Below are 57671 nucleotides of genomic sequence, written 5' to 3'. Positions count from 1 at the left end.
GCCGCTTCACGGACACCGCGTGCCGGCCCTCGGGACCGTCCAGGACGAATCGGGAGCCGGGGGCCGGATCGAAGCCGCGTACCGCGTCGACGACGAAGACCGGCGCGGTCACGACGCGCCGCCTTCGGCCAACGACGCGCGGGCCGCTTCCAGTTCGGCGACCAGCACCTCGACCAGCTGTCCGGCGGGCAGCTCACGGGCGAGGCGGTGGCCCTGGCCGGCCCAGAGCGCCATGCCCTGGGCGTCGCCCACCCCGGCCGCGGCCTTGCGCAGCCCCGCGGTGAGGTGGTGCACCTGCGGATAGGCGGCGGGGGCGTACGGACCGTGCTCGCGCATGAACCGGTTGACGAGACCGCGCGCCGGGCGCCCGCTGAACGCGCGGGTGAGGTCCGTGCGGACGAAGAGCGGGTTGGTCAGGGCCTGCTTGTGCAGCCTGTTCGCCCCGGACTCGGGGCACACCAGGAAGGCCGTACCGAGCTGCGCCGCGTCCGCGCCCGCCGCGAGCACCGCCGCGATCTGCGAGCCGCGCATCATCCCGCCCGCCGCGACGACCGGCAGCTGCACGGTCTCCCGGACCTGGGTGATGAGCGAGAGCACACCGATGCCCGTGCCGTCGTTCTGCGGGTCGTCGCGGTGCGTGCCCTGGTGACCGCCCGCCTCGATGCCCTGCACACAGACCGCGTCGGCGCCGCACCACTGGGCGGCCTGGGCCTCCTCGGCGGTGGTGACGGTGACGATGGTGAAGGTGTCGACCCGGTCGAAGGCGTCGAGCACATCGCGGGAGGGACAGCCGAAGGTGAAGGAGACCACGGGCACCGGGTCGTCGAGCAGGATGGCGAGTTTCGCCTCGTACCCGTCGTCCGAGCTGCCGTGGACGTCGCCGAGGGGCGTCTCGTACCAGGTGGACTCACCGGCGAGCTGGTGGCTGTAGACCTCGATGGCGGCCGGATCGGCGTTCTCGGGCTGCGGCATGAACAGGTTCACACCGAAGGGCAGCGAGGTCAGCCCGCGCAGCTGCTTGATCTCCTCGTACATGCCGTCCGCGGTTTTGTACCCGGCGGCGAGGAACCCGAGACCACCGGCCTCGGAGACGGCTGCGGCGAGCTGCGGGCCCGAAGCACCGCCCGCCATGGGGGCCTGCACGATCGGATATCGGCAGAGATCGGCGAGTGCGGAGGACATGACCGCATCGTGCCACGTCCTCCGCACCGCACCGAATCGGTGGCGCGAGTGCGCCGGGGGCTACCGCCCGTTGAACGCGTCCTTGAGGCGCGAGAACAACCCCTGCTGCCCCGGCTGGAACTGGCCGGTAGGCCGTTCCTCACCGCGCAGCTTGGAGAACTCCCGCAGCAGGCGTTCCTGTTCGGCGTCCATCTTCGTCGGGGTGAGCACCTCGACGTGCACGATCAGGTCACCCCGGCCGCCGCCGCGCAGATGCGTGATGCCGCGCTGGTGCATCGGGATCGACTGACCGGACTGCGTGCCCGGCCGGATGTCGACCTCCTCCAGCGCGTCCAGCGTCTCCAGCGGCACCTTCGTACCGAGTGCGGCCGCCGTCATCGGGACCGTCACCGTGCAGTGCAGATCGTCGCCGCGCCGCTGGAAGACCGCGTGCGGCAGCTCGTGGATCTCGACGTACAGGTCACCGGCGGGGCCGCCGCCGGGGCCGACCTCGCCCTCGCCCGCGAGCTGGATCCGGGTGCCGTTGTCGACACCGGCCGGGATCTTCACCGTCAGCGTGCGGCGGGAGCGGATGCGCCCGTCGCCCGCGCACTCGGGGCACGGCGTCGGCACGACCGTACCGAAGCCCTGGCACTGCGGACACGGCCGCGAGGTCATGACCTGGCCCAGGAAGGACCGGGTGACCTGCGAGACCTCGCCGCGACCGCGGCACATGTCGCAGGTCTGGGCCGAGGTGCCGGGGGCCGCGCCCTCGCCGCTGCAGGTCGTACAGACCACCGCGGTGTCGACCTGGATGTCCTTCGTGGTGCCGAAGGCCGACTCGTTGAGGTCGATCTCCAGCCGGATCATCGCGTCCTGGCCGCGCCGCGTGCGCGACCTCGGCCCGCGCTGGGACGCCGTACCGAAGAAGGCGTCCATGATGTCCGAGAAGTTGCCGAAGCCGCCCGCGCCGAAGCCGCCGGCTCCGCCGCCGCCCGCCTGCGAGAGCGGATCGCCGCCGAGGTCGTAGACCTGCTTCTTCTGCGGGTCCGACAACACCTCGTAGGCGGCGTTGATCTCCTTGAAGCGTTCCTGCGTCTTGGGATCGGGGTTGACATCCGGGTGGAGCTCGCGCGCCAACCGCCGGAATGCCTTCTTGATCTCGTCCTGGGAAGCGTCGCGGCGCACGCCGAGAACGGCGTAATAGTCCGTGGCCACTTACGACTCCGCCAGGATCTGTCCGACGTAACGTGCCACTGCGCGTACCGCTCCCATCGTTCCGGGGTAGTCCATGCGGGTCGGTCCGACCACGCCGAGTTTGGCGACTGCCTCGTCGCCCGAACCGTAGCCGACGGCGACGACCGATGTGGACGTCAGGCCCTCGTGGGCATTCTCATGCCCGATGCGTACGGTCATGCCCGAGTCCTCACCGAGCAGCTTGAGGAGCACGACCTGCTCCTCCAGCGCTTCCAGCACCGGCCTGATGGTCAGTGGGAAGTCATGTCCGAATCGCGTCAGATTGGCGGTTCCGCCGATCATCAGCCGTTCTTCGGTCTCCTCGACCAGCGTTTCGAGCAAGGTCGCGAGCACCGTGGAAACCGTACCCCGGTCCTCCTGCTCGAAGGACTCGGGCAGGTCCTGCACCAATTGTGGTACGTCCGCGAAGCGGCGCCCCACCACCCTGCTGTTGAGCCGGGCACGGAGGTCGGCGAGAGATGTCTCACCGAACGGCCCCGGGCAGTCGACCAGACGCTGCTCCACCCGCCCGGTGTCCGTGATCAGTACGAGCATCAGCCGGGCCGGGGCCAGCGCGAGCAGCTCCACGTGCCGCACCGTGGAACGGGTCAGCGACGGGTACTGCACGACGGCGACCTGCCGGGTGAGCTGGGCGAGGAGCCGCACGGTCCTGGCCACCACGTCGTCGAGGTCGACCGCGCCGTCCATGAAGTTCTGGATGGCGCGCCGCTCGGGCGACGAGAGGGGCTTGACGCCCGCGAGCCGGTCGACGAACAGCCGGTACCCCTTGTCCGTGGGGATGCGGCCCGCGCTCGTGTGCGGCTGGGCGATGAACCCCTCGTCCTCCAGGGCCGCCATGTCGTTGCGGACGGTGGCCGGTGAGACACCGAGCCGGTGCCGCTCGGTGAGCGCCTTGGAACCGACCGGCTCCTCGGTGCCCACATAGTCCTGGACGATGGCGCGCAACACTTCGAGTCTGCGTTCGCTGAGCACCCGCGCACACCTCCAGCTCTCGATCCGGACCTTCCTGGCACTCGGTATGTTCGAGTGCCAGCGACGTCCCAGTGTACGGCGGAGAGGTTCACCGCTGGCAAGGGCGGGCCGTCGCGCGGTCGCGCCGGTGTCCGCCGGCCGGGGATAGCGTCAGGGTATGGACGCCACTGACGCCACTGACGCCGCTTGGGAAGACTCCGGCTGGGAACACCTGGCGCCGGGGGTGGGACGGTGCCGTCTCCCGCGCTGGGACGCCACGGCCGGGCTCGTGGCCGGCCGGTACGGTGCGCTGCTCTTCGACACGGGCGCGACGCTGCGCGAGGGCCGGGAGGTCCGGATGCGCGCGGAGGCGGTGCTGGGCCGCCGGGTGACGCACATCGCGCTGAGCCACCCGCACTTCGACCATGTGCTGGGCACCGCCGCGTTCGCGGGTGTCCAGGTGTACGGAGCGGTGGGCGCGGAGGCGCTGCTCACCCGGGGCTCACGCGGTGCCGACGCACTGCGCCAGGACGCGGTGCGCCACGGGGTCCCGGCGGCGGAGGCCGCCGAGGCAGTGGCCCATCTCGTCGCTCCGCACCATCCGGTCTCCGGGGAACTGACCCTGGACCTGGGCGGCCGCCGGGTCACCCTCGTGAACTGCGGCCCCGGCCACACCGGCCACGACCTGGTGCTGCTCGTCCCGGGCGGACGGGAGGCCGGCCCCGCGGCGGGTGCGGACGGTGCGGGCGCCCGCACCGTCGTCTTCTGCGGCGATCTGGTCGAGGAGTCGGGCGAGCCCCAGGCGGGCCCGGACGCGATGCCCGCCCGCTGGCCCGCCGCGCTGGACCGGCTGCTGGCGCTGGGCGGCGCGGACGCGCTGTACGTACCGGGGCACGGCGCCGTGGTCGACGCCGCTTTCGTCCGCGCTCAGCGGGATGTGCTGGCAGCACGCTCCGGGGTGTCGTAGCGTCTGCGGAATGCGCAGCTACAGCCCCGACTTCACGCCGCCGTGGAAGAAGCAGACGCCCGCCCGCGAGGTCGCGGCCGAGCCCGATCTGGTGGTCGAGGAGATCGCCACCGGCTTCTGCGGTGCGGTGATCCGGTGTGAGAAGACGGCCGAGGGGCCGACGGTCACCCTGGAGGACCGCTTCGGCAAGCACCGGGTGTTCCCGATGGGGCCGCGCGCCTTCCTGCTTGAGGGGCGCCCGGTCACGCTCGTACGCCCCACGGCGGCGCCCCGGCGCACCGACCGGACGGCGTCCGGCTCGCTGGCGGTGCCCGGCGCCCGGGCACGGGTCGCGCGGGCCGGGCGGATCTACGTGGAGGGGCGCCACGACGCGGAGCTGGTCGAGCGGGTGTGGGGCGACGACCTGCGGATCGAGGGTGTCGTCGTCGAGTATCTGGAGGGCATCGACGATCTGCCCGCGATCGTCACGGAGTTCGGCCCGGGGGCGGACGCACGGCTCGGGGTGCTGGTCGACCACCTGGTCCCGGGCTCGAAGGAGTCCCGTATCGCGGCGCAGGTCTCCAGTGACCACGCGCTGGTGGTGGGGCACCCCTACATCGATGTCTGGGAAGCGGTGAAGCCCTCGTCCGTGGGCATCGCGGGGTGGCCGGCCGTGCCGCGCGGACAGGACTGGAAGACCGGGGTGTGCCGGGCGCTGGGCTGGCCGGAGAACACCGGCGCCGCGTGGCAGCGGATCCTCTCCGGGGTGCGCTCCTACCGGGACCTGGAGCCCGCTCTGCTGGGCCGGGTCGAGGAACTGATCGACTTCGTGACGGCCCCTGTGGAGTAGGAATGTCCAGTCCCTCCGAGCGCCGGAACCTCAGCCCCTCCGGCGATTGAGGAGCGGGATCCGGGGCGGAGCCCCGTGCCAGCGCGGCCCGGCCTCAGTCGACCAGGTCCCGCACCACCGCATCGGCCAGCAGCCGCCCCCGCAGCGTCAGCACGGCCCGCCCCGCCTCATAGGCCGCAGCCTCAAGCAGCCCGTCCGCCAGGGCGCGCCGGGACGCGGCCAGGCCCGCCGGGGCCAGGATGGAGAGCGGGCAGCCGTCGCGCAGGCGCAGTTCCAGCAGGATGCGTTCCACCCGGCGGTCCTCGGCCGGCAGGATCTCCCGGCCCGCGCCGGGTGACTTCCCGGCAGCCAGGGCCGCCGCGTACGCGCCGGGGTGCTTCACGTTCCACCAGCGCACCCCGCCGACGTGGCTGTGCGCGCCGGGGCCCGCGCCCCACCAGTCCGCGCCGCGCCAGTACAGCTCGTTGTGCAGGCAGCGGCCCGCTTCGGTGGTGGCCCAGTTGGAGACCTCGTACCAGGAGAAGCCCGCGTCGGCCAGGACGGAGTCCGCGATCAGATAGCGGTCCGCGTGCTCGTCGTCGTCCGTCATCGGCACTTCGCCGCGCCGGATCCTGCGGGCCAGCTGGGTGCCCTCCTCGACGATGAGGGCGTACGCGGAGATGTGGTCGGGTCCGGCTCCGACCGCCGCCGCGAGCGAGGCCCGCCAGTCGTCGTCGGACTCCCCCGGCGTGCCGTAGATCAGGTCCAGATTGACGTGCTCGAAGCCCGCCGCGCGGGCCTCGGCGACGCACGCCTCGGGCCTGCCCGGGGTGTGCGTGCGGTCGAGGATCTTCAGGACGTGCTGCCGGGCGCTCTGCATCCCGAACGAGATCCGGTTGAAGCCCCCGGCCCGCAGCGTCGCCAGATACTCGGGGCCCACGGACTCGGGGTTGGCCTCGGTGGTGATCTCCGCGTTGTCGGCGAGGCCGAACTCGTCCCGGACCGCCGCGAGCATCCGCACCAGGTCCGCCGCGTCGAGCAGGGTCGGTGTTCCGCCGCCGACGAAGACGGTGCTGACCGGCCGGGGGTCGTCGCCGAGCACCTTGCGGGCCAGCCGGATCTCCTCGGTCAGGGTCGAGGCGTAGTTGTCCTGCGAGGCCAGCACACCGCCCGAGCCGCGCAGCTCGGTCGCGGTGTAGGTGTTGAAGTCGCAGTACCCGCAGCGCGTCGCGCAGTAGGGCACGTGCAGATAGAACCCGAGCGGCCGCTCACCCGCGCCCTCCAGGGCATGACCGGGCAGCGCCCCGTCATCGGGCATGGGCTCACCATCGGGCAGTACGGAAGGCATGCCCCCATTGTCCCCCGGACCGGGAACTACTCCGCCCGCAGCACCAGCAGCGCCATGTCGTCGTCCAGCGGCTCCACGCCGAACGCGTAGACCGCCTGCTTGATCCGCTCGGCGACCCCCTGCGCGGTCAGCCCCGTACAGCCCGCGAGCTCGGCGGAGAGCCCGTCGCCGTCGTCGAACATGCGCGGGCCTGCCCGCCGCTCGGTGACGCCGTCGGTGACGCAGAGCAGCGTGTCGCCGGGCAGCAGGTCGAACGTCTCGCTCTCGTACGTGACCCCCTCGACCACGCCGAGCAGCATCTGCGGTGCGGCGGCGGGCCGCACAGTGCCGTCGGGGCTCAGCAGCAGCGGCAGCGGGTGGCCCGCGCTGGCCAGGGTGCACCGCACTCCCGCACCGTCGGGCAGCGGTACCAGCTCGCCGTAGAGCAGCGAGAGGAACCGGGACTGGGGGTCCTCGTGCAGCTCCTGGCCGCCCGCCACCGCGACCATCCGGGCCGCCGCCTCGGCGGTCTCCATCGCGTCGTCGAGCAGCAGCTTGTTGAGCCGGTCGAGTACCTCGGACACCTGGTAGCCCTCGCGGGCGAGCAGCCGCAGCCAGGGGCGGGCGAGTCCGGTGACGACGGCCGCCTCCGGGCCGCTGCCCTGGACGTCGCCGAGCGCGAAGCACCAGCGGCCGCCCGCACTCTCGCCGGGAAAGACGTCGTAGAAGTCGCCGCCCGCGACGCCCTCGCCGCGCGGCTCGTAGACGAGGGCGCTGTCCACGCCGGGAATCTCGGCGACGCTGCTGGGCAGCAGCCCGCGCTGGAGGACCCTGCTGATGGTCGCCTGCCGGGTGTACTGGCGCGCGGCGCCGATCGCCTGGGCGACCCGGCGCGCGAAGTCGCCCACCAGGGCGGTCACTTCCTCGTGGGCGCGCCGCCCGGCGGCCCGGCCGAGCAGCAGCGTGCCCAGCGGCCGGCCGGCGGCGAGCAGCCGGTAGCCGAGCACCGTGCCGTCGGCGCCCGCTGTGCCGTCGGAGCCCGCCGTCCCGTCGCTGACCGGCCACTCCAGGGACACGGCGGCGCCCCGCGCGGACTCGGGCAGCTGCGGCGGCTCCTTCTCCAGTACGGCACGCAGTTCGTCGATCCGGCTCTCGTGGGCGTGCCAGACCCGCGACAGTCTCGGTCTGCGTCCCGGACCGCCGGCCTCCGGGTCCAGCCAGACGGCGCACCAGTCGCCGAGCCGGGGCACCAGGAGCTGGGCGGCCAGCGCGGCGATCATGTCCTCGTCGAACTGCCCGGCGAGCAGTTCGGATGCCTCGGCGAGGAAGCTGAGCGCCCCGCTGCTGCTCCACTCCCGCTCCGCGCCCTGCGTGCGCCGGGGCGCGGGGGCCAGGATCTCGGCGGCGCGCAGTCCGCGCCGGAGGCGGAGGTCGCCGCCGGATGCGGACTGCGGGTCGCCCCCGTCGAGCGGCAGCCGGGTCCAGACCGTCTTGAGCCCGGTGCGGTAGGTGATGCCCCAGGCCTCGGCGAGGGACGAGACGAGCCGCAGCCCGCGGCCGTACTCCGGCAGGCCGTCCTGCTGGTCCTCAGGGTCGTTGCGGACCTCCCGCGAGGGGTGGTGGTCGGAGACCTCGATCACCAGCGCGGGCGGCTCGTCGCCCGCCGCGCCCTCCAGCCGGACGAGCACCTCGACCGTGGTGCCCGCGTGCACGACGGCGTTGGTGACGAGTTCACTGGCGATCAGCGTGGCGTCCTCGGCGAGCTGGTCGGTGAAGCCGGTGGCGGTCGGCAGCCCGAGCGCGGTCCAGTCGGCGAGCGCGGCCCGGACGAACCGGCGTGCGGCGGACGGGGACAGCGGGTTGCCGGGCAGGCTGGTGCGGACCACCGACGGCACGCCTGCCGGTGGCCCGGAGGGGCGCACGGTACGGACCGCGGTCTCCCTCTGCACGGGAATGGACCCCACTCGGTGGCTCCCTGACCAGATCTGACGTTGCGCCGATGACGACAACGACAGAGTGACAGACGGAGCGCGCCCATATGCGTCGAGTTACTCAAATGGGCCGTGTCGGATGGAGAAAGTGCTGGTCGGTGGGGTGACGGAGACACGGAATCCGGTACGGAGCCGGTCCCGTGGAACCCTTCCGTGGCGGCTCCGCGGCCTGGGGGCCGGCGGGAGGCGTCCGCCGGTCCCGCCCCGCGCCGCTGCTACGCCTCGCGCGAGCCCGCGTACATGTCCTCGATGAGCGCCTTGTACTCGCGCTCGACGACCGGGCGCTTCAGCTTGAGGCTGGGGGTCAGCTCACCGTGCTCGATGTCGAGATCGCGCGGCAGCAGCCGGAACTTCTTGACCGTCTGCCAGCGCTGGAGCCCCTCGTTGAGCCGCTTCACATAGCCGCTGATCAGCGACTCGACCTCCTTGGAGGCGACCACGTCGGCGTACGACCGGCCGCCCATCCCGTTCTCCTCGGCCCAGCCCAGGATGGTCGGCTCGTCGAGGGCGATCAGGGCCGTACAGAAGTTACGGTCCGCGCCGTGCACCAGAATGTTGGAGACGAACGGGCACACCGCCTTGAACTGGCCCTCGACCTCGGCCGGTGCGATGTACTTGCCGCCGGACGTCTTGATCAGGTCCTTCTTGCGGTCGGTGATCCGCAGATAGCCGTCGGACGACAGCTCGCCGATGTCACCGGTGTGGAACCAGCCGTCGGACTCCAGCACTTCGGCGGTCTTCTCCGGCAGCCGGTGGTAGCCCGCCATGATGCCGGGGCCGCGGAGCATGACCTCGCCGTCGTCGGCGATCCGGACCTCGGTGCCGGGCAGCGGCTTGCCGACGGTGCCGGTGCGGTAGGCCTCGCCGGGGTTGACGAAGGAGGCGGCGCTCGACTCGGTGAGGCCGTACCCCTCCAGGATGTGGATGCCCGCACCGGCGAAGAACAGCCCGATGTCGGGGGCGAGCGCGGCCGAGCCCGAGACACAGGCGCGCAGCCGCCCGCCGAACGCCTCCCGGATCTTGGCGTACACCAGCGCGTCGGCGACCTTGTGCTTGGCCGAGAGCGCGAACGGCGCCGACGCGGAGCCGGTGTGCCGGAAGTGGTCCTGGGTGACCTTCGCGTACTCGCGCGCCACCTCGGCGGCCCACTGGAAGATCTTGTACTTGGCGCCGCCACCGGCCCGCGCCTTGGCAGCGACCCCGTTGTAGACCTTCTCGAAGATCCGCGGTACTGCTGCCATATAGGTCGGCTGGACCACCGGAAGGTTCTCGATGATCTTGTCCACCCGGCCGTCCACGGCGGTGACATGGCCGACCTCGATCTGGCCGGAGGTCAGCACCTTGCCGAAGACGTGCGCGAGCGGCAGCCAGAGGTACTGGACGTCGTCCTTGGTGATCAGCCCGGTGGAGACCGTGGCCTTGGCCATGTACGACCAGTTGTCGTGCGGCAGCCGTACGCCCTTGGGCCTGCCCGTGGTGCCCGAGGTGTAGATCAGCGTGGCGAGCTGGTCGGCGGTGATGGCCCCGATCCGCTCCTTGACCGCGCCGGGGTTCGCCGCCAGGTGTGCGGCCCCGCGGGCCTCCAGATCGGCGAGCGAAAGGACCCAGCCGTCCTCGTCGGCCTCATCGGGCTCCAGGCCGGCGGTGTCGATCACCACGACATGGCGCAGGTCCGGCAGCTCGGCCCGCCGTTCGCGTGCCTTGGCGAGCTGCCCGGCGTCCTCCGCGATCAGCACCCGGCTCTCGGAGTCGGAGAGGATGTAGGCGGACTCCTCCGTGTTGGTCGACGGGTAGATCGTCGTCGTCGCGGCTCCCGCGCACATCACGCCGAGGTCGGCCAGGATCCATTCGACCCGGGTCGACGAGGCGAGCGCGACGCGCTCCTCGGACCGTACGCCGAGTTCGATCAGGCCGGCGGCGATGGCGTACACCCGCTCGGCCGACTGCCCCCAGCTGAGGGACCTCCACTCGTCGGGCCCCTCGCCGGAGGCCGCGGGCACCGGGAAGCGGTATGCCTCGCCATCGGGCGTCTCGGCCACCCGCTGGGTGAAAAGGGTCGCCACGGAGGGCGGCCGGGTCTCGATCAAGGTCTGTGTGTCGCTCACGACGTCGTCCTCCGGGCCTGCGGGCAGCTCTGCGCGACTGGCTGGTGGCTGTTATTAAACTGGCGAGTAACTAGTGATCAGAGTAGAGCGCCGGTGTCCGCCACGTAAGGGGGAACGGCCGTGTGCTTCATAACGAACGGGCCCCCGTGCCGTAGCACGGGGGCCCGTCTGTCGATTCTCGTTCCGGTTCTCTCCGGTTGCACCCGGTTCCCGCCGGTCGCCTGCCCGTTACTTCTTCTTGCTCTCGCCGGACTCGTCGGTCGACAGCACCGCGATGAAGGCCTCCTGCGGGACTTCCACGTTGCCGACCATCTTCATCCGCTTCTTGCCTTCCTTCTGCTTCTCCAGCAGCTTCCGCTTACGGGAGATGTCACCGCCGTAGCACTTGGCGAGGACGTCCTTGCGGATGGCCCGGACGGTCTCACGGGCGATGACCCGGGCGCCGATGGCGGCCTGGATCGGCACCTCGAAGTTCTGCCGCGGGATCAGTTTCTGCAGCTTGGCGACGAGCCGCACCCCGTACGCGTAGGCCTTGTCCTTGTGCGTGACGGCGGAGAACGCGTCGACCTTGTCCCCGTGCAGCAGGATGTCGACCTTGACGAGCTGGGCGGCCTGCTCGCCGGTGGGCTCGTAGTCGAGCGAGGCGTAGCCGCGGGTCTTCGACTTCAGCTGGTCGAAGAAGTCGAAGACGATCTCGGCGAGCGGCAGGGTGTAGCGGATCTCGACCCGGTCCTCGGAGAGGTAGTCCATCCCGAGCAGCGTGCCGCGGCGGTTCTGGCAGAGCTCCATGATCGCGCCGATGAACTCGCTGGGGGCCAGCACCGTGGCGCGGACGACCGGCTCGTGCACCTTGTCGATCTTCCCCTCGGGGAACTCGCTCGGGTTGGTGACGATGTGCTCGGTGCCGTCCTCCATGTCCACGCGGTAGACCACGTTGGGCGCGGTGGCGATGAGCTCCAGGTTGAACTCACGCTCCAGCCGCTCGCGGACCACGTCGAGGTGGAGCAGGCCGAGGAAGCCGACCCGGAAGCCGAAGCCGAGAGCCGCCGACGTCTCCGGCTCGTACACCAGGGCGGCGTCGTTGAGCTGGAGCTTCTCCAGGGCTTCGCGGAGGTCCGGGTAGTCCGAGCCGTCCAGCGGGTAGAGCCCGGAGAACACCATCGGCTTGGGGTCCTTGTAGCCACCCAGGGCCTCGGTGGCGCCCTTGTGCAGCGAGGTGATCGTGTCACCGACCTTGGACTGCCTGACGTCCTTCACGCCGGTGATGATGTAGCCGACCTCGCCGACGCCGATGCCGTCCGCCGGGGTCATCTCCGGGGAGGAGACACCGATCTCCAGCAGCTCGTGGGTGGCGTTGGTGGACATCATCCGGATGCGCTCGCGCTTGTTGAGCTGGCCGTCGATGACCCGGACGTACGTGACGACGCCGCGGTACGAGTCGTAGACCGAGTCGAAGATCATCGCGCGGGCGGGGGCATCGGCCCGGCCCACCGGGGCCGGCACGTCCCTGACGACGCGGTCGAGGAGCGCGTCCACCCCCATGCCGGTCTTCGCCGAGACCTTGAGCACGTCCTCGGGCTGGCAGCCGATGAGGTTCGCCAGCTCCTCGGAGAACTTCTCGGGCTGCGCGGCCGGCAAGTCGATCTTGTTGAGGACCGGAACGATCGTGAGGTCGTTCTCCATCGCCAGATAGAGGTTGGCGAGGGTCTGCGCCTCGATGCCCTGGGCCGCGTCGACCAGCAGGACCGTGCCCTCGCAGGCGGCGAGGGAACGGGAGACCTCGTAGGTGAAGTCCACGTGACCAGGGGTGTCGATCATGTTCAGGACATGGGTGGTGCCCAGGTCCCCGCCCGTGGTGGGCGCCCAGGGGAGCCGCACCGCCTGGGACTTGATCGTGATGCCGCGCTCGCGCTCGATGTCCATACGGTCGAGGTACTGAGCGCGCATCTGCCGCTGGTCGACCACCCCGGTCAGCTGGAGCATCCGGTCGGCAAGGGTCGACTTGCCGTGGTCGATGTGCGCGATGATGCAGAAATTGCGGATCAGCGCCGGGTCGGTACGGCTCGGCTCGGGCACGTTGGTAGGAGTCGCGGGCACGCAGGGTCCTGATTCTTGAGACGCCGGGCGTCTCGTCTCGGGCGATGGCGGATCGATACGTAAGCTCCATGGTCCCATGGCTGCGGGGCTGGGCCCGTTTTGGGCCGGTGGATGGCGGGCTGGTACCGTGGTCAGCTGTGCCTCCTGGGCCTTCCGGATGAACGCTCCACACGGTTCGTAGCGGTCGGTGCGGGGGCACTCATCGAAATTTCGAAATTCATCGAACCTGAAAAGGCTCTTTCGTGGCGAACATCAAGTCCCAGATCAAGCGGAACAAGACCAACGAGAAGGCGCGCCTGCGCAACAAGGCCGTCAAGTCGTCGCTCAAGACCGCGATCCGCAAGTCCCGTGAGGCCGCTGCCGCGGGCGACGTCGAGAAGGCCACCGCGGCCGCTCGGCTGGCCTCGCAGCAGCTCGACAAGGCCGTCAGCAAGGGCGTCATCCACAAGAACTCCGCGGCCAACAAGAAGTCGGCGATCGCCAAGCGCGTTGCCGGCCTCTCCGCCTGAAGCTGACCGATCCGGTCCGGCCGCACGGCTGACCGCTTTCGCGTGACTTCTTTCGCGTGACTTCGACCTACGGGGCCCTCTCCGGGCTCCACCCCGTCGTCCCGGGCCCAGCGGCCCCTCTACCGCTCCGGTACGACACCCCGCGCCGCACACGGCCTGCGTTCGCCACGCGGGTGCGGCGCACCACCGCTTGAGCCGAGGCCCCGCCTCTGTCCTTCCCCAGGACGGAGGCGGGGCCTTCGGCATGTCCGGGGCAGGGGTACCGGGGGGGGAGAGTACTCAGCGCCGCATCCGGGCGGCCCGTGCCACGGTGACCACGGCCCGCTCCAGTTCGTACTCCGGGTCGTCGCCGCCGCCCTTGACCCCGGCGTCCGCCGCCGCGACGGCACGCAGCGCGACCGCGACCCCGTCGGGCGTCCAGCCGCGCATCTGCTGCCGTACCCGGTCGATCTTCCACGGGGGCATGCCCAGCTCACGCGCGAGATCGGCGGGGCGCCCGCCGCGGGCCGACGAGAGCTTGCCGATGGCGCGGACACCCTGCGCCAGGGCACTGGTGATCAGCACGGGGGCGACGCCGGTCGACAGCGACCAGCGCAGCGCCTCCAGTGCGTCCGCCGCGCGCCCTTCGACGGCCCGGTCGGCGATCGTGAAGCTGGAGGCCTCGGCCCGCCCCGTGTAGTACCGCCCGACGACCGCCTCGTCGATCGTGCCCTCGACATCCGCGACGAGCTGGGAGACGGCGCTCGCGAGCTCCCGCAGGTCGCTGCCGATGGAGTCGACCAGTGCCTGGCACGCCTCGGGGGTCGCGGAACGGCCCAGGGCCCGGAACTCCGACCGTACGAAGGAGAGCCGCTCAGCCGGTTTGGTCGTCTTCGGGCAGGCGATCTCGCGTGCGCCGGCCTTGCGCGCGGCGTCGAGCAGCCCTTTGCCCTTGGCGCCCCCGGCATGGAGGAGCACCAGGGTGATCTCCTCGGCCGGGGCGCCGAGGTAGTCCTTGACGTCCTTGATCGTGTCGGCGGAGAGATCCTGTGCGTTCCGCACGATGACGACCTTGCGCTCCGCGAAGAGCGAGGGGCTGGTCAGCTCGGCGAGGGTGCCCGGCTGGAGCTGGTCGGACGTGAGATCACGGACGTCGGTGTCGGCGTCGGCCGCGCGGGCGGCGGCGACCACCTGCTGAACGGCACGGTCGAGCAGCAGGTCCTCCTGCCCCACGGCGAGGGTGAGCGGCACGAGTGGGTTGTCTGGGGAGTCCTGCTGACTCTGTTTCCGGATCATCGCGGTCCAGCATCCCACGCGGCACCGACAGGCCCGCGGAAAGTCCCGCAGCCGCGGGGTCCGGGGGCCGGCAGGGCCCGCCCGCCGCAGCCGCGGTCCGGACGTGCCGGAGAATGGACCGGTGAGCGATGTGAGACATGTACTGGTCCTGCCCGACCGCGACAGCGCCGAGGAGGTCGCGGGCGAGGTCGCCGACCGCTTCGGGGTGGCCGAGGAGCCCCAGCTCGTCCGGGACGCGCTGGCCGGGGAGGACGACGCCGAGGACGCGCAGTGGCTGGTCGTCGTCGAGGATCCGCAGGAGCGGCTGGACCCCGGGGCGCTCGACGCGTTCGCCGCCGAGTACGAGGGGTGGCTGGAGGTGCCCTAGGTCGCCATCCGGGGTGCCCCGGGCTGCCTTCCAGGGGGCCTCAGGCTGCCGTCCGAGGTGCCTCAGGCTGTTTTCTTCTTCACGATCTGGACGTCCAGGTCGATGGTGATGCTGTTGCCGACCGCGGCGATACCGCGGGCCAGCATGGTCTGCCAGCGCATGGTGAAGTCGTCACGGTGCAGCTCGGTGGTGGCGCGGCAGGCGGCACGCACCTCCCCCTCCATGCCGTTGCCGAGGCCCAGGTACTGCGTGTCGAGCGTGACGGTGCGGCTGACGCCGTGCAGGGTGAGCGCGCCGGTCACGCCCCAGCGGCTGCCGCCGCGGTGCACGAAGCGCTCGCTGTAGAACTCCATCGTCGGAAAGCGCGCCACATCGAGAAAGTCTCCCGAGCGCAGATGGTCGTCACGCATCTGGACGTTGGTGTCGATGGACGCCGCGTCGATGATGACGTGCATCGCGGACTGCTCCATGTGGTCCGCGATCCTGACCGCACCCGCGAAGGTGTTGAAACGGCCGTTGATACGGGCCAGACCGATATGGCGGGCGGTGAAGCTGATCTGCGAGTGGGTCGGCTCGATCTCCCACTCGCCCGGTTCCGGCAGCGCGGGGGGCTGAGCAACCTGGAGCGTGACATCGCCCAGTCCGGAGTGGTCGCCCTCGGTGACGGTGGCGCCGCCGTGGAAGGGGGTGAAGCCCTCGGCGGTGACGGCCAGCCGGTACTCGCCCGGGGGCACGGTCGCGAACAGGGAGCCGTACGGATCGGTCTCGCCGCCGACCGTTCTGCGGCCCATGGTGTCCGTGAGGACGAACTCCGCCTGCTGGACCGGCTCGTTGACCGGGTCGAGCACCCGGCAGCTGAGCACACCCGCGTGAGCGGGCAACGTCAGTCCGCTGAGGGGACCACCACTGCGTCCCGCGCCGGCCTGCGACCGGTTACCAAACCAACGGCTGAACACTTCTGCAGAACCCCCGTGCATCGGGCGGGCCTTCGGTCGCACGCACGGTAGGACGTCATTGTCGGGGCGGCGACCCGCTGACGAATACGCATTCGATCACTGTTGGCCCGTTCTGGGCAAACGGCGCTGGTCGTGGCGGTTGGCGAGTAGCTGTCACGAGTTGTACTTACTCAGAAGTAATGTCCTTTCGTGCCAGACGTTGCTGACGTGGTGAAGTGCTTACGTGCTTACGTGATTACGTACAGGTACCCGGTCGAATTCCAGCCCGAAGTGGTCGCGGTAGGCCGCGAGAACGGCCGCGTCGCCCGGCAGATCCTGCTCGTGCCGCTCGCCGCGCACGGTAGTGATCAGCTTTCTGCCGCTGAGCGTGATCCGGCCGTCGTCGCTGAGCCGCGAGCAGATCAGCGACCGGGTGAAGTGGGAGGCGGGCGAGGTCCGGTGGTACCAGGCCCCGGCCTCGAAGTCGGCCAGCTCGCGCGGTCGTTGCTCCAGCCGGTACTGCGGCTTCCCGTCCCGTACGACGTCGAGGTCGCCGTCGGCCGCACCCGCGATCCGGAACGTGCCTGCGGGGTCCTGCTGGCCTCCCCGCACCCCGAGCAGCAGCGGGTGGTGGCTGTGGTCGCCGAACCCGACGTCGGCGAGCCAGGGCCCGGTGCCGTCGGCCGCCTCCACCCGCAGGGCGAGGTGGTCGTACGGGATACCCAGCCCGCCGTCGGCGCTGTGCACACGGGCCTGAAGCAGCGTCACCCGGAAACCCAGGGCCCGCAGCAACGCCGCGAAGGCGCCGTTGAGTTCGTAGCAGATACCACCACGCCGGGCACCGGCGATCTTGTCGATGAGCGGTGCGTCAGCGAGCACGGTGTCCTCGCCCCGGTGGATGGAGAGGTTCTCGAACGGCACCGTCCGCAGATGCCGCAGCTGCAACTCGCGGAGAGCCGCTGAGTCCGGTGCGGCCGGACGGCGGGCCCCGATGCGCTGGAGGTACGCGGCCACCCACACGGGCTCCGGCCGGGTCTCGGGCGGTGTCCCGGGCTCCCTGTCCAGCGGTGTGTCCGACTCCTTGTCCAGCGGTCTGTCCATGCAGGCAGTCTCGCTCCGCGTGTGGATTCCCGCCATGCGCCCGAAGACCTGCCGGGGACCCGGGCGGCCTAGACCCACGCACCTAGGTCCGCAGCACGATCCCGCGGCGGCCGTTCGGCACTAGCGTGAACGGCCATGACGAACCGGGAACCGGCGCGCAGTCGGCAGCAACGACGGCAGGACACCCTCGGACGACTGGAGCAGGACGTCGACTGCTGGGTGGCAACGGCAGCCGCGGACGGCGAACCGTGCCTCGTTCCCCTGTCGTTCGTGTGGCACGAGGAGAGCGTGGTGGTCTGCACCCGGCGTACCAACCCGACCGGGGTCAATCTGGTACGCGACGGACGGGCGAAGGTGACGCTCGGCCACACCCGGGACGTGGTGCTCATCGAGGGCGAGGGCGAACTGCTGACGGACGACAGACGCACGGCGGCGGCCGACGCCTTCACGGCGAAGCTCACCTGGGACCCGCGCACCGAGAAGGGATACGTGTATCTGCGCATCACCCCGAAGGCGGTCCAGGCCTGGCGCGAGGTGAACGAGATCGCCGGCCGCGACCTGATGCGTGACGGCACCTGGCTCGACTGACCACCCCCGCCCGGCGCAGCCCCGGTCCGCCCCCGCCGGGTGCGGCAGTGGGCTCGGGACCGCGCCGGGCGGGGGGCCCGAGGTGTCACTGGCCCGTGTCACCAGGGTGTCTCCGGCTCATGGCTCTGGCCCAGGTCACCGGCCCGGATCACCGGCCCGCCGGTATCGCCCGCAGCGCAGGTCCCGTACCCGTCACCGCGATGGAGCCGTCCGTGTCCGTGCGCAACACCGTGGCGCCGCCCGCCCGGAGGGACGCGACCGTACGCGGTGCCGGGTGGCCGTAAGGGTTGTCCTGGCCGCAGGAGATCAGGGCGAGCCGGGGGCGCACCGCACGCAGCAGTGCCGGGTCCTGGTAGGCCGAGCCGTGGTGGGCCACCTTGAGCACGTCCACCGGCGGGAAGGCCGGGTAGGCCCGCAACAGCGCCTGTTGGGCGGGCGGTTCGAGATCACCCGGCAGCAGCAGGGTCAGCCCCGCGGTGCGGACCAGCAGGGTGACGCTGGCGTCGTTCGGCCCGTCGGTGACGGGAGCCGGTGCGGCGGGGGGCCACAGCACCTGCCAGCTCAGCTGTCCGACACGGCGCTGCTCCCCCGGTCCCGCCCGGACGAGGGGGACCCGCGCCGCGGCTGCCTCGCGTCGTACGGACGCGCTCTGGTCCGGTGGGTCCTGGAGGTTCGTCGTCTCGATCGCGCCGACCGTCCGGCCGCGCAGCACCCCGGGCAGACCGGCGACATGGTCGGCATGGAAGTGGGTGAGCAGGAGCAGCGGGATGCGGGTCACGCCGAGAGCCCGGAGACAGCGGTCGACCAGGCGGGGGTCGGGACCCGTGTCGATCACGACGGCCGTCCCCGCACCGGTCGCGAGCACCGTCGCGTCGCCCTGTCCCACGTCGCACATCGCGTACTTCCACCCGGGCGGCGGCCAGCCCGTGACGATGCGGGTGAGCGGGGCGGGCCGGACGACCGCGAGCAGCAGCAGGAGGGCGCAGGCCCCGCTGACCCATGGGTGGCGCCGCGCTCTGGGGGCCGCAGCCGCGAGCGCGACGGTGACCGCTGCGAGCAGCAGTGCGCCGGGCCACCCACCGGGCCAGTCGATCTCCGCGCCGGGCAGTGCGGCGCCGCGCCGGGCCACGGCGGCGATCCAGCCGGCCGGCCACCCGGCGCAGTGGGCCAGCACGGTGGCGGCCGCGCTCGACAGCGGAGCGACGCCGAGGGCGGCGAAGCCGAGGACCGTCGCGGGTCCCACCGCGAGTTCGGCGAGGAGATTGCAGGGGATGGCCACCAGCCCGACACGGGACGCCAGCAGGACGATCACGGGCGCGCACACCGCCTGTGCGGCGGCTGCGGCAGCGATGACCTCGGCGAGCCTCGGCGGTACCCCGTGCCGCCGCAGTGCGGCGCTCCAGCGCGGTCCGATCGTGAGCAGGGCGCCGGTAGCGAGGACCGAGAGCAGGAAGCCGTAACTGCGGGCCAGCCAGGGGTCGTACAGCACCAGCAGCAGGACTGCGGCGGCCAGCGCAGGGATGAGTGATCTGCGGCGGCCGGTACCGATCGCGAGCAGGGTGACCAGCCCGCAGGCAGCGGCCCGCAGCACGCTCGGGTCCGGTCGGCACACGATCACGAAGGCCAGCGTGAGAGCCCCGCCCAGCAAGGCCGTCGTCCGCAGCGGGATCCCGAGCCGTGGCGCGAGTCCGCCTCTCTCCGCCCGCAGCGCGGTGCCCGGCGGACCGATCAGCAACGCCAGGACAAGGGTGAGGTTGCTGCCCGACACCGCCAGCAGGTGGGTGAGATCGGTGGTCCTGAAGGCGTCGGAGAGGTCGGGCGGGACCCGGGAGGTGTCACCCACCACCAGCCCGGGGAGCAGCGCCCGGGCGTCCGGGGCGAGCCCTTCGCTCGCTTCGCGCAGCCCGGCGCGCAGGTGCCCCGCCAGACGCTGCACCCCGGTCGGCGCCCCGATGACCTGAGGTGGCCGGCTGCCTTCCGCACTGAGCACGGCCGCGATGCGCCGGTCGCCGGAGAGCGGGGGTTGCGGTCGGGCGCTCAGCCGCAGCCGGGTGGTCGGCAGCAGCCGCTGCCACTCGGCCGAGTGGGCGATCACCAGGACGGGCGTGCGGACGGTGGACGTCGTCCCGTCCGGGGCCCGTACCCGTGTCACATCGGCGTCCAGGACGACAGATGGGCGGGTCGCGTGATCGCCCCGGACCCGGGGGCGCGTCGGGCGGGGATCGGATGTGACGGTCAACTCCACCGTGACCCGGGCCGACTGACGTGCCAGCTGGGGCAGGGGCCCGCGCCGGACGTCGGCCGCGTGCAGCCCGCCGGACGCGGCGCCCGCGGCGGCACACAACAGGGCGGCGGCCGCCGCTGTCACGTTCAGCCACCCTCCCGGCCGGGCGGCTCCTCCTCCGGCTGAGCCGCGGCCACGCCCCCGTGCCACCGCCACCGCCACCGCCGCCGTGCAGAGGCAGGCGGCCGTGAGAGAGAAGGCCCACCACCCCGGGACCCCCACGGACAGAGCCGCCGCGATCCAGGCCGCCAGGGCGGGCGCCACCAGCCGCAGGTCGGCGGGGCCCTCCTGACGGGGATCGGCCGCTCCGAGCCGATGGCCGGATGCCGCGTGAACTGCCGCGCGCGTCATGGCCGTACAAGGGGCTGAAGGTCGGAGAATCGCCGGTCACCGATGCCGGTGACCTGCCGGAGCTCATCGACCGATGTGAAACCGCCGTGCTCCGTGCGGTAGTCGACGATGTGCTGCGCCAGGACGGGGCCGACGCCGGGAAGCGTGTCCAACTGCTCCACGGTGGCGCTGCTGAGGCTGACCGGCCCCGTGGTGGACGCGGCGGGGGCGCCGGGTCCGCCCGCAGCGCCGCCGGTGCCTCCCCCTGCGGAGGACGCCGGTACGGGCGGGCCGCCGACGACCACCTGTTCGCCGTCCGTGAGCACCCGCGCCTGGTTGAGCCCCGAGGTGTCCGTGCCGTCCTTCACCCCTCCCGCCGCTCGCAACGCGTCGGTCACCCGCGATCCGGCGGGCAGCCGCTGGATTCCCGGCCGCCGGACCTTGCCGCTCACATCGACGACGATCCGCGCGGCGGTCGCCCCGGCTTGCGCGGGACCCGCCCCCGGGGACGGCAGAGGCCCCGCGGGCGGGGGCGGTCCGGGGGACGGGCGGGGCCCGGACGGCTGCTCCCCGTCGGCGGTCCGTGGTCCTGCGGGCAGACCCGCGCTGACCACTTCGGGGGCCTGAACGGGATGCGGCCGCCCGGACCAGAAGTGCTGGGCGGCGAGAGCTGCCGCCACGACGAGCACGACCGCGAGCGCGATCAGCGTCCTGGGGGTCAGCCCGCAGCGCGCCTGCACCCAGAGCGGCAGCCGCTCCCGCAGGGCCTCCCCCGCCCGGGCCACCGCCGCGCCCACCCGGCCGGTAGCGGGGTCACCACCGCTGATCGCGCCGAGCGACGCATCACTGCCCGGCGCACCACCACCCGACGCATCACCATCCAGCGCACCACAATCCAGCGCACCGCCCCCCGGCACATCACCGCCCGGCGCACCAGCAGCCGGCCGACCGCCCGCACCCACCTGGCCAGGCTCAACGGGCTTGCCTGCCCGGCCAGTCACCCCCGTACGCGCGCCTCTGCTCCCCCTCACACCCCCGCCCCTGTCCGTCCCCGGACCAGCCAAAGCGACCGGCGCAGTCAAAGAGGTCGGCGCAGTCAAAGCGGTCGGCGCAGCTGGAGCACATGGCGCGGCTGGAGCAACCGGGGTGGCCGAAGCATCAGGATGAGCCGGGGCGCCCAAAGGGGCTGCGGGAGCCGACCGCACCGGAAAGAGTGCCTCCGCGCGACGGCGCAGCGCCTCGTCCGGCGCCGTCCGCGCATGCCGGTGCCGGTTGCTTCGGCGCGAGCCGATATGGCGGGTGCGGCCGTCCGAGGCCGGAGCCCGGCCGGGACCACTGGTCGCGGAACGTGACGTGAGCGTGCGGGAAGTCATGCCACGAGACAGTAGAGAGCGCGGCACGACCTTGCTGATCAAGGTCAATTACGGTGGAAACACCGGGACTTGTGGATAACTCGGCCACCCGAACGAGGGCTTCCGGTCCGTTCGCTCAAGCCGGTCCGCCCCGGCTCAGCAGACTCAGTCAGCCCACTGGCCTCAGCCGGCCCAGTCCGCCCAGCAGGCCCCCCCCATGAGCCCACCCAGCAGATCCCTCCCCATGAACCCGCCCAGCAGGCCCCTCCCCATGAACCCGCTCAGCGGGGCGAGACCACGACCGCGAGGAGACCCGGCCCGGTGTGCGCGCCGATGACCGCGCCGACCTCGCTGACGTGCAGGTCCACCAGGCCCGGCACCCGTTCCCTCAGTCGGTCGGCGAGCGCGGCCGCCCGCTCGGGCGCCGCCAGATGGTGCACCGCGATGTCCACCTGACCGTCCCCCGCCCGGTCGGCGGCGATCTCCTCCAGCCTGGCGATCGCCTTCGTGGCCGTCCGTACCTTCTCCAGCATCTCGATACGGCCGCCGTCGAGTTGCAGCAACGGCTTCACCGCGAGGGCCGAGCCGAGCAGTGCCTGTGCGGCGCCGATCCTGCCCCCGCGGCGGAGATAGTCCAGCGTGTCCACGTAGAAGTACGCGGACATCCCCCCAGCGCACTTCTCCGCGGCCGCCACCGCCTCGTCCAGCGTCCCCCCCGACCCCGCCGTCTCGGCCGCGGAGAGCGCACAGAAGCCGAGGGCCATCGCGACCATGCCGGTGTCGACCACGCGGACCGGGACGGGTGCGTCCCGCGCCGCCAGCACGGCGGCGTCGTAGGTGCCGGAGAACTCGGACGACAGATGGAGCGAAACGATTTCGCTCGCTCCCGCGTCGGCGGCCGCCCGGTAGGCGGTGGCGAACACCTCGGGGCTGGGCCGGGACGTGGTCACCGAACGCCGCTTCTGCAGGGCCAGCGCCAGGGCACGTGCCGAGGTCTCCGTGCCGTCCTCCAGGGCGCGGTCGCCGAGCACCACGGTCAGCGGCACCGCTGTGATGTTGTGCCGCGCCAACGTCTGCTGCGGCAGGTAGGCCGTGGAATCGGTCACGATCGCGACATGGCGGGACATGAGCCGGAGATTACCCGCAGGTGCGGTGACCCGGCAGTCCGACCCCTCGTCCACCGAACCGGCGGGACCAGCCGTACCGGTGGAACCAGCCGTACCCGCACGATCAACGGAACTCGCGCCCGACGTACCCGCGCCCGTACCCGCGCCCGCGCCCGCGACGCAACTTCTCTCGACGGTCACTCAGGTGGTGCTCTCCGGGCGAGGGCGGGCGGCCTTCTGCCAGGGGTAGCGCTGCCGGCGGTTCGGGTCCCGGCCGGTGATCGCGTCCGGCCCGGCCGGGTGTCCGGCGTCGCCCTGCGCGTGCGAGGCAGCCCCCTCACTGACAGAGGCCGGGGACCAGGGTCCCGCGTCAGCCGACGGACCGTGACCGGTCCCCCGTCCCGGACGCTCTCCGGGACCTTCCCCCGGACCCTGCCGCCCCTGCGGACGCCCGTCGGCCTCCGGCGTTGTCGTCCAGTGCCGCAGCGCCCCCGCCTCCACATCGATCTGCTCGTTCAGCGCGATGAGATCGTCGTCGGCGAACTTCCGCGCCCGGTCCCGGGCGGCCCAGCGCAGGGCGTCCGCCGAGTGCGTGATCTGTTCCGTGCGCTCCCGGAGGGCCGGCAGCCGCTGCCCGAGCCCCCGCTTGTCCGGCTCCCGCTCCAGCCGCCGCAGTTCCGCGTCCAGCTCCAGGCCGTGCGCACTGAGCCGCTCGAAGAGGCTCAGCGTCTCGCGCAGGGACTCGTCGTCGGCCACCCCCGCGTGCAGGGCGTCCTGGGTGGCCCGCATCGACGTGCGCAGCGAGAGCCGCAGCTGCGCCACCTCGCCCGCGGCGCCGGGCTGGCCGTAGCTCTTCGCGCGCAGCGCGGTGTCCTCGACGGTGCGCCGGGCCTGCGAAATCGTCCGGTCGACGCTCCGCCTCGCGGCTCCCACCACCTTGATCGTCGCGTACGCCCCCACACCGAGGAGGACGAGGAACAGCAGCACCAGGATCATGATCACGGCTTCCATGGGGCGTCCCTCGGTTGTCGGGCTCGGTACCTCCACGGTAAACGGAAAGGGCAGGCCGAGGGTTCCATCAGAACCCCCAACCTGCCCGTAGGGGAAACCCCGGGTTTTCCCACCCGGACCCGCCCCGACCCGCTGAGACCTGCCCGTAAGCGGCCCGTAAGCGCCTGTCAGCGCCGGTAAGCGCCCGTATCGGGCCGGCCTGAATCAGCCGGATCAGGCCGGAACGATGTTCACCAGCTTCGGTGCCCGCACGATCACCTTGCGGATCCCGGCCCCGCCCAGCGCCGCGACCACACCCGGGTCCGTCAGCGCCAGCTTCTCCAGGTCCTCGTCCGAGATCGACGGGGAGATCTCCAGCCGCGCCTTGACCTTGCCCTTGACCTGCACGACACACGTCACGGTCTCGTCCACGACGTACGCCGGGTCCGCCACCGGGAAGTCCTGGTGCACCACGGACTCGGTGTGTCCCAGCCTGCGCCACAGCTCCTCGGCGATGTGCGGCGCCAGCGGGGCGACCAGCAGCACCAGCCGCTCGGCCACCGTGCGCGGCACCGGGCCGCCCGCCTTGGTCAGGTAGTTGTTCAGCTCGGTGACCTTGGCGATGGCGGTGTTGAACCGCAGGCCCGCCATGTCGTGGCCGACGCCGTCGATCGCCTTGTGCAGCGCGCGCAGCGTGTCCTCACCGGGCTCGGTGTCGGTGACACCGGCCGCGCCGGTCTCCTCGTCCACCACGTTGCGCCACAGCCGCTGCAGCAGCCGGTACTGGCCGACCACCGCGCGGGTGTCCCACGGCCGTGAGACGTCCAGCGGGCCCATGGCCATCTCGTACAGGCGCAGGGTGTCCGCGCCGTACTCCGCGCAGATCTCGTCCGGAGTGACCGCGTTCTTCAGGGACTTGCCCATCTTGCCCAGGACGCGGCTCACCTTCTCGCCCTCGAACCAGAACGCCCCGTCCCGCTCCTCGACCTCGGCCGCGGGCACCGCGATCCCGCGGCTGTCGCGGTAGACGAACGCCTGGATCATGCCCTGGTTGTACAGCTTGTGGAACGGCTCGACCGACGAGATGTGCCCCAGGTCGAACAGCACCTTGGACCAGAACCGCGCGTACAGCAGGTGCAGTACGGCGTGCTCGGCGCCGCCGACGTACAGGTCGACGCCACCGTGCGGCTGGCCCTCGCGCGGGCCCATCCAGTACTGCTCGATGGCCGGGTCGACCAGCTTCTCGCTGTTGTGCGGGTCCAGGTAGCGCAGCTCGTACCAGCAGGAACCGGCCCAGTTCGGCATGGTGTTGGTCTCGCGGCGGTACTTCTTGACACCGTCGCCCAGCCCCAGGTCCAGCTCGACGTTGACCCAGTCCTCGTTGCGGGACAGCGGGGTCTCCGGCGAGGTGTCCGCGTCGTCCGCGTCGAAGGTGCGCGGCGAGTAGTCGTCCACCTCGGGCAGTTCCAGCGGCAGCATCGACTCGGGCAGCGGGTGCGCGATGCCGTCCTCGTCGTACACGATCGGGAAGGGCTCGCCCCAGTAGCGCTGGCGGCTGAACAGCCAGTCGCGCAGCCGGAAGTTGACCGTGCCCTCGCCGGCTCCGCGCGCGGCCAGCCACTCGGTGATCCGCTCCTTGGCCTCGACGACGCCCAGGCCGTCCAGGGAGATGCCCTCACCGGTGGAGTTGACCAGCTTCGCGTCGTACGAGCCGAAGGCCTCGTCCCAGGTGGCCGGGTCGGTGCCGCGGTCGTCGGACGGCTCGACGACACAGCGCATCGGCAGCTCGAAGGCGCGCGCGAAGGCGAAGTCACGGCTGTCGTGCGCCGGGACGGCCATGATCGCGCCGGTGCCGTACCCCATCAGTACGTAGTCGGCGATGAAGACGGGAACCTGCTCGCCGCTGACCGGGTTGACCGCGTACGCGCCGGTGAAGACGCCGGTCTTCTCCTTCGCGTCGGCCTGCCGCTCGACGTCCGACTTCGACGCGGCGAAGGCGCGGTACGCGGCGACGGCATCGGCCGGGGTCGCGTGACCGCCGGTCCACACGTCGTGCGTGCCCTCGGGCCAGGCGTCCGGCACGATCGACTTCTCGCCGGAGATCAGCTCGTGCTCGGGCGCCAGCACCGTGTAGGTCGCGCCGAACAGGGTGTCCTGGCGGGTGGTGAAGACCGTGATGGGGTCGGATCCCCCGCCCACCGCGAAGTCGACGCGGGCGCCCTCGGAGCGGCCGATCCAGTTCCGCTGCTGCAGCTTGATCGCTTCGGGCCAGTCCAGTGCGTCCAGGTCGGACAGCAGCCGGTCGGCGTACGCGGTGATGCGCATGTTCCACTGGCGCAGCTTCGCCTTGAAGACGGGGAAGTTGCCGCGCTCCGAGCGGCCGTCGGCGGTCACTTCCTCGTTCGCCAGGACGGTGCCCAGGCCGGGGCACCAGTTGACCGGTGCGTCCGACGCGTACGCCAGCCGGTACTCGCTCAGCAGGTCGGCGCGTTCCACCGCGGACAGCGCGCTCCACGCACGGCCGCCGGGGACCGGGCGCTCACCGCTCTCGAACTGGGCGGCCAGTTCGGCGATCGGCCTGGCCTTCTGGGCGTCCTGGTCGTACCAGGAGTTGAAGATCTGGACGAAGATCCACTGGGTCCACTTGTAGTACTCGGGGTCGATCGTCGCGAACGACCGCCGCCTGTCGTGGCCCAGCCCCAGCCTGCGCAGCTGGGACTTCATGTTCTCCATGTTGGCCTCGGTGGAGGCCCGCGGGTGGGTGCCGGTCTGTACGGCGAACTGCTCGGCCGGCAGCCCGAAGGCGTCGAAGCCCAGGGTGTGCAGGACGTTGTGGCCGGTCATCCGCTGGTGCCTGGCGTAGACGTCCGTGGCGATGTAGCCCAGCGGGTGGCCGACGTGCAGGCCGGTGCCCGACGGGTACGGGAACATGTCCATGATGAACTTCTTGGGCCGGGCCACCAGTGCCGGGTCGCCCGCCAGCTCACCGACCGGGTTCGGTGCGTCGTACGTGCCGTCGGCGTCCCAGAAGTCCTGCCAGCGTGCCTCGATGTCGGCGGCCATGGCAGCCGTGTAACGGTGCGCTGCGGCCACCTCGGAGGAGGGCCCTCCCGCGCTTGCGGCAGCGGGGGAAGAATTCGTCTCGGTCATGATCCTCAAAGCTCCATCGGTCGTCTCTGCCCGCGATCCTCATGGCTGTGGCGCCTGTGGCACCAAACGAAAAAGCCCCTCGCACAGGAGGGGACGCCGCGCTGATGCCGACCGGGGACACTTCATCGGTCGGGACTGATCAGCGCGGCTCACTAAGCAGGAGGCGTACGGCACGCATGGCGTCAGGGTACCGCAGGCGCCGTACGGGCCGCGCGGACACCTGGCTGCGGGCCCGGGTCGGGCGGCGGCGCCGCACACACGTACGCAGGGGCCGCACGCACACACCGAAGCGGCCGCAGGCACACGCGGAAGCGGGCCACCCGATTCGGATGACCCGCTTCCGCCCACCTCGTACGAGGTGTCACTGTGGAGCTAAGGAGAATTGAACTCCTGACCTCCTGCATGCCATGCAGGCGCTCTACCAACTGAGCTATAGCCCCGTGCTGTCCACCGTTCCATGGGGTCGCCCCCTCGGCTCCGCCAACATTACCGGTCCCCCGTTGCTCCGCCAAATCCGTTCCGGGGTCAGGCGGTGGCGAAGGAGTAGAAGCGCTTGAGCGTGCAGTGCTCCTCCAGGAGCCGGCCGTAGATCGGCTCCCCCTCCAGCTCACGGTAGGTCTCGATGGGGTCGCCTTTTATGATCAGCGCCCGCGCGCACTCCTCGCACCAGTACTGGTAGTCGGCGTTGACCGGATCCATGTCCCTGACGATGGGCGTACCACTGCCGCACCAGTCACATTTCCTCCTGTGTGCACCCATCAGTCAGCTCCAGCTGTGGCCGCGGGGCGGGCAGTCGGGACAGGCCGGACGGACAGTCGGCGGGGGGCAGTTGAGCGAGGCGCCGCGGTGGGGACGAGTGCGGGCCTTCGCCCCTTCGGCCAGGGCATCGAGGTGATCGCGATCGAGCATGCTCGCGGGCATCGCGCTCTCCCCTCCCTCCGGGCCGGCGTCCCTCCGGCGCTCCGATTCTGCCATGACCCCGCAAGAGGGGCAGCGACGTCGGGCGGACGAGCGGGAGCGGGGCCGGGTGGACGAAAAATCCCGCCCCCAGAAGGGGACGGGATTTCTGGTTGCTCCGGCTCCGGAGCTTCCGACTGTGGAGCTAAGGAGAATTGAACTCCTGACCTCCTGCATGCCATGCAGGCGCTCTACCAACTGAGCTATAGCCCCGCTGTTCGCTTCGCTCGCTGCATTCTCTGCGTCCTGCGGCGCGAACAAGAAGAACTTTAGCCTGCGACCAGCCGGAAAGTGAAATCCGCCCGGACGCGCCTCGGCGTGCTCAATTCGCAGGGGCCTCAGTCGTCGTCGCCGAGGACCGGCTCGGGGAGGGTCCCGGCGTTGTGCTCCAGCAGCCGCCAGCCGCGGGCGCCCTCGCCCAGCACGGACCAGCAGCAGTTGGAGAGCCCGCCCAGGCTCTCCCAGTGACGCGACTCCAGGCCCAGGAGCCGGCCGATCGTGGTGCGGATGGTGCCGCCGTGGCTGACGACGACGAGCGTCCCGCCGTCGGGCAGCGCGTCGGCATGGCTGAGGACCACCGGGGCGGCCCGGTCGGCGACCTCGGACTCCAGTTCGCCGCCACCGCGCCGCACGGGCTCCCCGCGCTTCCACGCGGCGTACTGCTCACCGAAGCGGGCCATGATCTCGTCGTGGGTGAGCCCCTGCCAGCTGCCCGCGTACGTCTCGCGCAGGGCGGCGTCGTACGTGATGTCCTGGCCGGTCACGGCCCCGAGCTCACCGGCCGTGGTGGCCGCCCGGCTGAGGTCGGATGCCACGATCGCGTCGGGCTTCATCGAGGCGAGCAGCCGGGCGGCCCGGCGTGCCTGGCCGATGCCGGTCTCGGTCAGCTCGATGTCCGTGGAGCCCTGGAAGCGGCGCTCCAGGTTCCAGGCGGTCTGGCCGTGCCGCCAGAGAACGATGCGGCGGCCACGGCCGCCCGTGGTGCCGTTCAGTGCAGCTCACCGTCCAGGTCGGCGTCGGCGCCGTCAGTGCCCTCGATGCCGTTGAGCCGGGCGTGCTCCTCGGCCTTGCCGCGGGTCTTGACGGCGTCCTCGGGCAGGGCGATCTCGGGGCAGTCCTTCCAGAGCCGCTCCAGCGCGTAGTAGACGCGCTCCTCGCTGTGCTGGACGTGGACGACGATGTCGACGTAGTCGAGCAGGATCCAGCGGGCGTCGCGGTCGCCCTCGCGGCGGACCGGCTTGGCGCCGAGCTGCTTGTTCAGCCGCTCCTCGATCTCGTCGACGATCGACTTGACCTGGCGGTCGTTGGGCGCGGATGCGAGCAGGAAGGCGTCGGTGATCGACAGCACATCGCTGACGTCGTACGCGGTGATGTCGTGCGCGAGCCGGTCGGCGGCCGCCTGGGCGGCGGCGTTGATGAGCTCGATGGAACGGTCCGTGGCGGTCACTGGCAGGCTTTCGTCGGCGGTCGTGGAAACACCAAGGGTCTCACGGACCGCCGACGGTCCCGCAATTCTTGTCGCCCGGGCCGTATGCGGGGCCCAGGGCCTTGGGGAAGCGCGGGCCGGGCCCCCGCGAGCCCGGCCTGATCCAGACGAAAGGCCCTAGGTGACCTTGTAGTCCTGGCCGAGCACCACGGTGACGTCCGCGTTCGCTGCCGCCTTGCCCTTGCGGACCGATCCGGTCGGCAGCCCGAGCGTCTTCGCGACCTCATCCGCCTTGGCCTTCTGCGCCGGGTCGCTGTAGGTGACCTGCGACGACGCGGTGACGCTCGCCGTTCCGCCGACCACGGCGGAGTAGCCGCCGTTGACGAGGGCGATCCTGGCGCTCTCCGTCGCGGCCGTCCGGCCGCTGGCATTGGTGATCCCCACGTTCAGGGCACCGCCCTGGTCGGGCGTCTTCACCGAGCCGCCGAGGACGTCCTTGACCACATTGGTGCTGGCCTGCGGGCTGAGCGTGCCGTCGCTCCGTACGGGCAGCAGTTCCGTGCTGTAGTCGCCCTTCTTGGCGTGTGCGGCGAGTTTGGCCAGGGACGCGCCCAGGTCCTTGTCCGTCAGGGACGGGTCCAGGATCTGCGCGAGGTTCTTCACGGTGGCCGTCGCGGCCTGCGGGTCGTCCGAGATCTTCTTCAGGACGCCCTGCATGACCTGCCCGAACCGCTCCAGCTGCTTCGCCTCGGGCTCGCCGGGCGCGCGGTAGGTGGAGTACGCGACCGCCATCTCGCCACTCAGCGTCTGGTCCTTGCCCCGGTGCACCACGGGCTCGGCGCCCTTCTTGGTGTCCGGTACGTCGATGTCGGTGTCGATGTCGATATTGCCGACCAGCTCGACCAGGTTCTCCAGATACGGGGTGTCGAGCCGCCAGGTGCCGCCGATCTTGGCTCCGAGGAGGGTGTCCAGCGCGTCCCTGGTGCCGTCCGATCCGTCGTCGTCCACGGACTTGCCGAGTGTGGTCGCCGTGCCGTCGTCGTTCGACACGGCGAGGGAGTTGGGCAGCAGGAGCGTGGTGCCCTTGCCGGTGGTGACGTTGTCGACGAGCAGCGCGGTGGAGGTGCCGCCGCTCTTCGTGTTGTGCAGATGGACCACTATCGCGTTGCGCTGCTGCGCCCCGGAGGCGATGTCGTTGCCGTCTCCCGATCCGGAGATCCCGGGCAGTTTGCCCGCGTACCAGAGGTATCCGACACCGCCCGCGACGACGAGCGCCAGCACGACGACCAGGGAGACGACGCGGGCACGTCCCCGGCGCCTGGCCTCCTCGCGCCGCTCGGTGCGGCTCTCGGTGAACTTCAGCCAGTCGATGACGTCTTCGGAGTCCTCGTCGGGCTCCTCGATGAAGGAGAACTGCTCGGTCTGGTACTCGCCGTCGCCCGGGACGGGACGGCGCTGGCCGGGAACGGGCCGCTGCGGCCGCTCCCCCGGAGGCTCCTCACCCTGCGGCTGCCCGGGCCGCTGCGGGGGCTGCGGGGGCTGGGACTGCGGATGGGGGGACCGACCCTGCGGGGCCTGGGTCTGCGGTTCCTGGCTCTGCTGCTGCGGGATCCACTGCTGGGCGGTGTCCACCGCGGGCTGCTGCCCGGTCTGCCCGGCACCGTAGTCGTAGCCCTGGCCCTGGTTCTGGCCCTGGCCCTGGTTCTGGTACGACACGGGCGGGGGCTGCTGCTGCGCGTACGGGTCGTACCCGTACCCCGGAGCCTGCTGGTGCTGCCCGCTGTACGGGTCGTACTGCTGCTGGGGCTGCGTGGGCTGCTGAGGCTGGTGTTGCTGCTGCTCATGCTGCGGCTGCACCTGCTGGTACACCGGCTGCCCGTACTCGTCGTACCCGACGAGCTGCATCGGCTGCCCGTACTGGTCGTACTGGTCGTACTGAACGTACGGGTTCTGTCGGTCGTTCAACGGTGCCCCTCTCCACGGCTCATTCGCCGCGGTACAGCTGGCGCTTGTCGATGTAGCGCACCACACCGTCCGGAACCAGATACCAGACCGGGTCCCCCTGCTCGACCCGGGCGCGGCAGTCGGTCGACGAGATCGCCAGGGCGGGCACCTCCACCAGGGAGACACCGCCCTCCGGCAGGCCGTCGTCCGTCAGGACGTGGCCCGGCCTGGTCACGCCGATGAAATGGGAGAGTGCGAACAGCTCTTCGGCGTTCCGCCAGGTGAGGATCTGGGAGAGCGCGTCGGCACCGGTGATGAAGAAGAGATCCGCGTCGGTGTTGAGGTCGCGCAGATCCCGCAGGGTGTCGATGGTGTACGTCGGCCCGCCGCGGTCGATGTCGATGCGGCTGACCGAGAACTGCGGGTTGGACGCGGTCGCGATGACCGTCATCAGGTAGCGGTCCTCGGCCGGGGAGACGACCTTGTGGCTCTTCTGCCACGGCTGCCCGGTCGGTACGAACACGACCTCGTCCAGCTGGAACTGAGAGGCCACCTCACTGGCGGCCACCAGGTGTCCGTGGTGGATCGGGTCGAATGTCCCGCCCATCACGCCGAGACGCCTCTTCTGCTCTCCCATGCGTGCAGACCCTACTGGGCCGCCACCTACCCGCCCGCGCCCCGGGTCAGCGGTCGCGGTTGAAGCGGGTGGTGATCCACAGCAGCAGCAGGAGCGCGAAGAGCGCACCGCCGCCCGTGAGGTAGGGGCTGAGGCTGGGGTGGTTGCCGCCGTGTCCGCTCTCTGAGGCGAGAGTGGCGAGGCTGGCAGCGGTGCTGTGGAGGCTCATGGTCAGCAGGACCTATCCGGGAGTCGGAGCGGGGGCTTCGCGGACATCGTATGCGGGCCCCCCGGGCACGCTCACGCCGACTCAGTCGTTGTCGCGATATCCGCGCAGGAGAAACCAGGCGAGCAGGACAGCCCCGACAAGCAGGACGACCAGCAGAACCCGCAAGGTGTCGCCCGGCCCCTGCTGGTTCGTCGCAGCGGCGAGCAGTGTGGTCGCGTCCGGCATGACGGGTTCGCTCCTTATCGGTGTAGGACCCCCGCCACACGGTAGCCCCACCGCATACGCTGGGGCCCGCCAGGGGGACGAGCAGGGCTCGAAGACAGAAGGCAGGGGGACATTCATGACAGACAGCGGTCACGAGAAGAGTCACGAGAACGTGCCGGGCAGGCGGCGCAGGCGTTTCGAGGGCATCTCCTCTCGCGCGTACGAGCATCCGGCGGACCGGTCGGCGCTGGTGGCGCTGCGCAAGCTCACCGGTTTCGACACCGTCCTCAAGGCCCTCAGCGGGCTGCTCCCCGAGCGCAGTCTGCGACTCCTGTTCCTCTCCGACTCGGTGCGGGTGAGCGACGCCCAGTTCGAGCACCTCCACGTCATGCTGCGCGACGCCTGCTACCTCCTGGACCTGGAGAAGGTCCCCGCCATGTACGTCACGCAGAACCCCCAGCCCAACGCCATGTGCATCGGGCTTGACGAGCCGATCATCGTGGTCACCACGGGCCTGGTCGAGCTCCTCGACGAGGAGGAGATGCGCGCGGTCGTCGGCCATGAGGTGGGGCACGCGCTCTCCGGCCACGCGGTGTACCGCACGATCCTGCTCTTCCTCACCAACATCGCGCTGAAGGTCGCCTGGATCCCGCTGGGCAATGTGGCGATCATGGCGCTGGTGACGGCGCTGCGCGAGTGGTTCCGCAAGTCGGAGCTGTCCGCGGACCGGGCCGGGCTCCTCGTCGGCCAGGACCTCCGGGCCTCCATGCGCGGCCTGATGAAGATCGCCGGCGGTAACCACCTGCACGAGATGAACGTCGACGCGTTCCTGGAGCAGGCCGAGGAGTACGAGGCAGGCGGCGACCTGCGCGACTCGGTGCTCAAGATCCTGAACGTGCTGCCGCGCAGCCACCCGTTCACCACCGTGCGCGCCGCCGAGCTGAAGAAGTGGGCGGAGAGCCGGGACTTCCAGCGGATCATGGACGGGCACTACCCCCGGCGTGACGAGGACAAGGACACGTCGGTCGGCGACTCCTTCCGTGAGTCCGCCTCGCACTACGCCGACACGGTGCGCACCAGCAAGGACCCACTGATGAAGCTGGTGGGCGACATCGCGGGCGGCGCGGGCGACCTGGGCGGGAAGCTGCGCGGGAAGTTCACCGGCGGCGGAGCGGGCGGCGCGAAGGGCGACACCGGGAAGGGCGGGAGCGGCGCGGACGACGGCAGCGGCGAGGACCCTAACGGCTCGGAAGGACCGGCTGCGAGCTAGCGGCGAGCGTCCCGCACAGGGAGGTGGGCGGCTGCCCGGTCGTGTACGGATCGGTGCCGGCCGGACCGCCACCGGCCGCGTGCTGCCCCGCGAGCAGCGGGCGCAGTCTGTTCACCGCGTCCGCCGTGCAGCTCTGCGGCCCGGCCTGGACATCGGCGAGCGTCACCTGCGCCTGGTGAAGCCGCAGGTCCTCGGCGCCGAAGCGGAAGTGCACCTCGCGGCGGACGGTGAACAGCGAGGCGCCGTCCGCCGTCGCGGCTCCGGCTGTCTGGGCCCCGGCTGTCTGGGCCCCGGCTGTCCCGGCTCCGGCTGTCGCTGTCCGGGGACCGGCCGGCCTGAGGGGGTAGACGAAGGTGTGGTCCGCGATGACCTCCAGCGTCCGGTCCGCGGCCTCCGCGTACCGCAGGACGCCCGCCACCCGCACCTCGGAGCCGGCCAGGGCGACCTGTGCGGGGTCGAAGCGGACCAGCCAGCCGGTCGCCGCGTGGCGGCCGTCAGCCGATGGCGTGGCCAGGCTCCGGTCGAACTGCGGGTACTGCTCGGGGGCGATCAGGTCCCTGACCTTCTCCACCGGGCCGCCCATCAGCACGGAGGGATCCAGCGACGACGTCACGACGTACTGCTGGGCGATCTTCAGGGCCGCCAGCACGTCGCTGTACGCGAAGTGCGCGGTGCCCCGCGCCCCGGGCAGGTTCACCCCCGAGGCGCCGGTACGGAACGCGGCGGCCGGGCTGTGCGCGAAGAGTTCGGCGGGTGTCCCGCCCGGCACCGCGTCCCGCGGCGCGAGCGGGACGACCGTGGTGCGCAGCGGCTCGGCGCGGGGAGTCTCCGGCGGCCGGTACGGGTGGTGGATGCCCATGAGGACCGCGGCGCCGAAGGCCAGGACCAGCAGCGCCATCGCGACGAGCAGGCGCCCGGGGCCCCGGCCCGGCCATCCGGAGCGGCTACGGACGGCCCGCGCGTGCCGGCCCATCCGCTCCTGCGCGGAGAACTCCTGGAGCCGGGCAGCCCTGATGAACGATTCGTCGAAGACGACGGACCGGTACTCGTCCTCGCCACCGCTGGGCAGGCCCTCGGGTGTCCCCTCGGGCGGCTCATCGCGCCCCGCCATACCTTGAGAGTAGGTCGTGGCGGGGCTGCCTAAACGCCCCCGTACGGGACAACTTCCGGGCGGCCCGCACACCGTCCGCACGCGGCGGCACGGCAGCCGTGGGCCTCTGGGCGCTCCGGGCGGCCGGATGCCGCGGTCAGCGAGTGCGCGGAAGCACGGAGGCAGGTGGGGCCGAATGGCCCACCGCGCCGCTGGCCGTGTGTCCCGCCGGGACCGACCGCGACTGCGACGGTGACGGCCGGGTGACGCCCGCGCCGCCCGGCACGGCGCCGACCCCGGTCGTCACCGGGGCGGGCACCTGGTCCTGCCTGCTGGCCGACGCTCCGCGGTAGACCGCGGCGAAGGCGAGCGCCACCATGCCGATTCCCATGACGAGGGCCAGCAGCCAGGCCACCGGCCGGTGCCAGCGGGCCCGGCCGCGGTACGGGCGCAGAACGCCGCCGTGCAGCCCGTAGGGGCCGCTCTCTCCGTCGTCGGGCCCCACGCCGTACCCACCGGCGCCGCCCGGCCCGTACAGCAGGCCGTACTCCCCCGCGTTCTGGCGGAGGAACTCGTCGTACTCGTCGAAGTGGTCGTCCTCGCCGCCCGGGCCGCCCGCGCGCGCCCTGGCGGCCTCGGCCTCCGCGCGCGCCTCGGCGGCGGCCAGCAGCCGCTCGACCGCGGTCGGTTCGTGGATGGTGGCGGCCCTGACGAAGTCCTCGCCGAAGACCACGGAGGCGAATTCCTCGTCCGCTCCTCCGCGGTCGTCGTCAGGCTCCCAGCCGTCCTGGAACGGCCTGCCCCCCACGTCGTCCGGCACGCCATCAGAGTAGACCCGGCGGGGGGATTTGGGCAGGGAGAGTACGAAGCCGACCCCCCAGAGGGTCACCGAATGTGACCGTCCCCTGTCACGATGTACTTGGTCGAGGTCAGCTCGGGCAGCCCCATCGGCCCCCGCGCGTGCAGCTTCTGCGTGGAGATCCCGATCTCGGCACCGAATCCGAACTGACTGCCGTCGGTGAACCGGGTGGACGCGTTGACGGCGACCGTCGTGGAATCGACCAGCTGGGTGAAGCGGCGGGCCGCGGCCTGCGAAGTGGTGACGATCGCCTCGGTGTGGCCGGATGTCCACAGCCTGATGTGCGCGACGGCCGCGTCCAGCGAGTCGACGACGGCGGCCGCGATGTCGTACGAGAGGTACTCGGCCTCCCAGTCGTCCGCGGTCGCCTCGACGACCGTCGCCTTGGTCCCGGCGGCGTGCTCCAGCACCCGCTCGTCGCCGTGCACCGTCACGCCCGCCTCGGCGAGTGCGTCGAGCGCCCTCGGCAGGAACGCGTCCGCGATGTCCCGGTGGACCAGGAGGGTCTCGGCCGCGTTGCAGACGGAGGGCCGCTGGGCCTTGGAGTTGACGAGGATGGCGACCGCCATGTCGATGTCGGCCTGCGCGTCCACGTACACATGGCAGTTGCCGGTGCCGGTCTCGATGACCGGGACGGTGGACTGCTCGACGACGGTACGGATCAGGGACGCCCCGCCGCGCGGGATGAGCACGTCGACCATGCCGCGGGCACGCATCAGCTCCCGCACGGATTCACGGGACTCCCCCGGTACGAGCTGGACGGCATCGGCCGGCAGTCCGGAGCCCCCGACAGCGTCGCGCAGCACCCGCACGAGCGCGGTGTTGGAGGCGTACGCGGAGGCCGAGCCGCGCAGCAGCACCGCGTTGCCCGACTTCAGGCAGAGCGCGGCGGCGTCCACGGTCACGTTGGGCCTGGCCTCGTAGATGATCCCGACGACGCCGAGCGGCACCCGCACCTGGCGCAGGTCGATTCCGTTGGGCAGCGTCGAGCCCCGTACGACCTCGCCGACCGGGTCGGGCAGCGCCGCGACGTCCCGTACGTCCCGGGCGATGGCGCGGATGCGGTCGGGGGTGAGGGTGAGGCGGTCGATGACCGTCTCGGCGGCGCCGGCGGCCCTGGCTTTCGCGACGTCCTCGGCGTTGGCCCCGACGATCTCGGACGTACGCACTTCGAGCGCGTCGGCGATGGCCAGCAGCGCGTCGTCCTTGGCCGCGCGCGGCAGGGGCGCGAGGTCGGCCGCGGCGGCGCGGGACCGGTAGGCGGCCTGAATGACCGGGGACTGGTCGGAGAGCGGGGAGAGCGAGGTCATGCCCGCAGACTAATGCGCGGTCTGCGGGCGTCCGTCCGTTATCCCACGCTCCGAGACGGCAGGGGCCTCGCGGGCGGCTCCCCGGGGACGGTCAGTAGGGATGCACCCCTACCGGTGCCGCCGGCGGCGGGCCGTATCCCTCGGCTATCCGCAGGTGGTAGGTCGCACGGTCGATGACCTCCAGGCCCACGATCTCCCACGGCGGCAGCTGTGACGTGGAGCGGTGCTCGCCCCAGAGCCGCAGGGCCACCGCTGCGGCGTCGTGCAGGTCCCGCGCCTCCTCCCAGTAGCGGATCTCCGCGTGGTCGTCGGCGTACCGGCTGGTCAGCAGGAAGGGGTGGTCATGTGCGAGCTGTTCGAGACCGCGCCTGACCTCCTTGAGCGGGGCGGGACGGCCCGACACGCTCAGGGTGATGTGCCACAGCTTCGACAGGGCCGCTTCCTCCCCGGGCTGCGGGCGCTGTTCCCCGTGCGCGTCCGCTTCCGGGCGTTCGTCGAAGCCGGCCCCCGCGCCGACACTCGTCAGGGTCCGCTCCCCGGTTCCCCGGGACGGTGCCCCGGGACGGGCTCGTCTCACCGGCGGCCTCCTGTGTGCGTTGCGGCGTCTGCCCCGCGGTGACGGGCCGGGCAGTGGTCGGGAGCGGGCTCCCGGGACAAAGTTGACCAGCCCGGCGCCCGGCGCGTGACGGTTTTCCCGAAGGTCCCTGCTGAAAGGCTGGTGTTTCAGCCGTTTCAGGGGACCATGACAACGAGATCGTCTCTGTGTACGACTTCCCGCTCGTAGGCCGGACCGAGTTCCCGGGCGAGCTCCCGGGTGGAGCGGCCGAGCAGCTGGGGGAGCTCCTTGGCGTCGAAGTTGACCAGGCCGCGGGCGACGGTGCGGCCCGCTGTGTCCCGCAGCTCCACCGGGTCCCCGGCGCTGAACTCACCCTCGACCGCGGCGATTCCGGCGGGCAGCAGCGAGGAGTTCCGCTCGACGACCGCCCGCACCGCGCCGTCGTCCAGGGTGAGCGCGCCCCGGGGGGTCGACGCGTGCTGGAGCCAGAGCAGCCGGTCGGCCGAGCGGCGGCCGGTGCGGTGGAAGTACGTGCCGGTGTCCCGGCCCGCGAGGGCGTCGGCGGCGCGCGACGCGGAGGTCAGCACGACCGGGACGGAGGCCGCGGCGGCGATCCTGGCGGCCTCGACCTTGGTGACCATGCCGCCGGTGCCGACGCCCGCCTTCCCCGCCGAGCCGATGGAGACGTGCGCGATGTCGTCGGGGCCCGTGACCTCGGCGATCCGGCGGGTGCCCGGCTTCGCCGGGTCGCCGTCGTACAGCCCGTCGACGTCCGAGAGCAGGACGAGCAGGTCGGCCCGGACGAGATGGGCCACGAGGGCGGCGAGCCGGTCGTTGTCGCCGAAGCGGATCTCGTCCGTGGCCACCGTGTCGTTCTCGTTGACGACCGGCAGGGCGCCCATGGCGAGGAGCTGGTCCAGGGTCCGGTAGGCGTTGCGGTAGTGGGCCCGGCGGCTGGTGTCGTCGGAGGTCAGCAGCACCTGCCCGACCCGGACCCCGTAGCGCGCGAAGGACGCGGTGTACCGGGCGACGAGCAGCCCCTGGCCGACGCTGGCGGCGGCCTGCTGCCTGGCCAGGTCCTTGGGCCTGCGGGCCAGGCCCAGCGGGGCGAGACCGGCGGCGATGGCTCCGCTGGAGACGAGCACGACCTCCTTCTCGCCGCCGCTCCTGACCTTGGCCAGTACGTCGACGAGGGCGTCCACCCGGTCAGCGTCGAGCCCGCCGGCCGCGGTCGTGAGGGAGGAGGATCCGACCTTCACGACGATCCTGCGGGCTTCCGTTACGAGTTGCCTTGCCTCTGTCACACGGCCGAATCTATGTCAGCCGCGTCCGCCCGCGCTCGGGGATTCCACGCGCTGGACAGGGTTGGCCGCGGCCCACTTGCGCAGCCTGCGCAGCCGGGTGCGTCCCGCCGCGGGCAGCCGCCGCCAGAGCGGGCGGCAGGGCACGGCGTAGATGTGGTCGGGGATGCCGGCGGAGCGGTCCCTGAAGTACGGCAGGGCAAGGTGGTACGTGCCGTTGAGGCCGCGCCCGACCCGCTCGGGCTGCTTGCCCTTCTTGAGCTCGGTGAGGGCGCCGGTGAGGAGGTCGGTCCGGCCGAGCGCGACGCAGTGCAGCCGCAGCCGCTCGGCCGGCTTGAGTCTCCTGGCCACGCCGGGGTTCCAGTACGCGGCCATCAGCGGCGCCGCGAGGTCCATCCGCTTCTGCTGGACCTCGGCGGACTGCTTGAGGAAGCCGGGGCCGAACTGCGGGAGCAGGGTGACCACGAAGGGTCGCACCATGAGCTTGTCGCGCTGCGGCCCCGGCGGGACGTACTGGGCTATGAGCCCCATCAGGGCCCGCGCCGAGTCGAACCGCAGCAGGTAACTGCCACTCTTCGTCACGTGCTTGCCGTCGTCGCGGCCCACCAGGTAGTAGCAGGTGTAGTCGGAGATGACGGACACTCCGCCGCCGCGCAGATAGGTCTCCAGGGTGAAGAGCGCGTCCTCGCCCGTCTTGAGGCCCTCGTCGAAGGTGATCCCGAGGCGTTCGAGCAGCGCGCGCCGGAAGAGCTTCTGGGCACTCAGGGTGAACTTGATCTGCGAGTCGAAGACGTCCGCGCGCTCGACGGTCTTCTTCCACATGGACTTGGGCGCACCGCGGTTGACGCCGACGACCTTGCCGAGCACCACGTCCGTACCGGCGCGGTCACCCATCGCCACCATGCGTTCGAGCGCCTCCTCGCCGAAGTAGTCGTCCGCGTCGAGGAAGAACACATAGCGGCCGCGAGCGAGCCCGAGACCGACGTTGCGCGGTCCGCTGGGGCCCCCGGAGTTCTTCTGCCGGACGACGGTCGTGCGGATCTCCGACCTGGCGGCGAACTCTTCGAGGTACTCCCCCGTGCCGTCCGTCGATCCGTCGTCCACGGCGACGATCTCGATCCGTTCCGCGCCCAGGGTCTGGGCCTCCACGGACTCAAGGCACTTCACGAGGTACGGCATTGCTTCATAGGCACCGACGACAACGGTCACGTCGGGCTCACTTGTGCTCATCACATCAGTAAGACTGTGAAATGCGGCTCACGGTTGCCTCACAGGCGGTACTGATATTCGCCGAGTTCGAACACGGTGCGGCGGTATCACACCCCTTGGGGGCGCCACCGGCCGCCCTCGGTTCTGAAATTTTTACATTCCCCCTACAGCAGGGCAGCCGGAGGCTGCTACTCCGCATCCGATACAATCACCGCCCGGCGGACGGCTCTCCGGCATGGCGAAGCGGCGCGGCACAAAGCGCGCCGAGTGGGGCCGGGCGGGCGGAGGGCCGAATTGCGGGCCCCGCGGGAATTACCCCCGTCCGGTCCCTGGGAAATCCCCACAGATTCCCCACAGATTCCTGATGTCCCGGCAGCGGAAAATGCAGACAAGGACGTGATCTGATGCGGCAGCTCGCCATCGAGGGAGCCTGGGTGCACGAGCCGAAGGTCTTTCCGGACAGCCGCGGCAGTTTCCACGAGTGGTTCAAGGAGCCCGATCTGTCCGAGGCCGTCGGCCACGGTCTGCGGCTCGCCCAGGCCAACTGCTCGGTGTCCCGGAGGGGCACACTGCGCGGAATCCACTTCGCCGACGTGCCGCCGAGCCAGGCCAAGTACGTCAAGTGCGTGCGCGGCGCCATTCTCGACGTCGTGGTCGACATCCGGGTCGGCTCACCCACGTACAAGAAGTGGGAGGCCGTACGGCTCGACGACGTGGACCACCGCTCCGTCTACCTCGCCGAGGGGCTCGGCCACGCCCTGCTGGCGCTGACGGACGACGCCACCCTCGTCTACCTCTGCTCCGAGGGGTACGCCCCGCAGCGCGAGCACGGCATCCACCCGCTCGACCCCGAGCTGGCCATCGACTGGCCGGCCGATGTCACCCCGCTGCTGTCCGACAAGGACGCGGTGGCTCCGACGCTTGCCGAGGCCGAGGCCCAGGGGCTGCTGCCGTCGTACGCGGACTGCCTCGCGTACGCCGAGAAGCTACGCGGCTGACCCCGCCGCGCGCGGGACCGGACGGGGGCCGGCGCGCCCCGGACAGGGCGCGGCTGATCGCCGTCCGGTCCCGCGTGGTCAGCCCGTGACGCGCTCGATCTGCCGGCGCAGACCGGGGAAGGCCGAGCGCGGGCGGCTGAGGTTGCGGGCGCGGACGAGACCGGACCAGAAGCCCGCGCCGAGCAGCGCCTCGGGGGCCACCGCGCGCTTGCGCGCCAGCACCTCCTCCGGGACGTCCTGCGGGTCCTCGGTGACGTACTCCGCGAGGATGGCGTCGTAGTTCTGCTTCAGTACGGTGCTCGACGGGTCGGCGCCGAAGACGGCGACCACGCCGGTCGGCTTGGTGTCCACCTCGACGACCAGCAGGTCGGGGCGGAACCGCCGCAACACCTCGGCGACCTTGTAGACGTCGCCCGTCCACGCCCCGGTGTGCCGGTCGCGGGCCGCCTCGTCGACGTTGCGCGGCAGCATGTCGTCCAGGACGATCACGCTGTTCCAGCGGGCGTGCCTCTCGACGTTCATGAAGTCGCGCAGGGCGAACTCGAAGAGGTGCATGCCGTCGATGAACGACAGCTCCAGGCGGGGGTCGGCGCCCAGCAGCCCCAGCGGGTCCCTGCGGGCGAGGGCCCGGAAGGGGTTGCGTCCCGGCCGGAGGTGCAGCAGCGGGTCCTTGCGGGCGAAGAACGCATCACTCGTCTGCTTGACCAGATGCACGTCACAACTGATCGATGTCACGACCTTGAATGCGGGGTCGACGGCGATGGAAGGTACCCGGGAAAGCGCCAGGCTGCGCCCGTCATTGACCCCGATCTCCAAATAGGTGCGGGGACGGTATACGCGATGGATGCCGCGCAGGAATTCATGACGGTTCACAGGGAGCGCCCTTCGTCGGAAATAACGACTGGTCCGATCCCCGGCGAAGGTACCTCATGAGCGCCGGGACGTGAAAGCCTCGGTGCTGAGGTACATCTCCATTGGCCGGGCCGCCCCCGGAGGGCAGCAGAACATTTACGGAATCGGCGCACACCACCCCCCGCCGGGGGATCAGGAGCGCTCGGCGGCGACCAGCGCCGGGAACGCGTCGGCCAGCGCGAGCCGCCAGTCGCGGAGCGGTTCGATGCCCGCGGCCGCCCAGCGGTCGTGGCCGAGCACGCTGTACGCGGGACGCGGCGCGGGCCGTACGAAGGCCTCGCTGGTCGTGGGCAGCACCCGCGCCGGGTCCGCGTCCAGCAGCCGGAAGATCTCCCGGGTGAGCCCGAACCAGGTCGTCGCACCGCCGCTGGTGCCGTGGTAGACGCCCGCGGGCGCGGTGCCCGCGAGGGCGCCCGTGCCGAGGCGCACCAGCAGATCCGCCAGGTCGGCGGTCCAGGTGGGCTGGCCGCACTGGTCGTCCACCACGTCCAGGGTGTCCTTGACCGCCTCCAGCCGCACCATCGTCCGGACGAAGTTGCCGCCGCCCGCCCCGTACAGCCAGGCCGTGCGCACCACGTACCCGCGCTCGGGCAGCACACCGAGCACGGCCTGCTCGCCGGCCAGCTTGGTGCGGCCGTACGCGCTGCGCGGGGCCACCGGGGCGTCCTCCGCGTACGGCTGGGTGCCGTCACCGGCGAACACGTAGTCCGTGGAGATCTGGAGCAGCACGGCGCCGGTCTCCCGGCACGCCTCGGCCAGGACCCGGGGGCCCGTGCCGTTGACGGCGAGCGCCTGCTCCTCCGCGGACTCGGCGTCGTCGACCGCGGTCCAGGCCGCGCAGTTGACGACAACTGCGGGACGGTGCTCCGCCAGCGCGCCGCGGACGGCCGCGGGGTCGGTGATGTCGAGCGCCGCGCGGTCCAGTCCGGCCGCCGGGGTGCCGTCGTCCGCCAGCCGTGCGAGGAGGTCCCGGGCGAGCATCCCGCCTGCCCCGGTGACCAGCCAACCGCCGCTCATGTCTCACCTGTTCTCTATGTCCGTCGCACCCGTCCGGGCCCTGGCCGACGCTACCCGAGGTGCCGGCCGAACGCGGACTCCGCCGCCGGTGCTCCGGCCGGCCGGACGCGGCCCCGGCCCCGCGTTCAGGCGAGCGCCGTGCGCTCCTTCAGCGGCTCCCACCAGGCACGGTTGTCGCGGTACCACTGCACGGTCTCCGCGAGCCCGTCCGCGAAGTCCTTGCGGGGCTCGTACCCGAGCTCCGTACGGATCTTGGCGCAGTCCACCGAGTACCGCCGGTCGTGCCCCTTGCGGTCGGTGACGTACTCGACGCTGGTGTCCCAGTCCGCCCCGCAGGCCTTGAGCAGCAGTCCGGTGAGCTCCTTGTTGGAGAGCTCGGTGCCGCCGCCGATGTTGTACACCTCGCCCGCACGGCCCTTCGTACGGACCAGCTCGATGCCCTGCACGTGGTCGTCGATGTGCAGCCAGTCGCGGACGTTGCCTCCGTCGCCGTACAGCGGGACGGACCTGCCGTCCAGCAGGTTGGTGACGAAGAGCGGGATGACCTTCTCCGGGAAGTGGTGGTGCCCGTAGTTGTTGGAGCAGCGGGTCACCCGCACGTCCAGACCGTGGGTGCGGTGGTAGGAGAGCGCGACGAGATCGCTGGACGCCTTGGCCGCCGAGTACGGCGAGTTGGGTTCGAGCGGGTGGGTCTCGGGCCAGGAGCCCTCGTCGATCGACCCGTACACCTCGTCGGTCGAGATGTGCACGAACGTGTCGATGCCGGCCCGGTGCGCCGCGTCGACCAGGGTGTGGGTGCCGAGGACATTGGTCCGGATGAATTCGGCGCCGCCGTCGATGGACCGGTCGACATGGGACTCGGCGGCGAAGTGCACCACCTGGTCGTGCTCCGCCATCAGCTCGCCGACCAGCACGGGATCGCAGATGTCGCCCTGCACGAAGGAAAATCCTGGATGGTCCCGGACCTCGTCGAGGTTGGCCGGGTTGCCCGCGTAAGTGAGCTTGTCGAGCACGGTGACCGCGATGCCGCCGGGGCCCCCGGGACCGAGGACCGTGCGGACGTAGTGCGAGCCGATGAAGCCGGCGCCGCCGGTCACCAGAATCCTGTTCGTCATGAGGAGATCTGCACCTTGCTGTGGTCGCCGAGGACAAGTCGGTGGGCTGCGGGGCTGCGGGGCGAGGGCGTCACCTGGACGCCGCGGCCGATCAGCGAGGCCGCGATCCTTCGGACCCCGGTGATCGAGGAGTCGCGCAGGACGATGGAGTACTCGATCTCGCTGTCCTCGATCCGGCACCCCTCGGAGACCGAGGTGTACGGGCCGACGTACGCGTCGCGAATCACCGTCCCCGCGCCGATGATCGCGGGCCCCACGATACGGCTGCGGGTGACCTGGGCGCCCTTCTCGATCCTGACGCGCCCGATGATCTCGCTGGCCTCGTCGGCCGTGCCGTCCTCGCAGGGCTCGACGGTCTCCAGGACCGCGCGGTTGACCTCCAGCATGTCGGTGACGTTGCCGGTGTCCTTCCAGTAGCCGGAGATCGTCGTGGAGTGCACGTCACGCCGCTGGTCGATCAGCCACTGGATGGCGTGGGTGATCTCCAGCTCACCGCGCCGGGACGGCCCGATGGAGCGGACGGCCTCGTGCACGGCCGGGGTGAAGAGGTAGACGCCGACGAGCGCCAGATCGCTCTTGGGGACCTCCGGCTTCTCCTCCAGAGCGACGACCCGGCCTTCCCCGTCGAGCTCGGCCACGCCGAACGCCGTCGGGTCCGGGACCTTGGTCAGCAGGATCTGCGCGTCAGGGCGGGTCTCGCGGAAACCCTCGACCAGGCCCGTGATGCCTCCGACGATGAAGTTGTCACCGAGATACATGACGAAGTCCTCGTCGCCCAGGAAGTCCCGGGAGATGAGCACGGCGTGGGCCAGGCCGCGCGGTGCCTCCTGCGGGATGTAGGTGACCTCGACGCCGAAGCGGGATCCGTCCCCGACGGCCTCACGGATCTCCTCGGCGGTATCACCCACGACGATGCCGACATCGGTGATGCCCGCGTCCGCGATGGCTTCGAGCCCATAGAACAGCACGGGCTTGTTGGCAACCGGCACGAGTTGTTTGGCCGAAGTGTGTGTGATGGGGCGCAGGCGTGTGCCCGCACCGCCGGAAAGGACGAGAGCCTTCACGTTGTGTGTCCCTTGCGAGCAGTCGGTCTGGCTTGATCCGTCCTGTGGGATTTTATCCATTCTTGCGTTGCGAAACCGTAAGTACAACGCCGTACGGCCGTCCGCGCGAGCTGCGCGAACGGCCGTACGAAGGGATCGGGCTGAGGTCCTGTCAGCCGCCGACGGCCGAGTCGACCCCGGTGGCATCCGAATCATTCAGGCCAGGTGCGCCCTCCGGTTCGGCGCCGGCCGTGCGCTGGGCGACGGCCACGTTGCGCGCCTCGGCCTTGGCCGTGAGCACCCGTACCGCAGCGTTGAACTGCTCCATCGAGGTGGGCTCGTCGGGACCGAGCAGATACTGCTTCAGCTCCCGGCGGTCGTCGGCCAGCGGGTCGTCCGACGACCCGGTGATCGCCGCGAGCAGCTGGTCGATCTCCTTGGCGGTGTTGGAGAGGATGACGGCAGCACGTACGGCGGTGTTCTGCCGCTTGAACTCCTCGACACCCAGTTCGGCCGAGTCGGTGACGGCGTACGGCTTGCCGCTCGCGATGAAGTCCGAGACGACGCTGGAGATGTCCGAGACCATTCCGTCCGACTCGTTGAAGCAGTCGTACAGATGCGGCTCGCCACCGGTGATGACGCGGTGCTCCCAGTAGCCGAAGGTCCGCCAGTAGGCGCGGTTCCACTCGGCGCGCAGGGTGACGGTCTCGTTCTGGCCCGCCGGGTCGGCCAGCGCGGCCCGCGACTCCTCGGACTCGTCGGCGCCCGTCCGGCCGCCTTCGGCCAGCTCGGCAAGCCTGGTCTCGATGCGCGTCAGCTCGGCCTGCGCGGCCGCCCTGTCGGCTGCACCGGCCGTGGCCTGCTCGGTCCAGCGGGGCTCGGCGGCACGGGCGGCCGCCGCCTTCTCGACCATGGCCGTGATCCGCAGGTGCGCCGCCTTGGCCTGCGCGCTGCGGGTCCCGGTGAAGGGGTGCGGCTTGTAGAGCACCCGGACGGGCCGCTCGGCACGGAGCAGCCGCTTGACGATGTTCTCCCCGGCCAGCAGCAGCGAGGTGTTGCCCGGGTTGTCGTCCCAGCCCTCCCAGGTGGGGGCGTACAGCACGGTCGGGATCGGCTGCTTCGGGGTGCCGGTCCAGCTCTGGATGGGGGCCAGCTGGGGGCGGCCCACCTCGACGATGTCCTCGTCGCGCACGCCGACGTCGGCCAGCGCGTAACGGTCGCGGCCGGCCCGGCCCGCGGTCCACACCTCGTCGTACGCCTTGCTGTACGGGTTGACGCTGGCCAGCTTGTCGCTGTCGCCGTGCCCGATGAAGACGTGCTTGATGGTCGGGACACGGAGCATGTGGATGTTCTTGCCGACGTTCGCCGCGTACAGCGCGACGCGCACGGTGGACAGGTCCATGTTCATCAGGTGCACCCCGCCGGGCACGCACACCACCGGCACCGCGGTCGGGGCGAGCTGCGACACGATGGCGCGCTCACGCAGGATGATCAGCGGGCGCCCCTCGGTCTGGGCCATCGTCTCCAGCCACATGTTCACCTGATAGGCGGAGTCCCTGGAGCCCGAGAAGTAGAGGGCGACGGTCGGCCGGTACTCGCGCAGCCAGCCGTCGAGCCCCGCCAGCACCGTGGCGGCCGAGGGGACCCGGCGGCCCTTGAGGATGTACGGGACGAGGGCTGCGATGTAGAGGACGGCCAGGCCCAGCGTGATGAGGATGCCGAAGTAGCCGAAGTCGTCGGTACCGGTCTTCGCCGCGATCAGCAGGCCGACCATCGCGAAGACGTCCAGGTGGAGCATCTTCTCGGCGGCGCGGTTCAGCAGCCGGCGCGGCGGGGGCCCGGGGATCGGGATGGCGCCGAGGTCGACGTTGCGGGTGACCACCGGCATCACGCGGCGCAGCCGGATCAGGGTGGTCAGTGTGCCGTGCGCGGCCTGAAGACCGTAGAAGAGCAGGAAACAGGCGACGGCGGCGTAGTAGACAGTCTGCTCGGCGAGCTGAAGGCGGGCGAGCAGCAGAATAAGCAGCAGTTCGCGCAGGAGGAAGCGGATCGACAGGCCGGCGCGGACCTTGGCCAGGCGATTGATCAGGTAGCTGCGGCGCTGGTGCAGGAACCAGTCGGACACGTAGGTCACGAAGGTGGCCGCGGCGAAGAACCAGATATTGGGGATCAGCGCTGCGATCATCACGCACGGGTAGCTGAGCCCCATGAAGGCTGCGGCGATCAGCTCGGACCGGCTGCCTACGCGCGCCAGTCGAATGGCGGTCGAAATCACGAAGAACCTGCTCCAGGGGGTGCCGGTTTTATTCTGGGAGTATTGATTCGATGGGATATGATCCGGAATTTCTCCGGAGGCTTTGTTTGGGGAAATTGTGAAGGCGGGACTTCACGCATTCGGGCCTCTGCGATTCGCGCGACGCGATCACAGAGGCCCGAAATGAAACGTCCACTTATGCCAGCGAAGTATTACACATCTTCCTGACGGTCCAGCACGGAGGCCAGCGCCTGCTCGAACCCTGACGCGTCCGCGCTGGCGTCGCGGGTCGGGTCCTGCTGCCGTACGTCGATGACGTGGCCGGTCAGCTCGGAGAGCAGCACGTCCAGCGAGGTCCGGGCCACGGCCTCCGAGGAGAGCAGGCTGCCCTCGGGCTCCTGGCCGAACGCCTTGGTGCGCATCGGGGTCGCCGTGCGCTCCGGGTTGACGCAGTTGACCCGGACGCCGTCACCGGCCCACTCGTCCGAGAGGGCCTGGGTGAGATTCACCATGGCGGCCTTGGTGGAGGAGTAGAGGCTGTATTCGGCGCGACCCCGCGTGTAGCTGCTGGAGGTGTAGAGCAGCAGCTGGCCCTTGGTCTCCGCCAGGTACTTGTACGAGGCGCGCGCGATCTGCACCGGCGCCAGGTAGTTGACGTTCAGCGCTTCCTGGATGGTCGTGTTGTCCGTCTCGGCGAGCTTGCCGATGCGCAGCACGCCCGCGGTGTTGATGACGTAGTCGATCCGGCCGGTCTCCGAGTACGCCTTGGAGAGCGCGTCGTCGACGTGCTCCGGGTTCTCGACGTGGGTACCGGTGGTGGAGCGGCCCAGCGCGTACACCTTCGCGCCGTAGGACTCGGCGATGGCGGCGATGTCGGCGCCGATGCCGTACGAACCGCCGAAGACCACCAGGGTCTTGCCGGTCAGCAGCTCGCGGTAGGCGGCCTCGTCGGCCTGGCGCGGGGCCGCGGTGGAGGCCAGCTGGAACAGCTTGTCGGTGATGAAGACATCGACGGGCTGCGTGACCTTCATGTTGTACTCGTCGCCCGCGACGACGTAGATCGGCACGTCCGGCAGGTACTTGAGCACGACCGAGCAGTCGTCGGTGGCCTGGAAGTTCGGGTCGCCCGCGGCGACGTCGTACGCCCTGCGGATCGTGGAGAGCTTGAAGGCCTGCGGGGTCTGCCCGCGGCGCAGCCGGGAGCGGTCCGGGACCTCGGTGATGAACTCGCCGTCGCCGCCGTGGGTGCGGGTCACGATGATGGTGTCCGCGGACGGGATGGCGACGTCGACGGCCTGGTAGCGCTCCAGCGCGTCCACGCAGTCCTTGATCACGCGCTGCGAGAGCAGCGGGCGCACGGCGTCGTGGAAGAGGACGTTGCGGTCCTCTCCCTCGGCCAGCCCCTCACCGAGGGCCGCGATGGCGCGCTCGGTGGTCTCGTTGCGGGTGGAACCGCCCTCGATGATCCGGGTGACCTTGGTGAGACCGGACTTGGCGACGATCTTCTCGATGTCCGGTACGTATCCCGGGGCCATCAGCACGATGATGTCGTCGATCGAATCGGCCTGCTGGAAGATCGTCAGGGTGTGCTCGATGACAGCCTTCCCGGCGATCTTCAGCAGTTGCTTGGGGATCGACAGACCCACGCGCTGGCCGGTACCACCGGCGAGAACGACTGCTGTAGTCCGGGGCTTGGTTGCTTTGTGCTGCACAGACACAGACGACCTACCTTGCGATGACGAGGGAACGGTGTGATGGTCGCACTCTCCGTGACCGTCTCGCAAGGTGGACGCCAAGCCTCCACAACCCCTGCGATACCGCGTGTTCACCCTAAGGGCAGGAAAGTGACTTGGATCCCCCCAGCCACTGTGAGTGACCGACGCCACAGGGTGCGAGGTTAACTCATGGCTGGACGTCCGCCACCGTGAGGGCCAGGTCGTTGCTCACGGTGTAGTAGGGGCGCACCCTGACCCACTGCTGGGGCCTGCCGCGGACCTTCCGTACGGCCTTGCGCAGCGCACCCCACGGGCGCCTCTTGCGCACCAGGGCCGGCGGACAGGAGTAGACGCCCTTCTTGTCCACGACATCGTCGAGAATGCGACCGACCTTCACAGGTCGCGCCTGCGGTGCGTACCGCAGCCACACATCCCAGTAGTCGTTCCTGGTGAGCTGGCGGGCGGCCGGGCCGGCGGCCGGGAACGTGGCCCGGAAACCGTCCGCACCCTCACGGCTGCCGGGGAAGGACAGCTCCTCACCGGAGCCGCCGCGGCGGCGCAGCAGCAGGACCGGGTCCCCGGAGAGCGCGTCCGCCCCCATCACGGTTCCGGACACGGTGAGTCGACTGCCTTCGACAACGATGTCCCCGGCCTCCGCGTGCACGGGTCTGTTCCAGGCGCGCATGGTCAGGAAGCCCTTGTCCTTGAGACGGTAGGCGATCTGGTTGCGCACTCCCCCATCACCCTGCGCGTCACGCATCGGACCGCGCTGGTCGACGGAGCGGGCCGCTATCCGTACCCGCCGTCCGGAGCCGGTCACCTCGGCGTAGAAGTCCCAGACACCCTCGGTGAACCTCTCGCCGGCCGGGACGACCGCGACACCCTCCGCGTCGAAGGGGTACGAACGCTGGTCGGCCCGGTCGTCGGCGCGCGAGCAGAGCAGCCGCAGCCCCTCGTACCCCTCCGGATCGGAACGGCCCGGTACGAGGGTGACGGTCAGCTCGCCGTCCGGCCGCGCCACGCAGTCCGCCTCCGGTGTGAACGCGGGCCGCCCCGCGCGGCTCGCGGCCTGCGGGCGCAGTGCGGTGAAGAGCTTCTCGTACTGCTCGGTGACCTGACGCGGGTCGAAGCGGCGCGCGTTGGCGAGCGCTGCCGCGCTCATCCGGCGCCGCAGCCCCTCGTCGCCGATGAGCTTCAGGAGCGCGGCGGCGACCGCGGCGCTGTCGCCGACAGGCACCAGGAGCCCGTCCTCACCGTCCTCGATGATCTCGCGGGGGCCGTAGTCGCAGTCCGTTGAGATGACCGGCAGCCCGCAGCGCATGGCCTCGACCAGCGTCATGCCGAAGGACTCGTGACGGGAGGTGGACACCGCGATGGCGCCCTTGGCCCACTCGGGCTCGATGGGCGAGTGGGGGCCCATCAGGTGGACCCGGTTGTGCAGCCCCCTGGCGTCGATCCGCTCCCGGAGCTTGGCCCGTTCGGAGCCCCCGCCGTAGATCCGCAGGTTCCAGTCGGGACGTTCGGCGACCACGTCCGCGAAGGCGTCGACCAGGACGTGGTACTGCTTCTCGGGCGCCAGCCGTCCGGCGGCGACCACGGTGGTGCCGCTGCCGTCGGACGGCGCGACGGGCGGTTCGGGAACGCTGTTGGGGATCGAGAGCACCTGGGTCGCGGGCAGCGGCATCTTCTCCCGGTACACCGCGGCGTCGCCCTCGGAGACGGTCACGAAGGCGTCGAGCGCGGCCAGGTGCTCGTACAACTGCGAGCGCAGGGCCTGCTTGTGGTGGTTGTGCGTCATGTGCTCCTGGCCGATGAGCACCGCACCGGCCGGGGCGAACTGGGCGACGTACGCCACCAGACCGGGCCGGGTCCCGATGACGACGTCCGCGTCCGATGTGGCGTAGTGCTCCCGCACCCGCTGGTCGGAGAGCTTGCTGTACTCCTTGAAGCGCGCCTCTGCGGGCGGCAGGCACTGGGAGGGCTGCCGCTGGAGTGGATGCTCCAGTTCATTGGCCATGGAGCCGGGATCGGTGTCGACCAGCGGTACGACGCTGATCCGGGAGTCGATCCGGAACAGCGGGATCTCCCGGTGCCGGAAGACCGAGACGATCTCCACCTCGTGACGGTCGGCAAGCTCCTCCGCCAGGTTCAGTGTGGTCTTGATCGTGCCGCCGATCCCGTAGACCGTGTGGATGAGGAAGGAGATCTTCATCTGCCCCGTTACTCCGCTTCCGTTACTCCGGGCCGGTCCACAACCCCCGCCATGACATCGCAGGCCCGCATTCATGAGTGGTTGGTCATCCACCCGCTTACAAGACAGACAATGGCAACCATCGGTTGTGCACTTTCGGGAAAAAATCGCGGAAACGGAGCAGCGCGGTGGCCGGGAACAGCCGGAGGCCCGCGAACGCGTCGGCGTTCCCGGGCCACCGGGCCGTGCTGGGCGGTTCCGTGGGAACCTGTGCGGTTCTGCTAGAACGGCTTGAACTCGTCGTACTCCTTGTCCGATTCGTCCTTCTCGGCCTGCCGGTCCCGGCGCTTCTGCTCCGCGGGCCGGGGCGCCTCCAGACGGTGGTCCTCGCCTCGGCGGCCGAGCATCTCGGCGCCCGCCATCATCGTCGGCTCCCAGTCGAAGACGACCGCGTTGTCCTCGGCGCCGATGGCCACGCCGTCACCCGCACGGGCACCGGCCTTCATCAGCTGGTCCTCGACGCCGAGGCGGCTGAGCCGGTCGGCGAGGTAGCCGACGGCCTCGTCGTTGCTGAAGTCGGTCTGGCGGACCCAGCGTTCGGGCTTCTCGCCCCGTACGCGGTAGACGCCTTCCTCCTCCTCGAAGCTGACCGTGAAGCCCGCGTCGTCGACCGCCTTCGGGCGGATGACGACCCGGGTGGCCTCCTCGGCGGGCTTCGCGGCCCGCGCCTCGGCGATGATGCCGGCCAGCGCGAACGACAGCTCCTTCAGGCCCAGATGGGCCACGGCGGACACCTCGAAGACCTGGTAGCCGCGCGCCTCCAGATCCGGGCGGATCATGTCGGCGAGGTCCTGGCCGTCGGGGATGTCGACCTTGTTGAGGGCGACGATGCGGGGCCGGTTCTCCAGGCCGCCGTACAGCTTGAGCTCCTCCTCGATCATGTCGAGGTCGGAGAGCGGGTCACGGTCGGACTCCAGGGTCGCCGTGTCCAGCACGTGCACGAGCACCGAGCAGCGCTCGACGTGCCGCAGGAACTCCAGGCCGAGGCCCTTGCCCTGACTGGCGCCGGGGATGAGACCGGGGACGTCCGCGATGGTGTAGACGGTCGAACCGGCCGTCACCACACCGAGGTTGGGGACGAGCGTGGTGAAGGGGTAGTCCGCGATCTTCGGCTTGGCGGCGCTCAGCACCGAGATCAGCGAGGACTTGCCGGCGCTCGGGTAGCCGACCAGCGCCACGTCGGCGACGGTCTTGAGCTCCAGGACGATGTCCCGGGACTCCCCCGGCTCGCCGAGCAGCGCGAACCCGGGCGCCTTGCGGCGGGCCGAGGCCAGCGCGTGGTTCCCGAGGCCGCCACGGCCGCCCTGGCCCGCGACGAAGGTGGTGCCCTGGCCGACCAGGTCGGCGAGGACGTTCCCCGCCCTGTCCAGGACGACGGTGCCGTCCGGCACGGGCAGCACGAGGTCGTGCCCGTCCTTGCCGGAGCGGTTGTCACCGGCGCCGGGCTGGCCGTTGGTGGCCTTGCGGTGCGGGCTGTGGTGGTAGTCGAGCAGGGTGGTCACCGCCTGCTCGACGACGAGGATGACGTCGCCGCCGCGCCCGCCGTTGCCGCCGTCGGGTCCGCCGAGGGGCTTGAACTTCTCACGGTGTACGGAGGCGCAGCCGTGGCCCCCGCTACCCGCGGCGGCATGCAGCTCGACGCGGTCCACGAAGGTGGTCATGGGTGTGCCTCCAGAAACGTACGGAATTGTCTGAGACCGGTTGGCAAATGGGGGGCGGCGTCACAGGGTGTGGCACGCGCATCTGCAAGGCGCCACACTCCGCTCCTTGTCCCGCCCCCCATTTGTCAACCGGTCTTACCTGTAACACGACAAAGGCGGACCGGCTTCCCGTAAGCAACGGGAAACCTGGTCCGCCCTCGACAGATCGCTCTACGGCAGCCTAAAGATCAGGCGACCGGAACGATGTTCACGACCTTGCGGCCACGGTGCGTGCCGAACTCGACCGAACCGGGGTTCAGCGCGAACAGCGTGTCGTCGCCGCCACGGCCGACGCCGGTGCCCGGGTGGAAGTGGGTGCCGCGCTGGCGGACCAGGATCTCACCGGCGTTGACGACCTGACCGCCGAAGCGCTTCACGCCGAGCCGCTGAGCATTGGAATCGCGCCCGTTCCGAGTGGACGATGCGCCCTTCTTGTGTGCCATGTCTCAGTCCCTTACTTCGCAGCCGCGGGGATGCCGGTGACCTTGATCGCCGTGTACTGCTGGCGGTGCCCCTGGCGACGGCGGTAACCGGTCTTGTTCTTGTAGCGAAGGATGTCGATCTTCGCGCCCTTGTGGTGATCCACGACCTCGGCCTGGACCTTGATACCGGCAAGCACCCACGGGTCGCTGGTGACCGCGTCACCGTCGACCACGAGCAGGGTCGAGAGCTCGACCGTGTCGCCAACCTTGGCGGTGGGAATCTTGTCAACCTCAACGATGTCGTCGACAGCAACCTTGTGCTGACGACCACCGCTGCGCACGATGGCGTACACGCGGATCTCTCTTTCGCTCGGAATCGGCCCTCTGATGCCAGCCGCTCACACGGGTCCGGGGACCCACGACGATCCGGATTGGACGAGCGGCCTCTCCCGGCGGAACCAGGAGGGAGTTGCTCAGAGGTGCGGCGCACAGGAAACACGCCGAGGGGTAAGGCTACGGGGCGGGGTCCGGGGGGTCAAACCGGCCCCCGGGCGGGGATCTGAGGGCACACCCGGCCCGACGTACGGGACGGACGGGACGTACGGGACGGACCGGCCCGACGTGTGCCGGACAGGCTGTTCGCGAGCGACCGGCACGGACGGGGTGTACCGGCCGTACGGGCCCGGCCGCGGCGACCGCAGACACCGGCTCAAGGGGCGGGGCCTCCCCGGCGCGTACGCCCCCCGGGAGGGCCGCCGCAGACACATGCCGCGCAGACAGGTGCGGCCCTCCCGGAGGAGGGCCGCACCTTTCGCCTGACGGGCCGGCCCGGGTCAGTCCTCGGTGGAGGCCGTGACTCCGGACGCCGGCTGCTCCTCGGCGGCGACGGTCTTCTTCGTCGCCTTCTTGGCCGTCGTCTTCTTGGCCGCGGTGGTGGTCTTCTTCGCCGCGGTCTTCTTGGCGGCTGCCTTCTTCGCAGGCGCCTTCTTGGCCGTCTTGCGCGCGGCCGTCTTCTTGGCCGGTGCCTCGGTCTCCGCATCGGCGGGGGCCTCGTCCGACGGGGACTCGACCACGACGACAGCCGCATCGGCGGTGCCCGCGGGGGCGGTGGCCTTACGGGTCGCCCGGCGGCGGGCGCGGGGCGGTGCCGCGTCGGCGGCCGGCTCGGCGGGGGCCTGCGGCTCCTCCACCACAGGGGCCGGGGTCTCCTCGACCACGATCTCCGCGGCCTCGTCGGCTGCCTTGGGCGCACCGGCCGGGGCCGTGGCCTTCCGGGTCGCCCGACGACGACCACGGGCCGGAGCGGCCTCCTGGACCGGCTCGGGCTCGGCGACCGGCTCGGCGACCGGCTGCTGGGCAGCGGGCTGCTCGGCGACCGGCTCCGGGGCGGCAGGCTCGGACACCACCGTCTCGGGCTCCGGCTGCGCGCCCTTCGGGGCGCCGGCCGGGGCCGTCACCTTCCGGCTCGCCCGGCGACGGCCACGGCTGCGCGTGGCGGCCGCCTCCGCCTCGGCGGGGCTGCTGTACAGATCCTCGTCCGGCACGAAGCTCTCCGGCTCGTCCGGTACGGGGACCACATCGACGTACTCGGTGTCCGCCTCGTGGTCGTGCGCCTCGTCGTGGCCGTGGTCCGACGTGTGCTCGTGGTCGGCCGTGTGCTCGTGGTCGCCGCCCGCGCCGCCGCGGCCGCGCTTCTTGGAGCGCTTGCCGCCGCCGCCCGAGGACGTCGGCTGCTCCATGTGCACGATCACACCGCGCCCGTTGCAGTGGACGCAGGTCTCGGAGAAGGACTCCAGGAGACCCTGCCCGACCCGCTTACGGGTCATCTGGACCAGGCCCAGCGAGGTGACCTCGGCGACCTGGTGCTTCGTACGGTCCCGGCCCAGGCACTCCAGCAGACGCCGCAGCACCAGGTCCCGGTTGGACTCCAGCACCATGTCGATGAAGTCCACGACGACGATGCCGCCGAGGTCGCGCAGCCGCAGCTGGCGCACGATCTCCTCGGCCGCCTCCAGGTTGTTCTTGGTGACGGTCTCTTCCAGGTTGCCGCCCTGGCCGGTGAACTTGCCGGTGTTGACGTCGACCACGACCATCGCCTCGGTCTTGTCGATCACCAGCGACCCGCCGCTGGGCAGGTAGACCTTGCGGTCCAGCGCCTTCATCAGCTGCTCGTCGATGCGGTACGTCGCGAAGACGTCGACCTCGGAGGTCCAGCGCGAGAGCCGGTCGGCCAGGTCGGGGGCGACGTGGGCGACGTAACCGTGGATGGTGTCCCAGGCCTCGTCACCGCTGACGATGACCTTCGAGAAGTCCTCGTTGAAGATGTCGCGGACGACCCGGACGGTCATGTCCGGCTCGCCGTAGAGCAGCGTCGGGGCATTGCTGCTGCCGCCGCTCTTCGCCTTCTTCTCGATGTCCTCCCACTGCGCCTGGAGCCGCTCGACGTCACGGCGCAGCTCGTCCTCGCTGGCGCCCTCGGCCGCGGTGCGCACGATGACGCCCGCGTCCTCGGGGACGATCTTCTTGAGGATGGTCTTGAGCCGGGACCGCTCGGTGTCGGGCAGCTTGCGGCTGATGCCGGTCATCGAGCCCTCGGGCACGTAGACCAGGTAGCGGCCGGGCAGCGAGACCTGGCTGGTCAGGCGGGCGCCCTTGTGGCCGATCGGGTCCTTCGTCACCTGGACGAGGACCGACTGGCCCGACTTGAGCGCGGTCTCGATACGCCGCGGCCCGTGGGCCATGCCGAGCGCCTCGAAGTTGACCTCACCGGCGTACAGGACGGCGTTGCGGCCCTTGCCGATGTCGACGAACGCGGCCTCCATCGACGGCAGTACGTTCTGGACCTTGCCCAGGTAGACGTTGCCGACGTAGCTGGTGGCCTGCTCCTTGTTGACGTAGTGCTCGACCAGCACGTTGTCCTCAAGGACACCGATCTGGGTGCGCTCGCCGTGCTGGCGGACCACCATGACGCGCTCGACGGCCTCGCGGCGCGCCAGGAACTCCGCCTCGGTGATGATCGGGACCCGGCGGCGGCCCTGCTCGCGGCCCTCGCGGCGGCGCTGCTTCTTCGCCTCCATCCGGGTGGAGCCCTTGATGGACTGGACCTCGTCGAAGCCGGTGCCGGGCTCGCGCTCGGCCTCCTTCTTGCGCGGCTCCCGGACCTTGACGACCGTGCGCTCCGGGTCGTCGGCCACGGCGTCGGCGTCCGTGCCCGCGTCACCGCTGCGACGGCGGCGGCGACGGCGACGGCGGCTGCTGCTGCTGGACCCGGAGGCCCCGTTGTCGTCGTCCTCGTCGTCCGTGCCCGCGGAAGCGGCGGAGCCGGAACCCTCGCGGGCGTCGGCCTCGTCCGGGCCCTCCGCCTCGTCACCGTCGTGGTCGTGGCGGTCGTCGTGGTCGTTGTGCCCGTTGTTGTCGTGGTCGTCCGTGTCTCCGGACTCACCGCGACGACGGCGGCGGCCGCCCCGGCGGCGGCGGCGCGAGGGCCGGTCACCGTACTCGTCGGAGTCGTCACCGTGCTGCGCGTCCTCAGCGGACTGCTCATCGGCGTCGGGCTCTTCGGCCGCGGGCTGCTCGGCGACGGGCGCGGCCGGCTGCTCGGGGGCCTTCTCGGCCTCGGCGGGCTCGCCGCGGCGACGGCGGCGGCGGCCGCGCGTGCCGCCCTGGGGTGCGGACTCGGCCGGCTCGGGCGCCTTGGCGGTCTCCTCGACCGCGGCCGCGTCGTCCTCCTCGGCCTCCTCCACGGACTGGGCGGGCCGGGCGGCGGCGGCCGCGGCCGCGGTCTCCGGCGTCTGGAACATCGGCTCGGCGAAGACGGGGGCCTGGAAGACGGCCACGGCGGGGCGCTGCGCACGGCGGCGCGAGCGTCCCGGCTCCGCGGCCTCGGCGGGCTCCGCGGGGCGCTGCGCCTTCTCCTTCTCACCGACAGCGGTGAACTGCGGGGACTCGGCCCTGCGGCGCTTGCGGCCGCGCGGTGCGGCCTCGGTCTCCTCGGCGAGCACCTCGGCCACGGCCTCGGGCAGGCTCTCACCGGCGGCCTCGGGCTGGACGGTCTCGGGCTGCGGGCTGGCGGCGGGCGAGGTGGCACGGCGACGGTTGCGGCCGCGCGGCGCTTCGGCGGCAGGCGCCTCGGCGGCGGGGGCTGCGGCTTCGGCGGCCTGCGGCGCCTGCTCGGCGGCGGGCTGCTCGGCCGCGGCGGGCGCGGTGGCCTTACGGGTGGCACGGCGGCGGGTACGCGCCGGAGCGGCGTCCTGCGGCACGGCGGACTCACTCTGCTCACCGGAGTCGGCGGCCGGGGCGGTCTCCGCGGCCTCCGCGACGGCCGGAGCCTCGGCACTCTTCGGCGCACCGGCGGGCGCGGTGGCCTTACGGGTGGCGCGGCGGCGGGTACGCGCCGGAGCGGCGTCCTGCGTCACGGCGGACTCGTCCGAATCGGTGTTCCGCACAGTCTCATCGGCCACAACGGCCTCCGGCTCAGCAGCGGCCACGACGGCCTGGGTGGTCTGCGGCTCGTCCACGGGCGCGCCGGTGGACCGGGTGGCACGGCGGCGGGACCTCGTGGGCGCCGCCTCTCCGGCCGCTTCTGCGGGTGCTGCGGCGGCCTCGGCCTGCGGTGCGCCCGC

General features: G+C 71.1%; 47 protein-coding genes and 2 tRNA genes (2 of these 49 running past the window's edge). 7 read left to right on the top strand and 42 right to left on the bottom strand.

Features of this window, described 5'->3' with window-relative positions; translation table 11 throughout:
• The 4 genes in view from OG285_RS24485 to hrcA are tightly spaced (at most 60 nt apart) and all read right to left on the bottom strand, a layout consistent with a single transcriptional unit that may run on beyond the window.
• Nucleotides 1-112: the beginning of a 16S rRNA (uracil(1498)-N(3))-methyltransferase gene (locus tag OG285_RS24485; RefSeq protein ID WP_356825716.1), read on the bottom strand. Its footprint begins 647 nt before the window's first position; the window shows 112 of its 759 coding nt (coding positions 1-112); the start codon lies at nt 110-112; its stop codon lies off the left edge, out of view.
• Nucleotides 109-1182 (bottom strand): nitronate monooxygenase, encoded by a 1074-nt coding sequence (locus OG285_RS24480; protein WP_356825718.1) that lies wholly within the window; start codon nt 1180-1182, stop codon nt 109-111. Before OG285_RS24480 ends, OG285_RS24485 begins: the two co-directional genes overlap by 4 nt.
• Before the next feature lie 60 nt (nt 1183-1242).
• Nucleotides 1243-2379 carry a molecular chaperone DnaJ gene (dnaJ, locus tag OG285_RS24475; RefSeq protein WP_356825720.1) on the bottom strand — a complete coding sequence of 379 codons (1137 nt, stop codon included), beginning with the start codon at nt 2377-2379 and terminating at the stop codon, nt 1243-1245.
• Entirely contained in the window at nt 2380-3390 is a 1011-nt protein-coding gene (hrcA, locus tag OG285_RS24470) for a heat-inducible transcriptional repressor HrcA (RefSeq protein ID WP_356825722.1), read from the bottom strand.
• A gap of 157 nt (nt 3391-3547) precedes the next feature.
• Between hrcA and OG285_RS24465 the strand changes: the two genes are divergently transcribed.
• Both OG285_RS24465 and OG285_RS24460 read left to right on the top strand, forming a co-directional pair.
• Nucleotides 3548-4336 (top strand): MBL fold metallo-hydrolase, encoded by a 789-nt coding sequence (locus OG285_RS24465; RefSeq protein WP_371792205.1) that lies wholly within the window; start codon nt 3548-3550, stop codon nt 4334-4336.
• A gap of 10 nt (nt 4337-4346) precedes the next feature.
• The gene (locus OG285_RS24460; RefSeq protein ID WP_356825726.1) at nt 4347-5165 is read left to right on the top strand and encodes a DUF3097 domain-containing protein; all 819 of its coding nucleotides are present in this window, start codon (nt 4347-4349) and stop codon (nt 5163-5165) included.
• Between the two features lie 94 nt (nt 5166-5259).
• Here the strand turns inward: OG285_RS24460 and hemW are convergent, their stop codons facing one another.
• The 4 genes from hemW to lepA form a co-directional block, all read right to left on the bottom strand.
• Complete coding sequence (hemW, locus tag OG285_RS24455) at nt 5260-6492, bottom strand: radical SAM family heme chaperone HemW (protein WP_371792204.1); 1233 nt, start codon at nt 6490-6492, stop codon at nt 5260-5262.
• A gap of 26 nt (nt 6493-6518) precedes the next feature.
• Nucleotides 6519-8435, bottom strand: a complete 1917-nt coding sequence (locus OG285_RS24450) for a SpoIIE family protein phosphatase (RefSeq protein WP_371792203.1) — start codon at nt 8433-8435, stop codon at nt 6519-6521.
• Nucleotides 8436-8677: 242 nt separating this feature from the next.
• Complete coding sequence (locus OG285_RS24445) at nt 8678-10567, bottom strand: long-chain fatty acid--CoA ligase (RefSeq protein ID WP_371792202.1); 1890 nt, start codon at nt 10565-10567, stop codon at nt 8678-8680.
• A 228-nt stretch (nt 10568-10795) separates the two neighbouring features.
• Complete coding sequence (gene lepA, locus OG285_RS24440) at nt 10796-12664, bottom strand: translation elongation factor 4 (RefSeq protein ID WP_356825732.1); 1869 nt, start codon at nt 12662-12664, stop codon at nt 10796-10798.
• A gap of 242 nt (nt 12665-12906) precedes the next feature.
• On the opposite strand from lepA, the gene rpsT reads away from it, so the two are divergent.
• On the top strand, nt 12907-13173 hold the full coding sequence (gene rpsT / locus OG285_RS24435; protein WP_164266334.1) for a 30S ribosomal protein S20: 267 nt from the start codon (nt 12907-12909) through the stop codon (nt 13171-13173).
• 279 nt (nt 13174-13452) lie between these two features.
• Here rpsT and holA read toward each other — a convergent pair whose 3' ends face one another.
• Nucleotides 13453-14448 carry a DNA polymerase III subunit delta gene (gene holA, locus OG285_RS24430; protein WP_356825735.1) on the bottom strand — a complete coding sequence of 332 codons (996 nt, stop codon included), beginning with the start codon at nt 14446-14448 and terminating at the stop codon, nt 13453-13455.
• A 121-nt stretch (nt 14449-14569) separates the two neighbouring features.
• Between holA and OG285_RS24425 the strand changes: the two genes are divergently transcribed.
• Nucleotides 14570-14815 (top strand): hypothetical protein, encoded by a 246-nt coding sequence (locus OG285_RS24425; RefSeq protein ID WP_356825737.1) that lies wholly within the window; start codon nt 14570-14572, stop codon nt 14813-14815.
• A gap of 62 nt (nt 14816-14877) precedes the next feature.
• Here the strand turns inward: OG285_RS24425 and OG285_RS24420 are convergent, their stop codons facing one another.
• Both OG285_RS24420 and OG285_RS24415 read right to left on the bottom strand, forming a co-directional pair.
• Nucleotides 14878-15771 carry a YceI family protein gene (locus OG285_RS24420; RefSeq protein ID WP_371792201.1) on the bottom strand — a complete coding sequence of 298 codons (894 nt, stop codon included), beginning with the start codon at nt 15769-15771 and terminating at the stop codon, nt 14878-14880.
• Between the two features lie 219 nt (nt 15772-15990).
• A complete protein-coding gene (locus OG285_RS24415; protein WP_371792200.1) occupies nt 15991-16851 on the bottom strand; it encodes an arylamine N-acetyltransferase in 861 nt (286 codons plus the stop codon).
• 135 nt (nt 16852-16986) lie between these two features.
• On the opposite strand from OG285_RS24415, the gene OG285_RS24410 reads away from it, so the two are divergent.
• Nucleotides 16987-17439 carry a pyridoxamine 5'-phosphate oxidase family protein gene (locus OG285_RS24410; RefSeq protein ID WP_371792199.1) on the top strand — a complete coding sequence of 151 codons (453 nt, stop codon included), beginning with the start codon at nt 16987-16989 and terminating at the stop codon, nt 17437-17439.
• 148 nt (nt 17440-17587) lie between these two features.
• Here OG285_RS24410 and OG285_RS24405 read toward each other — a convergent pair whose 3' ends face one another.
• The 14 genes from OG285_RS24405 to OG285_RS24340 form a co-directional block, all read right to left on the bottom strand.
• Nucleotides 17588-20074, bottom strand: coding sequence for a ComEC/Rec2 family competence protein (locus OG285_RS24405; RefSeq protein WP_371792198.1), 2487 nt, complete (start codon nt 20072-20074; stop codon nt 17588-17590).
• On the bottom strand, nt 20071-21015 hold the full coding sequence (locus OG285_RS24400) for a helix-hairpin-helix domain-containing protein (protein ID WP_371792197.1): 945 nt from the start codon (nt 21013-21015) through the stop codon (nt 20071-20073). The genes OG285_RS24405 and OG285_RS24400 overlap by 4 nt, the downstream gene beginning before the upstream one ends.
• 671 nt (nt 21016-21686) lie before the next feature.
• On the bottom strand, nt 21687-22532 hold the full coding sequence (locus OG285_RS24395; protein ID WP_371792196.1) for a DegV family protein: 846 nt from the start codon (nt 22530-22532) through the stop codon (nt 21687-21689).
• A gap of 180 nt (nt 22533-22712) precedes the next feature.
• Nucleotides 22713-23522, bottom strand: a complete 810-nt coding sequence (locus OG285_RS24390; RefSeq protein ID WP_371792195.1) for a hypothetical protein — start codon at nt 23520-23522, stop codon at nt 22713-22715.
• A 213-nt stretch (nt 23523-23735) separates the two neighbouring features.
• Nucleotides 23736-26651 (bottom strand): leucine--tRNA ligase, encoded by a 2916-nt coding sequence (leuS, locus tag OG285_RS24385; RefSeq protein ID WP_371792194.1) that lies wholly within the window; start codon nt 26649-26651, stop codon nt 23736-23738.
• A gap of 367 nt (nt 26652-27018) precedes the next feature.
• Nucleotides 27019-27091: transfer RNA gene (locus OG285_RS24380), tRNA-Ala, on the bottom strand.
• Between the two features lie 85 nt (nt 27092-27176).
• Complete coding sequence (locus OG285_RS24375; protein ID WP_018103228.1) at nt 27177-27410, bottom strand: hypothetical protein; 234 nt, start codon at nt 27408-27410, stop codon at nt 27177-27179.
• A gap of 338 nt (nt 27411-27748) precedes the next feature.
• Nucleotides 27749-27821, bottom strand: a tRNA-Ala gene (locus tag OG285_RS24370).
• A 125-nt stretch (nt 27822-27946) separates the two neighbouring features.
• Nucleotides 27947-28600 carry a histidine phosphatase family protein gene (locus tag OG285_RS24365; protein ID WP_356826005.1) on the bottom strand — a complete coding sequence of 218 codons (654 nt, stop codon included), beginning with the start codon at nt 28598-28600 and terminating at the stop codon, nt 27947-27949.
• Entirely contained in the window at nt 28597-29055 is a 459-nt protein-coding gene (gene rsfS, locus OG285_RS24360; protein WP_356825753.1) for a ribosome silencing factor, read from the bottom strand. Before rsfS ends, OG285_RS24365 begins: the two co-directional genes overlap by 4 nt.
• A 156-nt stretch (nt 29056-29211) precedes the next feature.
• Nucleotides 29212-30999, bottom strand: coding sequence for an LCP family protein (locus tag OG285_RS24355; RefSeq protein ID WP_371792193.1), 1788 nt, complete (start codon nt 30997-30999; stop codon nt 29212-29214).
• A gap of 19 nt (nt 31000-31018) precedes the next feature.
• Nucleotides 31019-31615 carry a nicotinate-nucleotide adenylyltransferase gene (gene nadD / locus OG285_RS24350; protein ID WP_356825757.1) on the bottom strand — a complete coding sequence of 199 codons (597 nt, stop codon included), beginning with the start codon at nt 31613-31615 and terminating at the stop codon, nt 31019-31021.
• 46 nt (nt 31616-31661) lie between these two features.
• Nucleotides 31662-31823: a hypothetical protein gene (locus OG285_RS24345; RefSeq protein ID WP_356825759.1), complete on the bottom strand. Its 162-nt coding sequence runs from the start codon at nt 31821-31823 to the stop codon at nt 31662-31664.
• Between the two features lie 81 nt (nt 31824-31904).
• Nucleotides 31905-32048 (bottom strand): hypothetical protein, encoded by a 144-nt coding sequence (locus tag OG285_RS24340; RefSeq protein ID WP_203600251.1) that lies wholly within the window; start codon nt 32046-32048, stop codon nt 31905-31907.
• 115 nt (nt 32049-32163) lie between these two features.
• Here OG285_RS24340 and OG285_RS24335 point away from each other — a divergent pair, with 115 nt between their 5' ends.
• The gene (locus tag OG285_RS24335; RefSeq protein ID WP_356825761.1) at nt 32164-33297 is read left to right on the top strand and encodes a M48 family metallopeptidase; all 1134 of its coding nucleotides are present in this window, start codon (nt 32164-32166) and stop codon (nt 33295-33297) included.
• On the opposite strand, the gene OG285_RS24330 is transcribed toward OG285_RS24335, so the two are convergent.
• The 6 genes from OG285_RS24330 to OG285_RS24305 all read right to left on the bottom strand — a co-directional run bounded on the left by OG285_RS24330 (nt 33266) and on the right by OG285_RS24305 (nt 39643).
• Nucleotides 33266-34408, bottom strand: coding sequence for a hypothetical protein (locus OG285_RS24330; protein WP_371792192.1), 1143 nt, complete (start codon nt 34406-34408; stop codon nt 33266-33268). The two genes, OG285_RS24335 and OG285_RS24330, sit on opposite strands and share 32 nt — an antisense overlap.
• 136 nt (nt 34409-34544) lie before the next feature.
• On the bottom strand, nt 34545-35207 hold the full coding sequence (locus tag OG285_RS24325) for a hypothetical protein (RefSeq protein WP_356825765.1): 663 nt from the start codon (nt 35205-35207) through the stop codon (nt 34545-34547).
• Nucleotides 35208-35272: 65 nt separating this feature from the next.
• Nucleotides 35273-36556, bottom strand: a complete 1284-nt coding sequence (locus OG285_RS24320) for a glutamate-5-semialdehyde dehydrogenase (protein WP_356825767.1) — start codon at nt 36554-36556, stop codon at nt 35273-35275.
• Nucleotides 36557-36647: 91 nt separating this feature from the next.
• Nucleotides 36648-37133, bottom strand: a complete 486-nt coding sequence (locus tag OG285_RS24315; protein WP_356825769.1) for a hypothetical protein — start codon at nt 37131-37133, stop codon at nt 36648-36650.
• A gap of 155 nt (nt 37134-37288) precedes the next feature.
• Nucleotides 37289-38416, bottom strand: coding sequence for a glutamate 5-kinase (gene proB / locus OG285_RS24310; protein ID WP_356825771.1), 1128 nt, complete (start codon nt 38414-38416; stop codon nt 37289-37291).
• A 15-nt stretch (nt 38417-38431) separates the two neighbouring features.
• Nucleotides 38432-39643, bottom strand: a complete 1212-nt coding sequence (locus OG285_RS24305; protein ID WP_371792191.1) for a glycosyltransferase family 2 protein — start codon at nt 39641-39643, stop codon at nt 38432-38434.
• A gap of 383 nt (nt 39644-40026) precedes the next feature.
• On the opposite strand from OG285_RS24305, the gene rfbC reads away from it, so the two are divergent.
• Nucleotides 40027-40620, top strand: a complete 594-nt coding sequence (rfbC, locus tag OG285_RS24300) for a dTDP-4-dehydrorhamnose 3,5-epimerase (RefSeq protein WP_356825775.1) — start codon at nt 40027-40029, stop codon at nt 40618-40620.
• A 78-nt stretch (nt 40621-40698) separates the two neighbouring features.
• Here the strand turns inward: rfbC and OG285_RS24295 are convergent, their stop codons facing one another.
• From OG285_RS24295 to OG285_RS24245, 11 genes are all read right to left on the bottom strand, one after another.
• Nucleotides 40699-41493 (bottom strand): class I SAM-dependent methyltransferase, encoded by a 795-nt coding sequence (locus OG285_RS24295; RefSeq protein WP_371792190.1) that lies wholly within the window; start codon nt 41491-41493, stop codon nt 40699-40701.
• Between the two features lie 171 nt (nt 41494-41664).
• Nucleotides 41665-42549, bottom strand: a complete 885-nt coding sequence (gene rfbD, locus OG285_RS24290) for a dTDP-4-dehydrorhamnose reductase (protein WP_371792189.1) — start codon at nt 42547-42549, stop codon at nt 41665-41667.
• Nucleotides 42550-42674: 125 nt separating this feature from the next.
• Nucleotides 42675-43664, bottom strand: a complete 990-nt coding sequence (gene rfbB, locus OG285_RS24285) for a dTDP-glucose 4,6-dehydratase (RefSeq protein ID WP_371792188.1) — start codon at nt 43662-43664, stop codon at nt 42675-42677.
• Entirely contained in the window at nt 43661-44728 is a 1068-nt protein-coding gene (locus OG285_RS24280; protein WP_371792187.1) for a glucose-1-phosphate thymidylyltransferase, read from the bottom strand. Before OG285_RS24280 ends, rfbB begins: the two co-directional genes overlap by 4 nt.
• Nucleotides 44729-44879: 151 nt before the next feature.
• Complete coding sequence (locus tag OG285_RS24275; protein ID WP_356825785.1) at nt 44880-46982, bottom strand: hypothetical protein; 2103 nt, start codon at nt 46980-46982, stop codon at nt 44880-44882.
• Nucleotides 46983-47173: 191 nt separating this feature from the next.
• Nucleotides 47174-48679, bottom strand: a complete 1506-nt coding sequence (locus OG285_RS24270; protein WP_356825787.1) for a bifunctional cytidylyltransferase/SDR family oxidoreductase — start codon at nt 48677-48679, stop codon at nt 47174-47176.
• Nucleotides 48680-48863: 184 nt separating this feature from the next.
• Nucleotides 48864-50888, bottom strand: coding sequence for a glycosyltransferase family 4 protein (locus tag OG285_RS24265; protein ID WP_356825789.1), 2025 nt, complete (start codon nt 50886-50888; stop codon nt 48864-48866).
• 260 nt (nt 50889-51148) lie between these two features.
• Complete coding sequence (obgE, locus tag OG285_RS24260; protein WP_356825791.1) at nt 51149-52588, bottom strand: GTPase ObgE; 1440 nt, start codon at nt 52586-52588, stop codon at nt 51149-51151.
• A 227-nt stretch (nt 52589-52815) separates the two neighbouring features.
• Nucleotides 52816-53070, bottom strand: a complete 255-nt coding sequence (gene rpmA / locus OG285_RS24255) for a 50S ribosomal protein L27 (RefSeq protein ID WP_164265539.1) — start codon at nt 53068-53070, stop codon at nt 52816-52818.
• A gap of 11 nt (nt 53071-53081) precedes the next feature.
• Nucleotides 53082-53402, bottom strand: coding sequence for a 50S ribosomal protein L21 (gene rplU, locus OG285_RS24250; RefSeq protein ID WP_164265538.1), 321 nt, complete (start codon nt 53400-53402; stop codon nt 53082-53084).
• Nucleotides 53403-53882: 480 nt separating this feature from the next.
• Nucleotides 53883-57671, bottom strand: the 3' portion of a protein-coding gene (locus OG285_RS24245; protein ID WP_371792186.1) for an Rne/Rng family ribonuclease. It continues 366 nt past the right edge of the window; the window shows 3789 of its 4155 coding nt (coding positions 367-4155); its start codon lies beyond the right edge, outside the window; the stop codon is at nt 53883-53885.

The organism is Streptomyces sp. NBC_01471, from assembly GCF_041438865.1.
Lineage (GTDB): Bacteria > Actinomycetota > Actinomycetes > Streptomycetales > Streptomycetaceae > Streptomyces.
Note: the sequence above shows the minus strand (reverse complement) of the source record. Positions and strands in the feature narration are given on the sequence as shown.

Bases quoted from the DNA above. Each gene is read 5' to 3' on its own strand.
- OG285_RS24480 (WP_356825718.1), bottom strand. From the start codon at position 1,182: ATGTCCTCCGCACTCGCCGATCTCTGCCGATATCCGATCGTGCAGGCC.
- OG285_RS24465 (WP_371792205.1), top strand. From the start codon at position 3,548: ATGGACGCCACTGACGCCACTGACGCCGCTTGGGAAGACTCCGGCTGG.
- OG285_RS24460 (WP_356825726.1), top strand. From the start codon at position 4,347: ATGCGCAGCTACAGCCCCGACTTCACGCCGCCGTGGAAGAAGCAGACG.
- hemW (WP_371792204.1), bottom strand. From the start codon at position 6,492: ATGCCTTCCGTACTGCCCGATGGTGAGCCCATGCCCGATGACGGGGCG.
- holA (WP_356825735.1), bottom strand. From the start codon at position 14,448: ATGATCCGGAAACAGAGTCAGCAGGACTCCCCAGACAACCCACTCGTG.
- OG285_RS24415 (WP_371792200.1), bottom strand. From the start codon at position 16,851: ATGGACAGACCGCTGGACAAGGAGTCGGACACACCGCTGGACAGGGAG.
- OG285_RS24410 (WP_371792199.1), top strand. From the start codon at position 16,987: ATGACGAACCGGGAACCGGCGCGCAGTCGGCAGCAACGACGGCAGGAC.
- OG285_RS24405 (WP_371792198.1), bottom strand. From the start codon at position 20,074: ATGACGCGCGCGGCAGTTCACGCGGCATCCGGCCATCGGCTCGGAGCG.
- OG285_RS24395 (WP_371792196.1), bottom strand. From the start codon at position 22,532: ATGTCCCGCCATGTCGCGATCGTGACCGATTCCACGGCCTACCTGCCG.
- OG285_RS24390 (WP_371792195.1), bottom strand. From the start codon at position 23,522: ATGGAAGCCGTGATCATGATCCTGGTGCTGCTGTTCCTCGTCCTCCTC.
- leuS (WP_371792194.1), bottom strand. From the start codon at position 26,651: ATGACCGAGACGAATTCTTCCCCCGCTGCCGCAAGCGCGGGAGGGCCC.
- OG285_RS24375 (WP_018103228.1), bottom strand. From the start codon at position 27,410: ATGGGTGCACACAGGAGGAAATGTGACTGGTGCGGCAGTGGTACGCCC.
- nadD (WP_356825757.1), bottom strand. From the start codon at position 31,615: ATGGGAGAGCAGAAGAGGCGTCTCGGCGTGATGGGCGGGACATTCGAC.
- OG285_RS24345 (WP_356825759.1), bottom strand. From the start codon at position 31,823: ATGAGCCTCCACAGCACCGCTGCCAGCCTCGCCACTCTCGCCTCAGAG.
- OG285_RS24340 (WP_203600251.1), bottom strand. From the start codon at position 32,048: ATGCCGGACGCGACCACACTGCTCGCCGCTGCGACGAACCAGCAGGGG.
- OG285_RS24335 (WP_356825761.1), top strand. From the start codon at position 32,164: ATGACAGACAGCGGTCACGAGAAGAGTCACGAGAACGTGCCGGGCAGG.
- OG285_RS24330 (WP_371792192.1), bottom strand. From the start codon at position 34,408: ATGGCGGGGCGCGATGAGCCGCCCGAGGGGACACCCGAGGGCCTGCCC.
- OG285_RS24320 (WP_356825767.1), bottom strand. From the start codon at position 36,556: ATGACCTCGCTCTCCCCGCTCTCCGACCAGTCCCCGGTCATTCAGGCC.
- OG285_RS24305 (WP_371792191.1), bottom strand. From the start codon at position 39,643: ATGAGCACAAGTGAGCCCGACGTGACCGTTGTCGTCGGTGCCTATGAA.
- rfbC (WP_356825775.1), top strand. From the start codon at position 40,027: ATGCGGCAGCTCGCCATCGAGGGAGCCTGGGTGCACGAGCCGAAGGTC.
- rfbD (WP_371792189.1), bottom strand. From the start codon at position 42,549: ATGAGCGGCGGTTGGCTGGTCACCGGGGCAGGCGGGATGCTCGCCCGG.
- rfbB (WP_371792188.1), bottom strand. From the start codon at position 43,664: ATGACGAACAGGATTCTGGTGACCGGCGGCGCCGGCTTCATCGGCTCG.
- OG285_RS24265 (WP_356825789.1), bottom strand. From the start codon at position 50,888: ATGAAGATCTCCTTCCTCATCCACACGGTCTACGGGATCGGCGGCACG.
- obgE (WP_356825791.1), bottom strand. From the start codon at position 52,588: ATGACCACCTTCGTGGACCGCGTCGAGCTGCATGCCGCCGCGGGTAGC.
- rpmA (WP_164265539.1), bottom strand. From the start codon at position 53,070: ATGGCACACAAGAAGGGCGCATCGTCCACTCGGAACGGGCGCGATTCC.